The organism is Pseudomonas brassicacearum (genome assembly GCF_003732175.1).
GTDB classification, from domain to species: domain Bacteria; phylum Pseudomonadota; class Gammaproteobacteria; order Pseudomonadales; family Pseudomonadaceae; genus Aquipseudomonas; species Aquipseudomonas brassicacearum_G.
This window is the reverse complement of record NZ_MOBI01000034.1, coordinates 1-56,624: the sequence shown is the minus strand read 5'-3', so window position 1 is coordinate 56,624 and position 56,624 is coordinate 1. Positions and strand designations below refer to the sequence as shown.

At 59.4% G+C, this 56,624-nt stretch carries 55 protein-coding genes (1 of these 55 running past the window's edge); 33 read left to right on the top strand and 22 right to left on the bottom strand.

Annotation, left to right across the window (positions count from 1 at the left end; all coding sequences use genetic code 11):
• From BK658_RS28040 to BK658_RS28020, 5 genes are all read left to right on the top strand, one after another.
• Nucleotides 1–484: the end of a PhoH family protein gene (locus tag BK658_RS28040; protein WP_123585141.1), read on the top strand. 908 nt of this gene lie to the left of the window's left edge; the window shows 484 of its 1,392 coding nt (coding positions 909–1,392); the start codon falls outside the window, past its left edge; it ends in the stop codon at nt 482–484.
• 247 nt (nt 485–731) lie between these two features.
• Nucleotides 732–1,205: a cyclic pyranopterin monophosphate synthase MoaC gene (gene moaC / locus BK658_RS28035; RefSeq protein ID WP_123585140.1), complete on the top strand. Its 474-nt coding sequence runs from the start codon at nt 732–734 to the stop codon at nt 1,203–1,205.
• Nucleotides 1,202–1,444, top strand: coding sequence for a molybdopterin converting factor subunit 1 (gene moaD, locus BK658_RS28030; RefSeq protein WP_123585139.1), 243 nt, complete (start codon nt 1,202–1,204; stop codon nt 1,442–1,444). Before moaC ends, moaD begins: the two co-directional genes overlap by 4 nt.
• A 3-nt stretch (nt 1,445–1,447) precedes the next feature.
• On the top strand, nt 1,448–1,897 hold the full coding sequence (gene moaE, locus BK658_RS28025) for a molybdopterin synthase catalytic subunit MoaE (RefSeq protein WP_123585138.1): 450 nt from the start codon (nt 1,448–1,450) through the stop codon (nt 1,895–1,897).
• 289 nt (nt 1,898–2,186) lie between these two features.
• Nucleotides 2,187–2,963, top strand: a complete 777-nt coding sequence (locus BK658_RS28020; RefSeq protein ID WP_123585137.1) for an ABC transporter substrate-binding protein — start codon at nt 2,187–2,189, stop codon at nt 2,961–2,963.
• Between the two features lie 132 nt (nt 2,964–3,095).
• On the opposite strand, the gene BK658_RS28015 is transcribed toward BK658_RS28020, so the two are convergent.
• The 5 genes from BK658_RS28015 to BK658_RS27995 form a co-directional block, all read right to left on the bottom strand.
• Nucleotides 3,096–3,722 carry a helix-turn-helix transcriptional regulator gene (locus BK658_RS28015; protein ID WP_019691959.1) on the bottom strand — a complete coding sequence of 209 codons (627 nt, stop codon included), beginning with the start codon at nt 3,720–3,722 and terminating at the stop codon, nt 3,096–3,098.
• 89 nt (nt 3,723–3,811) lie between these two features.
• Nucleotides 3,812–4,939, bottom strand: coding sequence for an NAD(P)/FAD-dependent oxidoreductase (locus BK658_RS28010; RefSeq protein ID WP_123585136.1), 1,128 nt, complete (start codon nt 4,937–4,939; stop codon nt 3,812–3,814).
• 150 nt (nt 4,940–5,089) lie between these two features.
• Entirely contained in the window at nt 5,090–6,043 is a 954-nt protein-coding gene (locus tag BK658_RS28005; protein ID WP_123585135.1) for an ornithine cyclodeaminase family protein, read from the bottom strand.
• Nucleotides 6,044–6,171: 128 nt separating this feature from the next.
• Nucleotides 6,172–7,659, bottom strand: coding sequence for an ATP-dependent RNA helicase RhlB (gene rhlB / locus BK658_RS28000; protein ID WP_123585134.1), 1,488 nt, complete (start codon nt 7,657–7,659; stop codon nt 6,172–6,174).
• Between the two features lie 96 nt (nt 7,660–7,755).
• Nucleotides 7,756–8,412 carry an alpha/beta hydrolase gene (locus BK658_RS27995; RefSeq protein ID WP_123585133.1) on the bottom strand — a complete coding sequence of 219 codons (657 nt, stop codon included), beginning with the start codon at nt 8,410–8,412 and terminating at the stop codon, nt 7,756–7,758.
• Between the two features lie 465 nt (nt 8,413–8,877).
• Here BK658_RS27995 and BK658_RS27990 point away from each other — a divergent pair, with 465 nt between their 5' ends.
• From BK658_RS27990 to BK658_RS27975, 4 genes are all read left to right on the top strand, one after another.
• Nucleotides 8,878–9,909 carry an amino acid ABC transporter substrate-binding protein gene (locus BK658_RS27990; RefSeq protein WP_123585132.1) on the top strand — a complete coding sequence of 344 codons (1,032 nt, stop codon included), beginning with the start codon at nt 8,878–8,880 and terminating at the stop codon, nt 9,907–9,909.
• A 65-nt stretch (nt 9,910–9,974) separates the two neighbouring features.
• Nucleotides 9,975–11,156, top strand: a complete 1,182-nt coding sequence (locus BK658_RS27985) for an amino acid ABC transporter permease (protein WP_123585131.1) — start codon at nt 9,975–9,977, stop codon at nt 11,154–11,156.
• 10 nt (nt 11,157–11,166) lie between these two features.
• Nucleotides 11,167–12,264: an amino acid ABC transporter permease gene (locus BK658_RS27980; protein WP_123585130.1), complete on the top strand. Its 1,098-nt coding sequence runs from the start codon at nt 11,167–11,169 to the stop codon at nt 12,262–12,264.
• A gap of 11 nt (nt 12,265–12,275) precedes the next feature.
• Nucleotides 12,276–13,040: an amino acid ABC transporter ATP-binding protein gene (locus BK658_RS27975; protein WP_010444394.1), complete on the top strand. Its 765-nt coding sequence runs from the start codon at nt 12,276–12,278 to the stop codon at nt 13,038–13,040.
• A gap of 55 nt (nt 13,041–13,095) precedes the next feature.
• Here BK658_RS27975 and BK658_RS27970 read toward each other — a convergent pair whose 3' ends face one another.
• The gene (locus tag BK658_RS27970) at nt 13,096–13,578 is read right to left on the bottom strand and encodes a type II TA system antitoxin MqsA family protein (protein WP_123585129.1); all 483 of its coding nucleotides are present in this window, start codon (nt 13,576–13,578) and stop codon (nt 13,096–13,098) included.
• Nucleotides 13,575–13,886 (bottom strand): type II toxin-antitoxin system MqsR family toxin, encoded by a 312-nt coding sequence (locus BK658_RS27965; protein ID WP_123585143.1) that lies wholly within the window; start codon nt 13,884–13,886, stop codon nt 13,575–13,577. The genes BK658_RS27970 and BK658_RS27965 overlap by 4 nt, the downstream gene beginning before the upstream one ends.
• Before the next feature lie 166 nt (nt 13,887–14,052).
• Here BK658_RS27965 and BK658_RS27960 point away from each other — a divergent pair, with 166 nt between their 5' ends.
• The 5 genes from BK658_RS27960 (at nt 14,053) to BK658_RS27940 (ending at nt 17,986) form a co-directional block, all read left to right on the top strand.
• Entirely contained in the window at nt 14,053–14,712 is a 660-nt protein-coding gene (locus BK658_RS27960; RefSeq protein WP_103315706.1) for a FadR/GntR family transcriptional regulator, read from the top strand.
• Nucleotides 14,702–16,018: a CynX/NimT family MFS transporter gene (locus BK658_RS27955; RefSeq protein WP_123585128.1), complete on the top strand. Its 1,317-nt coding sequence runs from the start codon at nt 14,702–14,704 to the stop codon at nt 16,016–16,018. The genes BK658_RS27960 and BK658_RS27955 overlap by 11 nt, the downstream gene beginning before the upstream one ends.
• Nucleotides 16,019–16,131: 113 nt before the next feature.
• Nucleotides 16,132–16,602 carry a nuclear transport factor 2 family protein gene (locus BK658_RS27950; protein WP_123585127.1) on the top strand — a complete coding sequence of 157 codons (471 nt, stop codon included), beginning with the start codon at nt 16,132–16,134 and terminating at the stop codon, nt 16,600–16,602.
• Nucleotides 16,603–16,641: 39 nt separating this feature from the next.
• On the top strand, nt 16,642–16,962 hold the full coding sequence (locus BK658_RS27945; RefSeq protein ID WP_123585126.1) for a GIY-YIG nuclease family protein: 321 nt from the start codon (nt 16,642–16,644) through the stop codon (nt 16,960–16,962).
• 88 nt (nt 16,963–17,050) lie between these two features.
• Nucleotides 17,051–17,986 (top strand): glutathione S-transferase family protein, encoded by a 936-nt coding sequence (locus BK658_RS27940; RefSeq protein WP_123585125.1) that lies wholly within the window; start codon nt 17,051–17,053, stop codon nt 17,984–17,986.
• A 99-nt stretch (nt 17,987–18,085) separates the two neighbouring features.
• Here BK658_RS27940 and BK658_RS27930 read toward each other — a convergent pair whose 3' ends face one another.
• A complete protein-coding gene (locus tag BK658_RS27930) occupies nt 18,086–18,436 on the bottom strand; it encodes a glutaredoxin family protein (RefSeq protein WP_123585124.1) in 351 nt (116 codons plus the stop codon).
• Nucleotides 18,436–19,440 (bottom strand): nucleoid-associated protein YejK, encoded by a 1,005-nt coding sequence (gene yejK, locus BK658_RS27925; RefSeq protein WP_123585123.1) that lies wholly within the window; start codon nt 19,438–19,440, stop codon nt 18,436–18,438. Before yejK ends, BK658_RS27930 begins: the two co-directional genes overlap by 1 nt.
• A gap of 395 nt (nt 19,441–19,835) precedes the next feature.
• Between yejK and BK658_RS27920 the strand changes: the two genes are divergently transcribed.
• Nucleotides 19,836–20,117, top strand: a complete 282-nt coding sequence (locus BK658_RS27920; RefSeq protein ID WP_007905514.1) for an HU family DNA-binding protein — start codon at nt 19,836–19,838, stop codon at nt 20,115–20,117.
• Nucleotides 20,118–20,264: 147 nt separating this feature from the next.
• Here the strand turns inward: BK658_RS27920 and rlmF are convergent, their stop codons facing one another.
• The 5 genes from rlmF to BK658_RS27895 form a co-directional block, all read right to left on the bottom strand.
• Nucleotides 20,265–21,287 (bottom strand): 23S rRNA (adenine(1618)-N(6))-methyltransferase RlmF, encoded by a 1,023-nt coding sequence (rlmF, locus tag BK658_RS27915; RefSeq protein ID WP_123585122.1) that lies wholly within the window; start codon nt 21,285–21,287, stop codon nt 20,265–20,267.
• 265 nt (nt 21,288–21,552) lie between these two features.
• Entirely contained in the window at nt 21,553–24,399 is a 2,847-nt protein-coding gene (locus BK658_RS27910) for a valine--tRNA ligase (protein WP_123585121.1), read from the bottom strand.
• Between the two features lie 226 nt (nt 24,400–24,625).
• The gene (locus BK658_RS27905) at nt 24,626–25,051 is read right to left on the bottom strand and encodes a DNA polymerase III subunit chi (RefSeq protein ID WP_123585120.1); all 426 of its coding nucleotides are present in this window, start codon (nt 25,049–25,051) and stop codon (nt 24,626–24,628) included.
• Between the two features lie 7 nt (nt 25,052–25,058).
• Nucleotides 25,059–25,487: a DNA polymerase III subunit chi gene (locus BK658_RS27900; protein ID WP_123585119.1), complete on the bottom strand. Its 429-nt coding sequence runs from the start codon at nt 25,485–25,487 to the stop codon at nt 25,059–25,061.
• Nucleotides 25,488–25,547: 60 nt separating this feature from the next.
• The gene (locus BK658_RS27895) at nt 25,548–27,038 is read right to left on the bottom strand and encodes a leucyl aminopeptidase (RefSeq protein WP_123585118.1); all 1,491 of its coding nucleotides are present in this window, start codon (nt 27,036–27,038) and stop codon (nt 25,548–25,550) included.
• 307 nt (nt 27,039–27,345) lie between these two features.
• On the opposite strand from BK658_RS27895, the gene lptF reads away from it, so the two are divergent.
• From lptF to pdxJ, 8 genes are all read left to right on the top strand, one after another.
• Nucleotides 27,346–28,464 carry an LPS export ABC transporter permease LptF gene (gene lptF, locus BK658_RS27890; RefSeq protein ID WP_123585117.1) on the top strand — a complete coding sequence of 373 codons (1,119 nt, stop codon included), beginning with the start codon at nt 27,346–27,348 and terminating at the stop codon, nt 28,462–28,464.
• On the top strand, nt 28,457–29,518 hold the full coding sequence (gene lptG, locus BK658_RS27885) for an LPS export ABC transporter permease LptG (RefSeq protein ID WP_123585116.1): 1,062 nt from the start codon (nt 28,457–28,459) through the stop codon (nt 29,516–29,518). Before lptF ends, lptG begins: the two co-directional genes overlap by 8 nt.
• 171 nt (nt 29,519–29,689) lie before the next feature.
• Nucleotides 29,690–31,489 (top strand): translation elongation factor 4, encoded by a 1,800-nt coding sequence (lepA, locus tag BK658_RS27880; RefSeq protein ID WP_123585115.1) that lies wholly within the window; start codon nt 29,690–29,692, stop codon nt 31,487–31,489.
• Between the two features lie 5 nt (nt 31,490–31,494).
• The gene (gene lepB, locus BK658_RS27875; RefSeq protein WP_123585114.1) at nt 31,495–32,349 is read left to right on the top strand and encodes a signal peptidase I; all 855 of its coding nucleotides are present in this window, start codon (nt 31,495–31,497) and stop codon (nt 32,347–32,349) included.
• Nucleotides 32,350–32,528: 179 nt separating this feature from the next.
• Complete coding sequence (gene rnc, locus BK658_RS27870; protein ID WP_019691997.1) at nt 32,529–33,218, top strand: ribonuclease III; 690 nt, start codon at nt 32,529–32,531, stop codon at nt 33,216–33,218.
• The gene (gene era / locus BK658_RS27865) at nt 33,211–34,113 is read left to right on the top strand and encodes a GTPase Era (RefSeq protein WP_123585113.1); all 903 of its coding nucleotides are present in this window, start codon (nt 33,211–33,213) and stop codon (nt 34,111–34,113) included. The genes rnc and era overlap by 8 nt, the downstream gene beginning before the upstream one ends.
• A 190-nt stretch (nt 34,114–34,303) precedes the next feature.
• The gene (gene recO / locus BK658_RS27860) at nt 34,304–34,993 is read left to right on the top strand and encodes a DNA repair protein RecO (RefSeq protein WP_123585112.1); all 690 of its coding nucleotides are present in this window, start codon (nt 34,304–34,306) and stop codon (nt 34,991–34,993) included.
• A gap of 51 nt (nt 34,994–35,044) precedes the next feature.
• A complete protein-coding gene (gene pdxJ / locus BK658_RS27855) occupies nt 35,045–35,788 on the top strand; it encodes a pyridoxine 5'-phosphate synthase (protein ID WP_054593871.1) in 744 nt (247 codons plus the stop codon).
• A gap of 141 nt (nt 35,789–35,929) precedes the next feature.
• Here the strand turns inward: pdxJ and mltF are convergent, their stop codons facing one another.
• The gene (gene mltF / locus BK658_RS27850; protein ID WP_123585111.1) at nt 35,930–37,390 is read right to left on the bottom strand and encodes a membrane-bound lytic murein transglycosylase MltF; all 1,461 of its coding nucleotides are present in this window, start codon (nt 37,388–37,390) and stop codon (nt 35,930–35,932) included.
• Nucleotides 37,391–37,677: 287 nt separating this feature from the next.
• Between mltF and purL the strand changes: the two genes are divergently transcribed.
• From purL to BK658_RS27825, 5 genes are all read left to right on the top strand, one after another.
• Nucleotides 37,678–41,574 carry a phosphoribosylformylglycinamidine synthase gene (gene purL / locus BK658_RS27845; protein WP_123585110.1) on the top strand — a complete coding sequence of 1,299 codons (3,897 nt, stop codon included), beginning with the start codon at nt 37,678–37,680 and terminating at the stop codon, nt 41,572–41,574.
• Between the two features lie 5 nt (nt 41,575–41,579).
• Nucleotides 41,580–41,891 carry a YqfO family protein gene (locus BK658_RS27840; RefSeq protein WP_123585109.1) on the top strand — a complete coding sequence of 104 codons (312 nt, stop codon included), beginning with the start codon at nt 41,580–41,582 and terminating at the stop codon, nt 41,889–41,891.
• An 865-nt stretch (nt 41,892–42,756) separates the two neighbouring features.
• Complete coding sequence (locus BK658_RS27835) at nt 42,757–43,146, top strand: DUF6124 family protein (RefSeq protein ID WP_123585108.1); 390 nt, start codon at nt 42,757–42,759, stop codon at nt 43,144–43,146.
• 201 nt (nt 43,147–43,347) lie between these two features.
• Nucleotides 43,348–43,644, top strand: coding sequence for a hypothetical protein (locus BK658_RS27830; protein ID WP_123585107.1), 297 nt, complete (start codon nt 43,348–43,350; stop codon nt 43,642–43,644).
• A gap of 206 nt (nt 43,645–43,850) precedes the next feature.
• Nucleotides 43,851–44,147, top strand: a complete 297-nt coding sequence (locus tag BK658_RS27825; protein ID WP_123585106.1) for a hypothetical protein — start codon at nt 43,851–43,853, stop codon at nt 44,145–44,147.
• 139 nt (nt 44,148–44,286) lie between these two features.
• On the opposite strand, the gene nagE is transcribed toward BK658_RS27825, so the two are convergent.
• The 7 genes from nagE to BK658_RS27790 form a co-directional block, all read right to left on the bottom strand.
• On the bottom strand, nt 44,287–46,002 hold the full coding sequence (gene nagE, locus BK658_RS27820) for an N-acetylglucosamine-specific PTS transporter subunit IIBC (protein ID WP_123585105.1): 1,716 nt from the start codon (nt 46,000–46,002) through the stop codon (nt 44,287–44,289).
• A 44-nt stretch (nt 46,003–46,046) separates the two neighbouring features.
• Complete coding sequence (ptsP, locus tag BK658_RS27815) at nt 46,047–48,563, bottom strand: phosphoenolpyruvate--protein phosphotransferase (RefSeq protein WP_123585104.1); 2,517 nt, start codon at nt 48,561–48,563, stop codon at nt 46,047–46,049.
• 24 nt (nt 48,564–48,587) lie between these two features.
• Entirely contained in the window at nt 48,588–49,598 is a 1,011-nt protein-coding gene (locus BK658_RS27810) for an SIS domain-containing protein (protein ID WP_404943206.1), read from the bottom strand.
• On the bottom strand, nt 49,591–50,697 hold the full coding sequence (gene nagA / locus BK658_RS27805) for an N-acetylglucosamine-6-phosphate deacetylase (protein ID WP_123585102.1): 1,107 nt from the start codon (nt 50,695–50,697) through the stop codon (nt 49,591–49,593). The genes BK658_RS27810 and nagA overlap by 8 nt, the downstream gene beginning before the upstream one ends.
• 30 nt (nt 50,698–50,727) lie before the next feature.
• Nucleotides 50,728–51,459 carry a GntR family transcriptional regulator gene (locus BK658_RS27800; RefSeq protein ID WP_123585101.1) on the bottom strand — a complete coding sequence of 244 codons (732 nt, stop codon included), beginning with the start codon at nt 51,457–51,459 and terminating at the stop codon, nt 50,728–50,730.
• Between the two features lie 454 nt (nt 51,460–51,913).
• Entirely contained in the window at nt 51,914–52,417 is a 504-nt protein-coding gene (locus BK658_RS27795) for a L,D-transpeptidase family protein (RefSeq protein WP_123585100.1), read from the bottom strand.
• 39 nt (nt 52,418–52,456) lie between these two features.
• Nucleotides 52,457–53,008: an NUDIX hydrolase gene (locus BK658_RS27790; protein ID WP_123585099.1), complete on the bottom strand. Its 552-nt coding sequence runs from the start codon at nt 53,006–53,008 to the stop codon at nt 52,457–52,459.
• Nucleotides 53,009–53,156: 148 nt separating this feature from the next.
• Here BK658_RS27790 and BK658_RS27785 point away from each other — a divergent pair, with 148 nt between their 5' ends.
• The 5 genes from BK658_RS27785 to purT all read left to right on the top strand — a co-directional run bounded on the left by BK658_RS27785 (nt 53,157) and on the right by purT (nt 56,543).
• Entirely contained in the window at nt 53,157–53,756 is a 600-nt protein-coding gene (locus BK658_RS27785) for a CoA pyrophosphatase (protein ID WP_054593858.1), read from the top strand.
• A 68-nt stretch (nt 53,757–53,824) separates the two neighbouring features.
• Nucleotides 53,825–54,349 (top strand): gamma carbonic anhydrase family protein, encoded by a 525-nt coding sequence (locus BK658_RS27780; protein ID WP_007954617.1) that lies wholly within the window; start codon nt 53,825–53,827, stop codon nt 54,347–54,349.
• Nucleotides 54,346–54,561: a DUF1289 domain-containing protein gene (locus BK658_RS27775; RefSeq protein WP_123585098.1), complete on the top strand. Its 216-nt coding sequence runs from the start codon at nt 54,346–54,348 to the stop codon at nt 54,559–54,561. The genes BK658_RS27780 and BK658_RS27775 overlap by 4 nt, the downstream gene beginning before the upstream one ends.
• Before the next feature lie 233 nt (nt 54,562–54,794).
• Entirely contained in the window at nt 54,795–55,262 is a 468-nt protein-coding gene (locus BK658_RS27770) for a preQ0 transporter (protein ID WP_123585097.1), read from the top strand.
• 99 nt (nt 55,263–55,361) lie between these two features.
• A complete protein-coding gene (purT, locus tag BK658_RS27765; RefSeq protein ID WP_123585096.1) occupies nt 55,362–56,543 on the top strand; it encodes a formate-dependent phosphoribosylglycinamide formyltransferase in 1,182 nt (393 codons plus the stop codon).
• The last annotated feature ends 81 nt before the right edge of the window (nt 56,544–56,624 follow it).

The window sequence follows — 56,624 nt, the reverse complement described above, 5'->3', positions numbered from 1 at the left end:
CCGGCGCATCATCGCCACTCGTAGCGTGCAGGGGCTGGACCAGGAGATCGGTTTCCTGCCGGGCACCGAAGCAGAAAAAATGGAGCCTTGGCTGGGCGCCATCACCGACAACCTCGAAGCCTTGCACATGGATGACGAAAGCACCCATGGCAGCGTCGACTACATCCTCAGCAAAGTGCCGTTGCAGTTCAAATCCCTCAACTACATTCGGGGCCGCAGCTTCCAGCAGAGCCTGATCCTGATCGACGAATGCCAGAACCTCACGCCGCACCAGATGAAAACCATCATCACCCGTGCCGGCGCCGGTTCCAAAGTGGTGTGCCTGGGCAACCTGGCGCAGATCGACACTCCTTACCTGTCCGCGACCAGCTCCGGGCTGACTTACCTGACTGAACGCTTCAAGGACTTCCCGAACGGGGTGCACATCACCCTGCAAGGGGTACCACGTTCGATTCTGGCCGAATACGCCGAATCGCATTTGTAACCTTCACCCAAACCGGACGGCCCCAAAGCCGCCCGGTTTTTTGTGCCCGACGAAAACCCCTGTGGGAGCGAGCCGGCTCCGGGCGGCGTTCCGACGATGGCGGCGTAACAACCGACATCAATGTTGAATGTGATGACCTCATCGCGAGCAGGCTCACTCCCACATAGATAGTGGTGAGCCGATAATCAAACTCGCGAAAAATTGACCCACGGGTTTACAATCGGTGCTCCTGATCAGGAGTAAGGTTGTGCTGACTCATCTCGATTCCCAAGGTCGCGCCAATATGGTCGACGTCACCGAAAAAGCCGTGACGTCTCGTGAAGCCACGGCCGAAGCGCTTGTGCGTATGCTCCCTGAAACCCTGCAAATGATTGTCAGTGGTGGTCACCCCAAAGGTGACGTGTTTGCCGTGGCGCGCATTGCCGGCATTCAGGCGGCGAAGAAAACCTCCGATTTGATCCCGCTGTGCCATCCGCTGATGCTCACCAGTGTCAAGGTCGAGCTCAATGCCGAAGGCCTCGATGCGGTGCGCATCGTCGCCCGCTGCAAACTGTCCGGGCAGACCGGGGTTGAAATGGAAGCACTGACCGCGGCCAGTATCGCCGCGCTGACGATCTACGACATGTGCAAGGCCGTGGACCGTGGCATGGTCATCGAATCCGTACGTCTGCTGGAAAAGCTCGGCGGCAAGAGCGGGCATTATCAGGTGGCCGATCAATGAAGCTGACGGTGAGGTTTTTCGCCCGTTACCGCGAGGCACTGGGCGTTGATTCGTTGAGTGTCGAAGGCGATTTCGCCACGGTCGATGATGTGCGCTTGCTGTTGGCGCAACGCGAGGGCGCCGAGGTGCTGAGCGAGCAGAACCTGATGTGCGCGCGTAATGAAGACTTGTGCCAGCTCGACGAACCGCTCGTCGAGGGTGATGAAGTGGCGTTTTTCCCTACCGTTACCGGAGGCTGATCCATGGCGATTCGCGTGCAGTCCGCGGAGTTCGACCCTGGCGCTGAAGTCAATGCGATGCACGCGGCGAATGTCGGCGTCGGTGCGGTGGTGAGTTTTGTCGGTTATGTCCGCGACTTCAACGACGGACACGATGTGGCCGGGATGTTTCTTGAGCACTACCCGGGCATGACCGAAAAGGCCCTCGGCAAGATTGTCGTCGAGGCCGAGCAACGCTGGCCGTTGCTCAAGCTGGAAGTGCTGCACCGCATCGGCGCATTGGAGCCGGGCGAGCCGATCGTCTTCGTCGGCGCGGCGAGTGCCCATCGCCAGGCGGCATTCGACGCCTGCGCCTTTGTCATGGACTACCTGAAAACCCGCGCACCGTTCTGGAAAAAAGAAAACACCAGCGACGGCCCGCGTTGGGTGGAAGGGCGCGACAGTGATCACGCGGCGGCGGATCGCTGGAAGTAGATTAGTCATGATCGTTCCTACGCTCCCGCGTGGGAACGCCGCCCAGGACGCTCCGCGTCCGCTTTTCAATCGTGACGCAGAGCGTCACAGGATGCATTCCCACGCAGAGCGTGGGAACGATCAACACCTCTCAAATCATTCCGTCGACCAATGGGCGAAAGACACCTGCACGCCCGATTGACGAAAAATACATAAAAGTCCAGTATGGAATTATAAGTACAAAAAATGCATTTCCCGTTTCACTTTCTTCTGTCTTGCCAAACCAACAACAACCCGCGAGAAAACGAACATGAAGAAGCTCCCCCTGATCGGTGGCCTGGCCCTGAGCCTGTTGGCGTGCAGCAGTCTGTTTGCCGCCGAGAAAACCCTGCGCATTGGTATCGAAGCGGCGTATCCGCCGTTTGCTTCCAAGACCTCGGATGGAAAAATCACCGGTTTCGACTATGACATCGGCAATGCGTTGTGCGCGCAGATGAAGGTCAAGTGTGAGTGGGTCGAGGGCGAGTTCGATGGTTTGATTCCTTCGCTCAAGGTGAAGAAAATCGACGCCGCGCTGTCGTCCATGACCATTAACGAAGACCGTAAAAAGTCGGTGGACTTCACCCATAAGTACTACTTCACCTCATCGCGGCTGGTGATGAAGGACGGTGCGGTGGTTGATGACCAGTACGCAAGCCTCAAGGGCAAGACCATTGGTGTGCAACGGGCAACCACCACCGACCGTTACGCCACGGAAGTCTTCGAGCCCAAGGGCATCAAGGTAGCGCGCTACGGCAACAATGAAGAGATCTACATGGACCTGGCCGCCGGGCGTCTGGATGCCATTTTCGCCGATACCATTCCGCTGAGCGACTTCCTGTCGATGCCGCGTGGCAAGGGCTACGCCTTTGTCGGTCCGGAGCTCAAGGACCCGAAATATGTGGGTGAGGGCGCCGGGATTGCGGTGCGCAAGGGCAATACCGAATTGGTTAGCCAATTGAACAATGCCATCGATGGCATTCGCGCCAACGGCGAATACCAGAAGATTGAAGCCAAGTACTTCAAGTCGGATATCTACGGCGATTGAGTGATCGCCATCGCGAGCAAGCTCGCTCCCACAATGGACCTGTGTTCGCAGGACTAATGTGGGAGCGAGCTTGCTCCGGGCGGCGATCCGACGATGAGGCCCTATCAGCCAACGCACCTCTCAGGTCAGGTATTAGCCTTTCAACTCTTTCAAATGCTTGTACACCGTCGCTCGTCCCATATTCAGCACGTTGGCCACATAGTTGGAGGCGCTTTTGCCTTTGAAGGCGCCTTCGGCGTGCAACGCCAGCACCAGCTCGCGTTTGTGCTCGCGAGTCAGCATATTCAGACCCAATTGCCGCTCTCGCAGCCAGTTATGCAGGAAGGTGTTGATGCGCTCCTGCCAGTCGTCGCGAAACAGCGCGTCAGGTTGCGGGATCAACTTGCTCGGCGAGAGAAACAGATCCAGCGCGGCCTTGGCGTTTTCAAACAGCGAAATATTCAGGTTGATGCACAACACGGCAATCGGACGCCCTTCACTGTCGCGCAGCACGCTGCTGAGACTGCGGATCTTTTGCCCATCCCAATTGAGCTTCTCGTACGGGCCGATATTCCGCTCGCTGATCTCTTCACTGAGCATGTCTTCCAGTGCGGCATCGTCGCCGACTTCACGTTTGGACAGGTTGTTGGCGATGTAGTCGATTTTCTGCGTGCGCAGGTCGTGCAGCACCACCTCGGCGTGGGGGAAGAACAGCGTGGCAATGGCGTCGGCGATCGCCCGGTAGTTATCCAGTGCGGGATCTTGAAGAGGTGGGGTCATGGGTGTTGCTCCAGGCAATCAGCGCCCTGTAGAAAAAGGGCGCTGGGAGTTTGCCGTAATCGGGGTCAGACGTCACCCCGCAGGCAGGTTCAGCCAAGGCGGGAAGGGGAGAGCATCGCGGCGCGGAGGCCAAAGCGGCTGAGTTGTTCCGGCAAGGCTTCACCACGAACCAGCGCGGCACTGGCCTGGCCCATGGCGGGTGAGGTTTGAATGCCGTAACCGCCCTGCGCAGCGACCCAGAATAGCCCCGGTACATGCGGATCGAAGCCGCTGATCAGATCACCGTCGCCGACAAAACTGCGCAAACCCGCCCAGGTGCGGGTCGGTCGGCGGATGCTCAGGGTGGTGGCTTCTTCGATCTGGTAAATGCCCATGGCGATGTCCAGTTCTTCGGGTTGCACGTCATGCGGCTCGACCGGGTCGGCATTGGCTGGCGAACCGAGGAACATGCCGGCGTCGGGTTTCATGTAGAACGATTCGTCGAGGCTGACCAGCATCGGCCAGTCGTGGATATCTACCCCTTCAGGACCGGCGAAGATGAAGGCTGCGCGACGTTTGGGGATCAGCCCCAGAGGTTTGGCGCCGGCCATTTCACCGAGTTGGTCGGCCCAGGCGCCGGCCGCATTGATGATGATCGGTGCGCTGAAAGTCTGCTGGGCGGTTTTCACGTGCCAGAGATTGTCGGCATCGCGCGTCAGGCTCAGGACTTCGCTGTCGGTGTGCACTTCGCCCTGATTGCGTCGGATGCCGCGCAGGTAGCCTTGATGCAGGGCATCGGTGTCGATGTCCGTGGCGGTAGGGTCGTAGATCGCTCCGTGAACCTTCTCTCGACGCAGGATTGGCATGCGAGCACAGGCTTCGTCGGCGCTGAGCAGTTGCATCTGCGGCACGGTCGCCTTGGCACTCAGGTACTGATTGTTCAGTTCGTCGGGATCGCCGGTGAAGTCGACTGTCATCTCGCCGCGCGGGGTCAGCAGCGGGTGTTCGCAAAAACCGGTAGGCGGCGCATCGAAGAAGTCCCGGCTGGCCTGGGTCAGTGCGCGCACTTGCGGCGTACCGTAAGCCGCGGTGTACAAAGCAGCCGAACGCCCGGTGGAGTGATAGGCCGGGTGGGATTCGCGTTCGAGCACGATTACCCGAGCATGTTGCGACAGCCAAAAGCCAGTGGAAGCACCGGCAATGCCACCGCCGATGATGATGAAGTCTGCCTGGGTCATGAACGTCTCCTGATGGGGGGCGCAATGCTGAAATTGTAGAGAACCCCTGTGGGAGCGAGCCTGCTCGCGATTGCATCACCGCTGTTTGTCTGACGGATTGCGGCGTCTGCATCGCGAGCAAGCTCGCTCCCACAGGGAAAGCGTTCCGTTTCAGTTCTGGTATTGCAACTGATAAAGGGCATTGGCCAGGGCGATGTCTTCCAGGCCCAGACCGATGGAACGGAAGAACACATGGCGATCATAAGCCGGGCGTGGCGTCTGTTCGCTCAACAGTTCAGCCAGGTCGCCCGCGATCGCACTTTTGTCCCAGCCATGCTGTTCACTGGCAATCAGCATTTCGCCGGCTGAGCCCGGAGTGGTCAGGCGATAGTCGCAATAGACCTGCATCTCGCTGAGCGTTGCAGGTGGTACCTCGTGGGCGCGCACCGCGTTGGTACTGATGGAGGTAATCAGTGTCGGTTTACTCAAGGTCCGTGGGTCGATCACAGGTCCCGCAGACGAGGTGCACAGCATGATCACGTCGGCGTCCTGGATCGCGGCTTCGCGGCTATCGAGCACCTTCAGGCGCGAGTCGATAGCCGTCAGTTTTCCGAGCAATTGCGGATCCCGGCTCGCCAGGTTCGGCGAATAGAGGCTGATGCTTTGCCATTCCCGCACGTTCTTCGCGTAATGCAGGTGAGCCTGGGCGATCGGGCCGCTGCCGATGATTGCCAGGCGCTTGGCGTTCGGCAGGGCAAGGGCATCAATGGCGACGGCAGTGGTCGCGGCGGTGCGTGCGGTGGTCAGTTCACCAGCATCGCAGAGCAGCAACGGCTGGCCGGTTTGCATCGACATCAGCAGCGTCCAGGCGGTCACCAGCGGACCTTCCTTACGCACGATGTAGGGCGAGGTTTTAACGCCGTACACACCGTCTTCGGCCAATACCCCGAGGTAATTGATGAAGTCTCCGGCACCTTGCGGAAACTCCACCAACTGCTGGGCTGGTTGCACGGCCTGACCCGCGGCCAGGTCGCGGAACAGCTTGCGCAGGATCTTCGGCACGTCGACCTGCTCAAGCAGTTCGCGGGCCTGGGGTTTGGCGATCACATAAGGTGTGCTGGACATGCAGGTGCTCCGTGGATTCGCAAGTAAACTAATTTGTCCATTGTGGACTTATTGTTCTGTTTGGCAATATCCAGGCGTAAAAAAAGCGCAGTCCGTTTCCGGCTGCGCTTTGTCGTTGCGACGCGGGCTTAAGGGCGTTTGCGTTCAACCGCTCGCAACAGATGCGTCGGTGGGGTTTCGCAACTGATCTTGCGACCCAGCAACGCCTCGATGGACGGTAACTGGTAGGAGTCGTCTTCACCGGCAAAGCTGATGGACACGCCATCGGCGCCAGCACGACCGGTACGACCAATGCGGTGCACGTAATCGTCCGGCACTTCCGGCAGGGTGAAGTTGATCACGTGGCTGATGCCGTCGATGTGAATCCCGCGACCGGCGACATCGGTGGCCACCAGCACGCGGATCTTGCCTTCGCGAAATCCTTCCAGGGTCTTGATGCGCTTGTGCTGCGGAACGTCACCCGACAGTTGGGCCGCGTTGACGCCGTCACGCACCAGGCGTTCTTCGATGCGCCGCACTTCGTCCTTGCGGTTGGCGAAGACCATCACCCGTTCCCAGCCGTTGTCGGTGATCAGGTTGTAGAGCAGCTTGTATTTATCGGCGCCGGCAACGGCGTAGATGTGCTGTTCGACGTTGTCGCTGGCGACGTTCTCGGATTCGATTTCAACGATGGACGGGTCGGTGGTCCATTGCTTGGCCAGGTTCATCACGTCTTCGGTGAAGGTGGCGGAAAACAGCAGGGTCTGACGTTCGCTTTTCGGTGGAGTCTGGCGAATGATCTGGCGCACTTGTGGGATGAAACCCATGTCGAGCATCCGGTCGGCTTCGTCGAGCACCATCACTTCGATCATGTCCAGGTGCACATCGCCGCGCTGGTTGAAGTCCAGCAGGCGGCCCGGGGTCGCGACGAGGATGTCGCAGTGGCGTGCTTCGAGGTGCTTGAGTTGCTTGTCGAAGTCCATGCCGCCAACGAAGGTCATGACGTTGAGGCCGGTGTATTTGGTCAGGTCTGCCGCGTCCTTGGCGATCTGCACCACCAGTTCACGGGTCGGTGCAATGATCAGCGCCCGCGGCTCGCCCATGTAGCGTTCTTTCGGCGGCGGGGTTTGCAGCAGCTGGGTGATGATCGAGATCAGGAACGCGGCGGTTTTACCAGTGCCGGTCTGGGCGCGACCGATGGCGTCTTTGCCGGCCAGGGTGAAACCCAATACCTGCGCCTGGATCGGCGTGCAGTAAGGGAAACCCAGGTCCTGGATGGCGTGCATCAGTTCCGGGGCCAGTTTGAAATCATGGAAACGGGTTTTGCCTTCCTGGGGTTCTACGACGAAATCTTCAAGTTTCCAGGCGACTACGGGCGGTTTCGGCGCACGTTCGCGGCGCGGTTGCGCAGGTTTTGGCGTCTCGCTGCGCGGTTGCTGTGTAACAGGTTCGGCAACAGACTCGGTGGCCGGAGTGTTCACAGGCTCTTGTTTCGGTGCCGCGACAGCTGCGGTCCGGCCAGGCTGATGACCGTCGGTGCGGCTGCTGGGTGTGTGGGAAGGTGCGCTGGAGCTGGGCGCGAGCTGCTCAGCCTCGCTTTTACCGAACATTTTCTTGAGTGCTTTGAGCACGGTCATCTCATCAATTGGTTAAGGAATGTACGCCGGCCAGTGTAATGCAAGAAACCGGCGCGGCGTAGTGTGTTGCTCATACAGCTACAGGAAGTTTCTGTATTAGCGCAAGCGATCGGCAAGCCAGACGCCAATATCGCGAATTTCTTCGGGTAACACTTCGTGACCCATTGGGTATTCCTGCCATGTCGCGGTGACACCACGGGTCTTCAAATGCTCGTACGCACTGCGTCCCATGGAGTTCTGGACGACATCGTCGTATTGGCCATGCAGGCACAGCACCGGGATCCGCTGTTGGCTGGCTGAAAGCTCCAGTTCATCGCTGAATGTCGGCGCATAGGTAGAGAGGGCAAGTACGCCACCCAGCGGTCCCTGCCATCTCAGGAAAGCGCTGTGCAGCACGACGGCGCCGCCTTGGGAAAACCCTGCAAGAAATATCCGCGAGGCGTCTATTCCGCTGGCTCGCTGCTCTTCGATCAGCGATATGACGGTTTGGGCCGACACCTCCAGTTCTTCGTGATTGATGCTCCGGGCGGGGCTCATGGCCTTGATGTCGTACCAGCTCGGCATCTCGTAACCACCGTTGATGGTCACTGCGCGGGTAGGCGCCTGGGGCAGGACGAAGCGGGTGGTCAACAGGCTTTCCTGCAGGGCTTCGGCCACCGGCAGGAAATCATAGCGGTCGGCGCCCAGGCCGTGCAGCCATATAACGCAGGCATCGACAGGCTTGCTGGGCTGAAGAATCAAGGGCTCGGTCATGGTTGCTCCATTGTGGTGCGCGTACTCCCGTGCGGTGCGAGAAGATGGGGCGCGACTGGTTTTTTAGTTAATAAAATGTCGTGAATCTATAATTTTTTCTATTGACCCATGGCTGAAACGCTTAAGCCGCAACTGTGGTACGGGCCTTGCTATGGGGAAGACGAGTGATTGCTCTCAGCCACGGCGGTAACACTATCAGTCACTGTCGGCTGTGGGATAGCAAGAATCCGGTGATGGATGTTCGCCAGTGGCCGTTACGGGCTTCGCGAACGTAATAGGGCTACAGCCCGTTCGGCCGATTGGTGAGAAGTGAGTTTTCCATTATGTGGATTTTCTCCTACTAGACTCATAGCTAAGGTCTTACGCCGCTTGACCCAAAGAAATGCCAACACGGGTCAACAGCGCCTCATAAGGGTGCGGCAGGACTCAAGCTCCGACACAACAAGAGCAAAACTGGAGGTTTGAATGAAGATGTTGAAATCCACCCTGGCAGTCGTGACTGCGGCCGCAGTACTCGGTGTCAGTGGGTTCGCTCAGGCGGGTGCAACCCTGGATGCGGTACAGAAGAAAGGCTTTGTGCAATGTGGCGTGAGCGACGGTTTGCCAGGTTTTTCGGTTCCGGACTCCACCGGCAAGATCGTCGGTATCGATGCTGACTACTGCCGCGCCGTTGCCGCTGCCGTATTCGGCGACGCGACCAAGGTCAAATTCAGCCAGTTGAATGCCAAGGAGCGTTTCACCGCGCTTCAGTCCGGCGAAATTGACATGCTGTCGCGTAACTCCACGATGACCAGTTCCCGTGACGCGGGCATGGGCCTGAAGTTTCCTGGCTTCATTACTTATTACGACGGCGTAGGCTTCCTGGCCAACAGCAAGCTGGGCGTGAAAAGTGCCAAGGAACTGGATGGTGCGACTATCTGTATTCAAGCCGGTACCACCACCGAGCTGAACGTGTCCGACTACTTCCGTGCCAACAGCCTGAAGTACACCCCGATTACTTTCGACACCTCCGATGAAAGCGCCAAGTCGCTGGAATCCGGTCGTTGCGACGTGCTGACCTCCGACAAGTCCCAGTTGTATGCACAGCGCAGCAAACTGGCTTCGCCTAAGGATTATGTGGTACTGCCAGAAACCATTTCCAAAGAGCCTCTGGGGCCAGTCGTGCGTAACGGCGACGATGAGTGGCTGGCGATCGTTCGTTGGGTTGGCTACGCCATGCTTAACGCCGAAGAGGCCGGTATCACGTCGAAAAACGTCGAAACTGAAGCCAAGTCGACCAAGAACCCGGACGTCGCCCGTCTGCTGGGCACTGACGGTGAGTACGGCAAAGATCTGAAGCTGCCGAAAGACTGGGTGGTGAAAATCGTCAAGCAGGTCGGTAACTACGGCGAAGTCTTCGAGAAAAACCTCGGCAAGAGCACTCCGCTGGAAATCGACCGTGGCCTGAACGCGCTGTGGACCAACGGCGGCATTCAATACGCACCACCAGTGCGCTGATGGTTCTATCACCCGGTGGGCCAACCACCGGGTGATGTTCTGTTCCATTATTTCTGGGGCACTTCATGCAAAATTCAATCGGCGCACCAAAGCAGAGGCTCAGCCTCAGCGATCCGCGAGTGCGTGCGTGGCTGTTTCAGATCATCACGGTTATCGCGGTGATCTCGATGGGTTGGTACCTGTTCAACAACACTCAAACCAACTTGCAACACCGGGGCATTACCTCCGGTTTCAGCTTTTTGGAGCGCAGCGCCGGGTTCGGCATCGCGCAACACCTGATCGACTACACCGAATCGGACAGCTATGCCCGGGTGTTTGTCATCGGTTTGCTCAACACCTTGCTGGTGACCGTTATCGGCGTGATTCTGGCGACGATTCTGGGGTTCATCGTTGGCGTGGCACGGCTGTCGAAGAACTGGATCATCAACAAGCTGGCAACAGTTTACGTTGAGACTTTCCGTAACATTCCGCCGCTGCTGCAAATCCTGTTCTGGTACTTCGCGGTGTTCCTGACCATGCCAGGGCCACGCAATAGCCATAACTTCGCCGACACCTTCTTTGTCAGCAGCCGTGGCCTGAACATGCCGGCCGCGCAGATGGCCAGCGGGTTCTGGGCGTTTGTGATCAGCATCGTGGTGGCTATCGTCGCCATCGTGCTGATGTGCCGTTGGGCCAACAAGCGTTTTGAAGCGACCGGCGTACCGTTCCATAAGTTCTGGGTCGGTCTGGCGCTGTTTCTGGTGATTCCAGGCTTGTGCGCGCTGATCTTCGGGGTGCCACTGCATTGGGAAATGCCGAAGCTGCAAGGCTTCAACTTTGTCGGTGGCTGGGTGCTGATTCCGGAACTGCTGGCCCTGACCCTGGCCCTGACGGTGTACACCGCGGCGTTCATCGCCGAGATCGTGCGTTCCGGGATCAACTCGGTCAGTCATGGTCAGACCGAAGCGGCACGTTCGCTGGGGCTGCGCAACGGCCCAACCCTGCGCAAGGTCATCATCCCGCAAGCCCTGCGGGTGATCATTCCGCCGCTGACCAGCCAATACCTGAACCTGGCGAAAAACTCCTCGCTGGCCGCCGGTATCGGTTACCCGGAAATGGTTTCGCTGTTTGCCGGCACGGTGCTGAACCAGACCGGGCAAGCGATCGAAGTTATTGCCATCACCATGAGCGTGTACCTGGCGATCAGTATCAGCATTTCCCTGCTGATGAACTGGTACAACAAGCGCATTGCGCTGATCGAGCGGTGAGGAAAAGCGCATGACGACTCATATTTTCAAACCTGACATGCCACCGCCAGGCACCAGAATCGGTATCGTGGCGTGGATGCGCGAGCACATGTTTTCCAGTTGGATCAACACACTGCTCACGCTGTTCGCGTTCTACCTGATTTATCTGGTGGTGCCGCCGATCCTGCACTGGGCGATTCTGGATGCCAACTGGGTGGGCACCACGCGCGCCGACTGCACCAAGGAAGGCGCTTGCTGGGTATTCATTCAGCAGCGTTTTGGCCAGTTCATGTACGGGTATTACCCACCCGAACTGCGCTGGCGCGTCGACCTGACCGTGTTGCTGGCGATCGTCGGCGTGGCGCCGTTGTTCATCTCGCGCTTCCCGCGTAAAGCGGTGTACGGGCTGAGCTTTCTGGTGCTCTATCCGATCGTTGCCTACATCCTGCTGCACGGTGACATTCTTGGCCTGACCAACGTTGCGACCAGCCAATGGGGCGGTCTGATGCTGACCCTGGTGATCGCCACCGTCGGTATTGTCGGTGCGTTGCCGCTGGGGATCATGCTGGCGCTGGGGCGTCGTTCGAACATGCCGGCGATTCGCGTGGTCTGCGTGACCTTCATCGAGTTCTGGCGCGGCGTGCCGTTGATCACGGTGCTGTTCATGTCCTCGGTGATGCTGCCGTTGTTCCTGCCTGAAGGCATGAACTTCGACAAGTTGCTGCGGGCCTTGATCGGGGTGATCCTGTTCCAGTCGGCCTACGTGGCCGAAGTGGTGCGCGGTGGTCTGCAAGCGATTCCCAAAGGTCAGTACGAAGCCGCAGCAGCGATGGGCCTCGGTTACTGGCGCAGCATGGGCCTGGTGATTTTGCCGCAAGCCCTGAAGCTGGTGATCCCGGGCATCGTCAACACCTTCATTGCGCTGTTCAAGGACACGAGCCTGGTGATCATCATCGGCTTGTTCGACTTGCTCAACAGCGTCAAGCAAGCCGCCGCCGACCCGAAATGGCTGGGCATGGCTACCGAAGGCTATGTGTTTGCGGCCCTGGTGTTCTGGATTTTCTGTTTTGGTATGTCCCGCTATTCCATGCATTTGGAACGCAAGCTGGACACAGGCCACAAGCGTTAGGAGCGTAGTTTATGAGTGAAGCGATCAAACAGCCTGTGAGCCCTGAAGGCATTATTCAGATGCAGGGCGTGAATAAGTGGTACGGCCAGTTCCACGTATTGAAAGACATCAACCTGAACGTCAAGCAAGGCGAGCGTATCGTTTTGTGCGGGCCGTCGGGTTCCGGCAAGTCGACCACCATTCGCTGCCTCAACCGTCTGGAAGAGCACCAGCAGGGCCGCATCGTGGTTGATGGCGTGGAGCTGACCAACGACCTGAAACAGATCGAGGCGATTCGTCGCGAAGTCGGCATGGTGTTCCAGCACTTCAACCTGTTCCCGCACTTGACCATCCTGCAGAACTGCACGCTGGCACCAATGTGGGTGCGCAAGATGCCCAAGCGCAAGGCGGAAGAAATTGCCATGCATTATCTGGAGCGCGTACGCATTCCAGAGCAGGCGCACAAGTTCCCTGGGCAATTGTCCGGCGGTCAGCAACAGCGTGTGGCGATTGCCCGCGCGCTGTGCATGAAGCCGAAAATCATGCTGTTCGACGAACCGACCTCGGCACTCGACCCAGAGATGGTGAAAGAGGTTCTGGACACCATGATCGGTTTGGCCGAAGACGGCATGACCATGCTCTGCGTTACCCACGAAATGGGCTTCGCGCGGACCGTGGCCAACCGCGTGATCTTCATGGACAAGGGCGAAATCGTCGAACAGGCTGCGCCGAACGACTTCTTCGACAACCCGCAGAACGAACGCACCAAGCTGTTCCTGAGCCAGATCCTGCATTGATGCCGGGCTGACTCGCAAAAATAAACCCGGCCTCGTGCCGGGTTTGTTTTTTCGATCAGGAAACCGTGAGGGTTTCGAGCTCCTTGTGCACGGTATGCTTGAAGCCCCTCAAGTCCGCTTCTTCACCCAGTGATTTCGCATCGGCGAGCAAATACGGATAGCGATCAAGCAGGCGCATAAGCAGCATCAATGGCTTTGGCGGGAGTATTTCTGCGCGCTCGTAACGGGAAAACGCGTTGTGTCCACCGCCGGACAACAATTGCACGGCTTCTTTTTGCGATAGATGCAGTTTGCGGCGGATACGCTTCATCTCGGTGCCAATCATTTGCCTTGCTGCCATGACCAGTTCGTCACCTGCAGCCGAATGACGTTCTGAACAACTGGGATCGAACTCGACTTCGCCGCATATCTGACATTCCCAGCCAGATAGATCATCTACGCGGCGCTCCATTCCTTTGACGCTCATGGTTTCGCCGCGACCCTCGAAATGTCGCATTCCTTCCCGGGCTCCACAGCTGAAACACTGCTGGGTTTTCATTGGGATTTCTCCTTGAAGGAGATTACTGGTGGGCCACCGCCGGCGCGATATGTCACCTTGATGTAAATCTCCAGACCATATGAGTTGATGTGATAGACGTCTTGCCAGACGCGATGATCGTCATAGGTGGTCATCGACTTGAACAACATCTGTCGTTGGAGTTCGAAGATGACCTCTTGCATTTCCACAACGCTCAAGCCGAGTATCCAGCCGCCGCTTTTTGCGGTGCTAGTGAATGCCTTGCCCCCAAGCCGTCTGACATCCGCCTTAATCACCGCCAAGTCGTAATGGGGTGTGCTCTTTTCCATAAGAAACCCTGACCCAGCCCCTAAAATTACCCTCAAAGGGTAATTTTGACTAATCGAAAATCCCGCTCCTTTTCCAGCTTTGTAACCCTAGCCCGTTGCCCTCTCGGACGAAGCTGACTAACATGTCAGAAAATTCATCCTATGATTGGATGAAAGGGCGAATTCAATGACAGACACATCCCCACTGGTGAAGCGTTCTCTGGTCGATCAGGCCCTTGAACAGTTGCGCCTGCGCATCAACAACGGCACCTGGTCAGTCGGCCAGCGCCTGCCCACTGAACCTGAGCTGGCGACCGAGCTGGGTATCAGCCGTAACACCGTGCGCGAAGCCATGCGGGTGTTGGCGTTTTCTGGCTTGATCGAGATTCGTCAGGGTGACGGCAGCTACCTGCGGGCGGTCGTCGATCCGCTCGATACGATGAAAGCCTTGTCCCGCTGCTCCCACGAGCAGGCCCGGGAAACCCGGCACATCCTCGAGGTCGAGGCCATCGGTCTGGCGGCGTTGCGGCGTACCGATGAAGACCTCATCGCACTGCGTGAAGCGCTGGGTGTCAGCGGCAGTCACTACCACGGCGATCTCGATAGCTACATTGCCTGCGACCTGGTGTTCCACCGGCGTTTGGTGGACGCCGCGCATAACCCGACGCTCAGCGAGTTGTATCGCTATTTCTCCAGCATCATCGGCGCGCAACTGCGCCAGACCCTCAATATCACTCCCAGACGTCAGGAGGTGTTCGATCTGCATATCGAACTGCTCGATGCCGTCGAGCAGCGCGATCCGGAACGGGCCAAAGCCATTTCCAGGCAGTTGATCAATGAACCTTGAAACCGAGAACCTCATGTCCAGCCAGCAGGCGAATACCAGCAGCACGACCCAACTCAAACGCACGGCTGAGCTCGAAGAGCTATTGATCGATGCCGAGGCCGATGACGAACAGGTCCAGCAAAGTCATCCGGTTTTACGTCGCCCATGGTTGTTGTTGCTGGGGCTGATTCTGGTGGCGCTGAACCTGCGCCCGGCGCTGTCGAGCATGGCGCCGCTGCTCAGCGATGTGTCGAAAAGTCTCGGACTATCGGCGGCCCAGGCGGGTTTGCTGACCACCTTGCCGGTGCTTTGCCTTGGGCTGTTCGCGCCGCTGGCACCGCTGTTGGCGCGGCGCTTTGGCGCCGAGCGAGTGGTGCTGGGGATTTTGCTGGCGCTGGCTGGAGGGATCATTTTGCGCAGTTCGTTCGGTGAGATCGGACTGTTTGCCGGCAGTATTCTGGCCGGCGCGAGTATTGGCGTGATCGGTGTGCTGCTGCCGGGCATCGTCAAACGTGATTTTGCCAAACACGCGGGCACCATGACCGGCGTTTACACCATGGCCCTGTGCCTTGGCGCGGCGATGGCGGCCGGTGCGACGGTGCCCTTGAGCCAGCATTTCGACGAAAGCTGGGCGCTCGGCCTGGGCTTCTGGGTGTTCCCGGCGCTGGTCGCGGCGATGTTCTGGTTGCCGCAAGTTGGCCAGAAACACGGCGCGCATAATGTGGCGTATCGGGTACGCGGTTTGCTGCGTGATCCACTGGCCTGGCAAGTGACCCTGTATATGGGCCTGCAATCCTCGCTGGCCTACATCGTCTTCGGCTGGTTGCCGTCGATCCTGATCGGCCGCGGCCTGACCCCGACCCAAGCCGGGCTGGTGCTGTCCGGTTCGGTGATCATCCAGTTGGCCAGCTCATTGGCCGCGCCGTGGCTGGCGACGCGCGGCAAGGATCAGCGACTGGCAATCGTCGTCGTCATGCTCCTGACCCTCGGCGGTCTGTTCGGCTGCCTCTATGCACCGATCGAGGGCCTGTGGGGCTGGGCGATTTTGCTCGGGCTGGGGCAGGGCGGTACATTCAGCCTGGCGCTGACCCTGATTGTGCTGCGTTCACGCGATGCCCATGTGGCGGCCAACCTATCGAGCATGGCTCAGGGGTTCGGTTATACGTTGGCCTCAATGGGACCCTTTGCGGTCGGTTTGGTACACGACTGGACGGGCGGCTGGACTGCGCTGGGCTGGATCTTCGGGGTTATTGGCCTCGGCGCGATCATCGCCGGTCTCGGTGCCGGGCGTTCGCTGTACGTTCAGGTCGAAAGCGAACGCGTTTGAAGCCTGCGCAGTACCGGTATTCCTGATGCGAATGTCGGTAGTTTTCCCGGCATTGGCAGATTATCGTGCAGGCATCTTTCGAAGCCATTTTTGCCAATGCAGGGAGCCTGCCCATGAGTGATGCCAACCGCGCCTTGATCACCCAGTTCTATCAAGCCTTCCAGCGGCTGGATGCCGACGCCATGAGCGCCTGCTACACCGAGGACGTGGTGTTCAGTGATCCGGCGTTCGGCGAACTGCGTGGACGCGATGCCGGCGATATGTGGAGCATGCTCACGACTCGCGCCAAAGACTTTTCCCTGACCTTCGATAACGTCCGCGCCGATGAGCGCACGGGTGGTGCCCATTGGGTGGCGACCTACCTGTTCAGCCAGACCGGCAACACGGTAGTCAACGACATTCAGGCGCGTTTTGTCTTCCGTGATGGCAAGATCTGCGAGCACCACGACCATTTCGATTTGTGGCGCTGGTCGCGTCAGGCATTGGGTTTCAAAGGTCTGTTGCTGGGTTGGACACCGTTGGTGAGCAATGCCGTTCGCGCACAGGCCTTGAAGGGGCTGAGGGCATTTCAGGCCAGTCGCTGATAAGATCGCGGCTTGTTTCCTACAAGCCTTGATCGTCACGTGAACACCCTGAGCGAAGTCTCCGTCAGCGACCCCGCAACCCCACCCGCGCAGAGCAAACCCTGGTTTGTCTATCTGGTTCGCGCGGCCAACGGTTCGCTCTACTGCGGGATCAGTGACGACCCTGTCCGGCGTTTTGCCACTCATCAAAGCGGCAAAGGTGCGCGTTTCTTCCTCTCCAGCCCGGCTGTTGCATTGGTGTACACCGAAGTTTGCCGCGACAAGAGCGAAGCACTGCGTCAGGAACGTCTGATCAAAAAGCTCAAGAAAAGCGCCAAAGAATGTCTGGTGGCGAGCGCTGCTGCGGGTTTATCAATCTGACTGATAAGTGCCCATCAGGCAGATGGGTAGGCCGCTAATCGATTGCGCGCTAAGCTGCTGACTCCTAACACCAGTGACGGGTTCCAGCATGTCAGAGTTGATTCTCCATAATTACCCGACTTCCCCTTTCGCGGAAAAGACCCGGTTGTTGCTCGGTTTCAAAGGCTTGTCCTGGCGTTCCGTGATGATCCCGCGAATGATGCCAAAACCCGATTTGACCGCACTGACCGGTGGTTACCGCAAGACCCCGGTGTTGCAGATTGGCGCCGATATCTACTGCGACACAGCGTTGATTGCCCGCCGTCTGGAGCAGGAAAAAGCTTCGCCAGCATTGTTCCCGGAAGGTCAGGAGATGATCACTGCGAGCTTCGCTGCCTGGGCTGACTCGGTGGTGTTTCAGCATGCGGTGAGCCTGGTGTTCCAGCCAGAATCGGTGGCGGTGCGTTTTGCCAAGCTGTCTCCCGAAGCGATCAAGGCTTTTGTCGCTGACCGTGCCGGGTTGTTCAGCGGTGGCAGCGCTACTCGGTTGTCGGCCGAGCAGGCCAGGCATCAATGGCCGACGATCATGGCGCGGCTTGAGCAGCAATTGCAGCGCGAGGACGGTGATTATCTGTTTGGTGAGCCCTCGATTGCCGACTTCGCCATGGCTCACCCGTTGTGGTTCCTCAAGGGCACACCGGTGACGGCACCGTTGGTCGATGTTTATCCGGCGGTGTCGGCGTGGCTGGTTCGGGTCATGGGCTTTGGGCATGGTGCGTTCAGCGAAATGACCTCTGAAGAGGCGCTGGAGGTTTCGCGTCATTCAACACCAGTGGCCTTGCCGGATGAACAATTCGATGAGCCCAACGGCTTCAAGGTCGGCCAGCAAGTGGTGGTCGCCGCGGTTGACTATGGAGTTGATCCCGTCGCGGGCGAATTGCTGTTTGCAGGACGCGAAGAGCTGATCCTGCGTCGCGAAGATGAGCGGGGCGGGCTGGTGCATGTGCACTTCCCGCGGTTTGGATTCCGCATCGAGGCGAGCTGACAGACTAATGTGGGAGCGAGCTTGCTCGCGATGAGGCCATTGCAGTCGACATCCATGTTGAATGCCAGTCTGTCATCGCGAGCAAGCTCGCTCCCACAGTTATTTCAGGGCAGTGAGGATCGCCTCAGGCTCATAACCGCGAATCAATGTGCCGTTCACGTCCAGCATTGGAATCCCGCGTCCACCCAGCGCTTCATAGGCCTTGCGCGCTTCGGTATCTTTCTCGATATCGAATTCGCGGTAAGGAATGCCTTTCTGGTCGAGAAAGCGCCGGGTCAGCTTGCAGTAACCGCACCAGTCGGTGGCGTAGAGCACGACCCTGGCGTTGGCCTGGGTCTGCTCGGACACCACTTGCGAAGGATTGAACACCCGCTCGATCTTGCCCCAGTTCTGGTAGACCACAACCACCAGCAGGATCAGCAGGAATTTCTTCAGTACGCCGTTAAGCATCAGTTGCGGCGCTTCAGCTGATCGGTCAGCTGGGTCGGCAGGCCCTTGATGATCAGCGTGCCGGCTTCTTCGTCGTATTCGATCTTCGAGCCCAGCAGGTGCGCTTCAAAGCTGATGGACAGGCCTTCGGCGCGACCGGTGAAGCGGCGGAACTGATTCAGGGTGCGTTTGTCTGCCGGGATCTCTGGCGACAGGCCGTAATCCTTGTTGCGGATGTGATCGTAGAAAGCTTTCGGGCGTTCTTCGTCGATCAGCTCAGACAACTCTTCGAGGCCCATCGGTTCGCCGAGTTTTGCCTGGCTGCTGGCGTAGTCGACCAGGGTCTTGGTCTTCTCGCGGGCGGACTCTTCCGGCAGGTCTTCGCTTTCGACGAAGTCACTGAACGCCTTGAGCAGGGTGCGGGTTTCGCCCGGGCCGTCGACGCCTTCCTGGCAGCCGATGAAGTCGCGGAAATACTCTGAAACCTTTTTGCCGTTCTTGCCCTTGATGAACGAAATGTACTGCTTGGACTGCTTGTTGTTCTGCCACTCGGAAATGTTGATCCGCGCTGCCAGGTGCAACTGGCCAAGATCCAGGTGCCGCGATGGGGTCACGTCGAGCTGGTCGGTCACCGCCACGCCTTCGCTGTGGTGCAGCAGGGCGATGGCCAGGTAGTCGGTCATGCCTTGCTGATAGTGCGCAAACAGCACGTGGCCACCCGTCGACAGGTTGGATTCTTCCATCAGCTTTTGCAGGTGTTCCACTGCAACGCGGCTGAACACCGTGAAGTCCTTGCCGCCGTCGAGGTATTCCTTCAGCCAGCCGCTGAACGGATGCGCGCCGGACTCGGCATGGAACAAACCCCAGGCCTTGCCTTGTTTGGCGTTATAGCTCTCGTTGAGGTCGGCGAGCATGTTCTCGATGGCCGTGGACTCTGCCAGTTCCGAGTCGCGGGCGTGGAGAACTGCAGGTGTGCCGTCGGGTTTTTTGTCGATCAGGTGGACGATGCAATGACGGATCGGCATGGGTTTCTCGGCTGATTGAAGGGAGGAGGGCGTGCTCCCCGAAAAAGTGCCCAGTGTACCGCACCTGCTGGTTTTGGCGGTGCTTGAAGGGTGTTCGAGGCATGTCAGACCGGGCTTATGCGCTTTTTTCCGGATTTAGAGCAATAAAGCTGACCAAATGGGTAGGTAGAGGCGGATATTTCCCCGTCTCTGTGCTAGTTTTGCCCGGTCTTACGCGAAGTCACTGCGTTAAGCGTGCATTCAGCATTTGTCAGGTCGAACCAAACCCTGATTTCGGCATCTATAACCCCGACCCGTCGGTGTTGTAGCCGAGGGTGCCAGATCCAGAAGATCGGGCTCGATGGCTGACACTGCACTCTGCAATCCATATGAATTTGATAGGGAAGGAACACCACATGGCTCTTACTAAAGACCAACTGATCGCCGATATCGCTGAAGCTATCGACGCGCCAAAAACCACCGCGCGTAACGCTCTGGACCAACTGGGCCAAATCGTTGCTGATCAACTGGAAAACGGCGGCGAAATCACTCTGCCAGGTATCGGCAAGCTGAAAGTGACCGAGCGTCCTGCCCGTACCGGCCGCAACCCTTCGACTGGCGCTGCCATCGAAATCGCTGCCAAGAAAGTTATCAAGCTGGTCGTGGCTAAAGGCCTGACTGACGCTGTTAACAAGTAAGACCGCAATAAAAAAAACCGTGCGCCGGGACAACCCGGGCACGGTTTTTTTGTGCCTGCGATTCAGCAAACGCTGCAAACCCATGTGGGAGCGAGCAAGCGAACGTCGCCCGGCCCTTCCCACAGTTGATCTGCGTTGGTCAGCTACTCAGCTCTTGCGAACCCAGCGTTCGCGCCAGACCTGCTGCTCGGATTTAGTCTGGAAGGTCCAGGCGACAAAACGGCTTTGCTTCTGCCCCTGAGACATTTCCACGACCTGGCTTTCCAGCACACCGGCCTTTTTCAGTGCGGTCTGGATGGCAGGCAGGTTTGAGGCTTTTGAGACGAGAGTGCTGAACCACAGCACTTTGTGCTGAAAGTGCGCGCTCTCGGCGATCAGTTGCGTTACAAACCGGGCTTCGCCACCTTCACACCACAGTTCGGCCGATTGGCCGCCAAAGTTCAGCACCGGCAGCTTGCGCTTCGGGTCGGCGCGGCCCAGCGCGCGCCATTTACGCTCGCTGCCCTTGGTAGCCTCGTCCATCGAGGCGTGGAACGGCGGGTTGCACATGGTCAGGTCAAAGCGTTCGCCGGGTTCGAGCAGGCCCAGCAAAATGTGCTTGGGATTGCTTTGCTGGCGCAACTGAATGGCTTTGTTCAACCCGTTGGACTGTACGATGGCTTTGGCGGCGGCCACGGCTGTCGGGTCGATCTCCGAGCCGAGGAAGTGCCAGCGATAGTCGCTGTAGCCGATCAACGGATAGACGCAGTTGGCGCCCATGCCGATATCGAGGACCTTGACCGGCGCGCCGCGCGGGATTTCGCCGTCGTTGACGCTGGCCAGCAAGTCGGCCAAGAAGTGCACGTAGTCGGCACGGCCCGGAACCGGTGGGCACAGGTAATCGGCCGGGATGTCCCAATGGGCGATGCCATAAAACGACTTGAGCAGCGCCCGATTGAACACACGCACCGCATCCGGGCTGGCGAAGTCGATGCTTTCCTTGCCGTACGGGTTGATGATCACGAACTTCGCCAGTTCCGGCGTGGTCTTGATCAGCGCCGGGAAGTCGTAACGGCCCTGGTGGCGGTTGCGTGGGTGCAAGCTGGCCTTCTCGCGCGGCTCGACGGCTTTGGCCGGGGTCGCAGGTTTTGGCTTTTGGCGCGGGGCTTTGGGTTTGCTAGGGGCGGTCATGGGAAGTCGATTCAGGGTTTTGGCTCAAAGTGGCGGGCATTGTCCCACATCCGGCGCTTGTGAACCCATTTGCAAAGACAACCAAGATTCACTGTGGGAGCGAGCTTGCTCGCGATGAGGTCATCACATTCAATATTGATATTGGATGATAGATCGCTATCGCGAGCAAGCTCGCTCCCACAGGGATTGTTGGTGTTTTGGGAGAGTGTGGCAGGCATAAAAAAGGGAGACCACCTGGGCCTCCCTCTTTCAGTGCGATTTGCCGTTACAAACTGGCAATCCGCGCATGCTGCTCGGCCAGTCTGCCCAAAGCTTGTTCGGCTTCGGCCAGTTTGGCGCGTTCTTTCTCGATAACGTCGGCCGGGGCCTTGTCAACGAAACCAGCGTTGGACAGCTTGCCGCCGACTCGCTGCACTTCACCTTGCAGGCGCTGGATTTCCTTGTCCAGGCGCGCCAGTTCGGCGTTTTTGTCGATCAGACCGGCCATCGGCACCAGCACTTCCATCTCTCCAACCAGCGCGGTGGCAGACAGTGGTGCTTCTTCGCCTGCAGCCAAAACAGTGATCGACTCGAGCTTGGCCAGCTTCTTCAGCAGGGCTTCGTTCTCGGTGAGGCGACGCTGGTCTTCGGCATTGACGTTCTTCAGGAACAGCGGCAGTGGCTTGCCAGGGCCGATGTTCATCTCGCCACGAATATTACGCGTGCCGAGCATCAAACCCTTGAGCCATTCGATATCGTCTTCGGCGGCCTGGTCGATGCGTGCTTCATTGGCCACTGGCCAAGGTTGCAGCATGATCGTCTTGCCTTCGATACCGGCCAGCGGAGCAATGCGCTGCCAGATTTCTTCGGTGATGAACGGCATGAACGGGTGAGCCAGACGCAAGGCGACTTCCAGCACGCGAACCAACGTGCGGCGGGTGCCACGTTGACGCTCGATCGGCGAGTTTTCGTCCCACAGCACAGGCTTGGAGAGCTCCAGGTACCAGTCGCAATAGTGGTTCCAGATGAACTCGTACAAGGCTTGTGCCGCCAGGTCGAAACGGAACTGGTCGAGTTGACGGGTCACTTCGGCTTCGGTGCGTTGCAGCTGCGAAATGATCCAGCGATCTGCCAGCGACAGTTCGTAGGCTTCGCCGTTCTGGCCGCAGTCTTCGCCTTTGTCCAGCACGTAGCGCGCGGCGTTCCAGATCTTGTTGCAGAAGTTGCGATAGCCTTCGACGCGGCCCATGTCGAACTTGATGTCGCGGCCGGTCGAGGCCAGCGAGCAGAAAGTGAAGCGCAGGGCGTCGGTGCCGTAGCTGGCGATACCGTCGGCGAACTCGTCGCGGGTCTGCTTCTCGATCTTCTTCGCCAGTTTCGGCTGCATCAGGCCCGAGGTGCGTTTCTGCACCAATTCTTCCAGCTCGATGCCGTCGATGATATCCAGCGGGTCCAGCACGTTGCCCTTGGACTTGGACATTTTCTGGCCCTGGCCATCACGCACCAGACCGTGAACATAAACGGTCTTGAACGGAACCTGCGGCGTGCCGTCTTCGTTTTTCACCAAATGCATGGTGAGCATGATCATCCGGGCAACCCAGAAGAAAATGATGTCGAAGCCAGTCACCAGTACGTCGGTGGAGTGGAACTTCTTCAGGAATTCAGTCTGCTGCGGCCAACCGAGCGTGGAGAAGGTCCACAGGCCCGAGCTGAACCAGGTGTCGAGCACGTCGTTGTCCTGTTGCAGTGCAACGTCCGGGCCGAGATTGTGCTTGGCACGCACTTCGGCTTCGTCGCGGCCGACGTAGACCTTGCCCGACTCGTCGTACCAGGCCGGAATCCGGTGGCCCCACCACAGCTGACGGCTGATGCACCAGTCCTGGATGTCGCGCATCCACGAGAAGTACATGTTTTCGTACTGCTTGGGCACGAACTGGATGCGGCCGTCTTCAACAGCAGCAATCGCGGGCTCGGCGAGCGGTTTGGTGGAAACGTACCACTGGTCGGTCAGCCACGGCTCGATGATGGTGCCGGAGCGGTCGCCTTTTGGCACTTTCAGGGCGTGATCGTCGACGCTGACCAGCAGGCCGGCCGCTTCGAACGCGGCAACGATTTCCTTACGGGCCTGGAAACGGTTGAGGCCGGCGTATTCGGCGGGCAGTGTGCCGTCGATCTCTTCGTTGACGCTGCCATCGAGGTTGAAGACCTGGGCTGCTGGCAGTACCTCGGCGTTCTTGTCGAAGATGTTCAGCAGCGGCAGGTTGTGGCGCTTGCCGACTTCATAGTCGTTGAAATCGTGGGCCGGGGTGATTTTCACGCAACCGGTGCCGAATTCAGGGTCGCAGTAATCGTCAGCAATGATCGGGATGCGGCGGCCAACCAGTGGCAGCACGACAAATTTGCCGATCAGGGCTTTGTAGCGTTCATCGTTCGGGTTAACCGCCACGGCAGCGTCGCCGAGCATGGTTTCCGGGCGAGTGGTCGCGACGATCAGGTAATCGTTGCCTTCAGCGGTCTTGGCACCGTCGGCCAGCGGGTATTTCAGGTTCCACAGGAAACCTTTCTCGTCGTGGTTTTCCACTTCGAGGTCGGAAATCGCCGTGTGCAACTTGGTGTCCCAGTTGACCAGGCGCTTGCCGCGATAGATCAGGCCATCTTCGTGCAAACGAACGAAGGCTTCTTTCACGGCTTCCGAGAGGCCGTCGTCCATGGTGAAGCGCTCGCGGCTCCAGTCGACGGACGAGCCGAGGCGGCGGATTTGGCGGCTGATGTTGCCGCCGGACTCATCCTTCCATTCCCAGACTTTCTCGAGGAATTTTTCGCGGCCCAGATCGTGGCGATTCTGGCCCTTGGCTTCGAGCTGACGCTCCACCAGCATTTGCGTGGCGATACCGGCGTGGTCGGTGCCCGGCTGCCACAGGGTGTTGCGACCCTGCATGCGGCGGAAACGGATCAGGGCGTCCATGATCGCGTTGTTGAAGCCGTGACCCATGTGCAGGCTGCCGGTGACGTTCGGCGGCGGGATCATGATGGTGTAGGACTCGCCCGCGCCTTGCGGGGCGAAGTAATTCTCTGACTCCCAGGTGTTGTACCAGGAAGTTTCAATGGCGTGCGGCTGGTAGGTCTTATCCATGCGCGGCGGGACCCTATTGGCATTTATTCAGGAAAAGCCGGGAAGTATAGCGGGGCAGGGGGAGAAGGGCGAGCAGGTGCGGACAGGGCGCCTTATCAATCACAGCGCGGATCGAATGTGGGAGCGAGCTTGCTCGCGATGCAGGCGCCGCGGTCTTTCAGGAAACCGAGGTGATGCTATCGCGAGCAAGCGAACGTCGCCCGGCTCTTCCCACAGGGGATTGGTGTTACTCGTAGTGACTCAACAGCCGCTCCATTCGCGCATCCAGCCGGCGTTTGATTTCGGTTTCGATGTGCGGCGCGAAGTCGTCGATCACGTCTTGCATGATCAATTGCGCGGCGGCGCGCAGTTCGTCGTTCAGGTGCAGCATGACATCGGCGCCTTGCTGGACGGATGAGGCCGGAGCCGGAGCCGGAGCCGCGACAGGCGCGGGCGCGGGTGTCGGTGGCGGGGCAGGTGGTTCGATGATTTCAGCCTGCGGTTTGCCGCCGACCTGATCGAACAACATCGGAATCTGGCCTTCATCACTGCCTTGCTCGACGGTGTCGGTCAGCAGGGGTGGTTGCAGGTTGTCATCGCCGAGCAACTGGCGGATCGACTCGAGGTCGTCCAGCAGGTGTGCGGACTTTTGCAGCTGATTTGACGTGTCCATCATGTGCTCAGAGTCGCTGTAAACGGTGATCTTGCAGAGGATAGCCCTGTTCGCGGTAGAAACGGAAACTCTCCCGCGCGGCCTGACGAATAGTCGGGTCTTCAACCACCACTTCGGCCACACGGGCAAAGCGTTGGGCAAACGACGGGACTTTGAGGTCAAGATTGACCAGCAAGTCCTGGTGTTGTCCTGGATCGTCTCCCAGACCGAGCACCACCAAACCGTCCGGTTCGTTTTCGGCGGGGCCGTGAGGCACGAAGCTTTCGCCTTTGAACGCCCACAGGCGTGCATCGAGATCGTCACGCTGGGCGGCATCGCTGCAATGCAGGTAGATGCGATGGCCCATGCGCCAGGCTTTTTCGGTGAGCTTGCAGGCAAAATCCAGCCGCGCAGAGGGATCGGCGCTGGGCAGGATATAGAAATCGACTTTGGTCATTGCGGTTCCTGATGCCTGCGCGGCGTCATCCGCGGATGACGCCGTTCAGGATCTTCAGTTTCAGGCTTTGGCGCGGTCCAGCAGGTATTGGGTCAGCAATGGAACCGGACGGCCAGTGGCGCCCTTGTCCTTGCCGCCGCTGGTCCAGGCCGTGCCAGCGATGTCCAGGTGCGCCCACTTCAGGTTCTTGGTGAAGCGCGACAGGAAGCAGGCCGCGGTGATAGTGCCGGCTTTCGGGCCACCAATGTTGGCGATGTCGGCGAACGGGCTGTCCAGCTGTTCCTGGTACTCATCGAACAGCGGCAGTTGCCAGGCGCGGTCGTCAGCCTGTTGGCCTGCGCTCAGCAGCTGGCCGATCAACTCGTCGTCGTTGCCCAGCAGGCCCGAGGTGTGGGCGCCGAGGGCGACGACACAGGCACCGGTCAGGGTGGCGATGTCGATCACCGCTTGTGGCTTGAAGCGTTCGGCGTAGGTCAGGGCGTCGCACAGCACCAGACGGCCTTCGGCGTCGGTGTTGAGGATTTCCACGGTCTGGCCGCTCATGGTGGTGACGATGTCGCCAGGACGGGCCGCGCCGCCGCTTGGCATGTTCTCGGCACAGGCCAGGATACACACCAGGTTAATCGGCAGTTTCAATTCGAGCACCGCGTGCAGGGTGCCGAAGACGCTGGCCGAGCCGCCCATGTCGTACTTCATTTCATCCATGCCGGCGCCCGGCTTGAGGCTGATGCCGCCGGTGTCGAAGGTGATGCCCTTGCCGACCAGCACGTAAGGCTTCTCGGATTTCTTGCCGCCCTGGTATTGCATGACGATCAGGCGCGGCGGTTGATCGCTACCCTGGCCCACGGCGTAGAACGCGCCCATGCCCAGTTCCTTGATCTTCTTCTCATCGAGGATCTCGACCTTCAGGCCCTTGTTGGCCTTGCCCAGGTTCTTGGCCTGTTCGGCGAGGAAGCTTGGGTGGCAGATGTTCGGTGGCAGGTTGCCCAGGTCACGGGTGAAGGACATGCCGTTAGCGATTGCAGTGGCATGAGTCACGGCGCGCTCGACTTCAGCCTGTGCGGCCTTGATAGTCAGCAGGGTTATTTTCTTCAGGGCGCGCGGATCAGCCTTCTGGCTCTTGAACTGATCAAAGGTGTATTCGCCGTCGACCAGGGTCTCGGCCAGCAGACGGGTCTTGCCGTAGCTGTCACGTCCTTTGACCGCGACTTCGTCCAGAGCCAGTGCGGCATCGCTGCCACCCAGGCCTTTGAGGGTGTTCAGTACGCCGGCGATGATTTTGCGGAACGGACGGTCGCCCAGTTCGGCGTCTTTACCCACGCCAACCAGCAACACGCGTTCGGCCTTGAGGTTTGGCAGGCTGTGCAGCAACAGGCTCTGACCCACTTTGCCAGCCAGATCGCCACGTTTGAGGACTGCGCTGATCGCGCCGCCACAGAGCTCGTCGAGCTGCTTGGCGACAGTGCCGAGTTTGCGGTCTTCGCCGACGGCGACCACCAGAGTGGCGGTTTTCAACGTTTCTGGGCTAACGCTTTTTACAACCAGTTCCATGTCCGGGTCCCTGAATAAATGGTCAAAGTGCAGCGTGTTACGCGATGCGCGCACACGTTTGCCTATCTATAGAAAGACGCTGGTGCAGGCCAGCGACAAAGGCCGCAGTTTGAACCTCGCTCCGTGCGCCTGACAACCCTCGCGCAGGTGATCTTTACGCCATTGCGCGGCTGCTTGAGCGTGCGCAGTGACAGGCGCGTTCAATCACAGGATAATGCGCCATCTTTTTCGGCGGCTCAGCCCTGTGGGTCGCCCGATATGTTTGCTTGTTTGGCCGCCTTAGCCTGACAGCCCTGGAGTGTCTGGTTTGATTGTCTTTCGTTATCTGTCCCGCGAAGTCCTGTTGACCTTGAGCGCCGTCAGCGCTGTGCTGCTGGTCATCATCATGAGTGGGCGCTTCATCAAGTTCCTGGCCCAGGCCGCTTCGGGCGCCCTGGACCCAGGCTCGCTGTTCCTGATCATGGGCTTTCGTCTGCCGGGTTTCCTGCAACTGATTCTGCCTTTGGGGCTGTTTCTCGGGATCCTGCTGGCCTACGGTCGCCTGTACCTTGAAAGTGAAATGACCGTGCTCTCCGCGACCGGCATGAGCCAGCAGCGTCTGCTGGGCATGACCCTGTTTCCGGCTGCGCTGGTTGCCGTGATCGTGGCCTGGCTGAGCCTGAGCCTGGCACCGCAAGGCGCCAATCAGTTCCAGTTGCTGCTGAACAAGCAGGATGCCATGACCGAGTTCGACACGCTGGTGCCGGGCCGTTTTCAGGCGTTGCGCGATGGTTCGCGGGTGACGTACACCGAGCAGATGTCCGATGACCGGATCAATCTGGGCGGCGTCTTCATCTCGGAAAAGCGTCTTTCCGCCGATCAGAAGGATCGCGGTATTTCCGTACTGGTGGCCGAAAAGGGCCGTCAGGAAATCAAGGAAGACGGCAACCGTTACCTGATTCTCGACAATGGCTACCGTTACGACGGTAACCCGGGGCTGGCCGACTACCGGGCCATCAAGTACGACACCTACGGTGTGCTGCTGCCCAAGCCGGATGTCAGCGACGAGGTGACCGATCGCGATGCGATGCCGACCCGTACCCTGCTGGACAACCCGGATATTCGTGCACGCGCCGAGCTCGAATGGCGTCTGTCGCTGCCGTTGCTGGTGTTTATCGTGACGTTGATGGCGGTGCCGCTGTCGCGGGTGAATCCGCGCCAGGGACGTTTCCTCAAGTTGTTGCCGGCGATTCTTCTTTATATGACTTATCTGACGATCCTGATCGCCGCACGCGGTGCTCTGGAGAAAGGCAAGATCCCCCCGGCACTGGGTCTGTGGTGGGTTCACGCGATATTCCTGGCCATTGGCCTGGGGCTGCTCTATTGGGAGCCGTTGCGTTTGAAAATGGCGAGTCGCCGCAGTGCGCTGGAGGTGACCCGTGGTTAAGCTCGATCGCTACATTGGTGGCAGTGTTTTCATGGCGATCCTGGCTGTACTGGGGATCATTCTGGGCCTTGCGACCTTGTTTGCCTTCATCGACGAGATGAGTGATGTCACGGATACCTACACCCTCACCGACGTATTGAGCTACGTGGCGCTGACAGCGCCGCGTCGGGTCTATGACATGCTGCCGATGGCGGCACTGATCGGTTGCCTGATCGGCCTGGGCAGTCTGGCCAGCAGCAGTGAATTGACCATCATGCGCGCAGCGGGTGTGTCCATCGGCCGGATCGTCTGGGCGGTGATGAAGCCGATGCTGGTGTTGATGCTGGCAGGCGTGCTGGTCGGCGAGTACGTTGCTCCCGTTGCGGAAAACGTGGCCCAGGCCAATCGCTCCCTGGCTCAGGGCATTGGTGATGCGCAGAGCGCCAAGCACGGTATGTGGCACCGCCAGGGTGATGAGTTCATTCACATCAACTCGGTGCAGCCGGATGGCATTCTGTACGGCGTGACCCGCTATCGTTTTGACAACGAGCGTCACATGCTGACCTCGAGCTTCTCCAAGCGTGCGCAGTTCGAAACTGATCATTGGCAGCTGAACGACGTCACCACCACGGTATTCCATGACGGCAGCACCGAAGTGGTCACGGCTCCGCAAGAGCGCTGGGAAGTACCGTTGAGCCCGCAACTGCTGAACACGGTGATCATGGCGCCGGAATCGTTATCGATCAGCGGTTTGTGGGGTTACATCCACTATCTGGCGGATCAGGGCCTGAACAATGGCCGTTACTGGCTGGCGTTTTGGGTCAAGGTGTTGCAGCCACTGGTCACTGTTGCCCTGGTGTTGATGGCCATTTCCTTTATTTTCGGCCCGCTGCGCTCGGTGACGCTGGGCCAGCGTGTGTTTACAGGGGTACTGGTCGGCTTTACCTTCCGTATCGCTCAGGATTTGCTCGGGCCTTCAAGCCTGGTCTTCGGCTTCTCGCCATTGTTCGCGGTGCTGGTTCCGGCCGGTATCTGTGCGGTGGCCGGTCTCTGGATGCTGCGCCGGGCCGGTTGATCGCAGGTATTTCCTGCCCCGGCTGACACTCAAACGCCCCGTTCGCAAGAGCGGGGCGTTTTTGTATCCAATACCGTTGACCTGTGAACGTGACGCTTGCGTCGTGTATCAGGTACAATTCCCGGCTATTTTTCGGCGGGCTATGCCTGCAGCCTTTTTGAGTGTTGATCCGTGAGTGATTTGAGTCATATCCGCAATTTCTCCATCATCGCCCACATTGACCATGGCAAGTCGACTCTGGCCGATCGCTTCATCCAGATGTGCGGCGGCCTGGCCGAGCGCGAAATGGAAGCCCAGGTACTGGACTCCATGGACCTTGAGCGTGAGCGCGGGATCACCATCAAGGCTCACAGCGTTACCCTGTATTACACCGCCCGTGATGGTATCAAGTACCAACTGAACTTCATTGACACCCCCGGCCACGTTGACTTCACCTACGAAGTCAGCCGGTCGCTGGCGGCCTGTGAAGGTGCCTTGTTGGTGGTCGATGCCGGTCAGGGTGTCGAGGCGCAATCGGTTGCCAACTGCTATACGGCGATCGAGCAGGGCCTGGAAGTGATGCCGGTCCTGAACAAGATCGACCTGCCGCAGGCCGATCCGGACCGCGTCAAGGAAGAGATCGAAAAAATCATCGGCATCGATGCTACCGATGCGGTCGAGTGCAGTGCCAAGACCGGCCTGGGCGTCGATGAAGTGCTCGAGCGCCTGGTACGCACCATTCCTGCGCCGACCGGCAACATCGAAGATCCGCTGCAAGCGTTGATCATCGACTCCTGGTTCGACAACTACCTGGGCGTTGTTTCCCTGGTTCGCGTGCGCCATGGTCGCGTGAAAAAGGGCGACAAGATTCTGGTGAAGTCCACCGGCAAGATCCACCTGGTCGACAGCGTCGGGGTGTTCAATCCGAAGCACACTGCCACCGTTGATCTGAAAGCCGGTGAAGTAGGCTTCATCATCGCTGGCATCAAGGACATTCACGGCGCGCCGGTAGGTGACACCCTGACCTTGAGCTCGACGCCGGACGTCGACGTGCTGCCAGGTTTCAAACGCATTCAGCCGCAGGTTTATGCCGGTCTGTTCCCGGTCAGCTCCGACGACTTCGAAGACTTCCGCGAAGCGCTGCAAAAGCTCACGCTGAACGACTCGTCGCTGCAATACACCCCGGAAAGCTCCGATGCCCTGGGCTTCGGCTTCCGTTGCGGGTTCCTCGGCATGCTGCACATGGAGATCATCCAGGAGCGCCTGGAGCGCGAGTACGACCTGGACCTGATCACCACCGCACCGACGGTAATTTTCGAGCTGTTGCTGAAAACCGGTGAAACGATTTACGTCGACAACCCGTCCAAGCTACCGGACCTGTCGTCCATTGAAGACATGCGCGAGCCAATCGTTCGGGCAAATATTCTTGTGCCGCAGGAACACCTGGGCAACGTCATTACCCTGTGTATCGAGAAGCGTGGCATTCAGCACGATATGCTGTTCCTCGGTAGCCAGGTCCAGGTGACCTACGATTTGCCGATGAACGAAGTGGTCCTGGACTTCTTCGATCGTCTGAAATCCACCAGTCGCGGCTATGCTTCGCTGGATTACCATTTCGATCGTTATCAATCAGCTAATCTGGTGAAACTGGATGTGCTGATCAACGGTGACAAGGTCGACGCCCTGGCGCTGATCGTGCACAAGGATAACGCGCACTACAAAGGTCGCCAGTTGACCGAGAAGATGAAAGAACTGATTCCGCGCCAGATGTTCGACGTCGCGATCCAGGCCGCTATTGGCGGGCAGATCATTGCGCGAACCTCCGTCAAGGCACTCAGAAAGAACGTATTGGCCAAATGCTACGGTGGTGACGTTAGCCGTAAGCGCAAGCTGTTGGAAAAGCAGAAGGCCGGTAAAAAACGCATGAAGCAGGTCGGCAACGTGGAAATTCCACAAGAAGCCTTCCTCGCTGTGCTCAGGTTGGATAGTTAGGTCCTATGTCACTAAATTTCCCGCTGTTGCTGGTCATCGCCGTTTTCGTTTGCGGTCTGTTGGGGTTGCTCGATCTGATCTTTCTGGCGCCGCGTCGGCGTGCCGCCATTACCTCTTATCAGGGTAGCGTCGGCGAGCCGGACATGATGGTGGTCGAGAAACTGAACAAAGAACCGATGCTGGTTGAATACGGCAAATCGTTCTTTCCGGTGCTGTTCATCGTGCTGGTCTTGCGTTCGTTCCTGGTGGAGCCGTTCCAGATTCCGTCTGGTTCGATGAAGCCGACCCTGGACGTTGGCGACTTCATTCTGGTGAACAAGTTTTCCTACGGGATCCGCTTGCCGGTGCTCGATACGAAAGTCATCCAGGTGGGTGATCCGCAGCGTGGCGATGTGATGGTGTTCCGCTACCCAAGCGACCCGAACGTCAACTACATCAAGCGTGTGGTGGGCCTGCCGGGTGATCAGATTCGTTACACCGCCGACAAGCGTCTGTTCGTCAACGGTGAATCGATCGCGGAGCTGCTGGTCGGCTCCGAGCCGGGTACGTTGGGCAGTGCCGAGCTCTACAAGGAAAAACTCGGCGCCGCCGAGCACCTGATCCGCAAGGAAATGAGCCGCTACCGCGCAACCCCGGACCATCAATGGACCGTGCCTGCCGGGCACTACTTCATGATGGGCGACAACCGCGACAACTCCAACGACAGTCGCTACTGGGATGATCCAACTATTCCCAAGGATCTGCTGGGCATGGTTCCCGACAAGAATATCGTCGGCAAGGCCTTCGCCGTCTGGATGAGCTGGCCGGAACCCAAACTCAGTCACCTGCCGAATTTCTCGCGGGTTGGCCTGATCAAGTAATCACACACGGCGCTGTTGAACACAGCGCCGAATGCATTTCTGGAGCCCGCAGAAGGTTGCCGCAGATGCATGAAGCCAACGATATTCAGGATGTAATTTTTGAACACAGCGTTAATTGTCCAAGAGCCTAGCAGCGTTGCTGTGATGGACGTCGACCACGAACTCAGCGTGGGTAAACCGTGAGCGTCTCTTTAAGCCGTCTCGAGCGTCAGCTCGGTTATACCTTCAAGGACCAGGAACTGATGGTTCTGGCCCTGACGCATCGCAGCTTTGCCGGGCGCAACAACGAACGCCTGGAATTCCTCGGTGATGCCATTCTCAACTTCGTTGCCGGTGAAGCGTTGTTCGACCGCTTTCCGCTGGCTCGCGAAGGCCAGCTGTCGCGTTTGCGCGCACGCCTGGTCAAAGGTGAAACGCTGGCCGTATTGGCGCGTGGTTTCGATCTGGGCGAGTACCTGCGCCTGGGGTCCGGTGAGTTGAAGAGCGGCGGTTTCCGCCGTGAATCGATCCTCGCCGATGCCCTCGAAGCGCTGATCGGTGCGATCTACCTGGATGCCGGCATGGACATGGCGCGCGAACGCGTGCTGGCCTGGCTGACGTCCGAGTTCGACAGCCTGACGCTGGTCGACACCAACAAAGATCCAAAGACTCGCCTGCAGGAGTTCTTGCAGTCGCGTGCCTGTGAACTGCCGCGTTACGAAGTGGTGGATATCCAGGGTGAGCCGCATTGCCGGACGTTCTTCGTCGAATGCGAAATCACCTTACTGAACGAAAAAAGCCGAGGTCAGGGTGTGAGTCGTCGTATTGCCGAACAGGTAGCGGCCGCTGCAGCACTGATTGCCCTGGGCGTGGAGAATGGCCATGACTGATTCAACTGCAACTCGCTGTGGCTATGTCGCCATCGTCGGCCGTCCGAACGTGGGCAAATCCACGCTGTTGAACCACATCCTGGGTCAAAAGCTGGCGATCACCTCGCGCAAACCGCAAACCACTCGCCACAACATGCTCGGTATCAAGACCGAAGGTGCCGTGCAGGCGATCTACGTCGACACCCCTGGCATGCACAAAGGTGGCGAGAAAGCCCTCAACCGCTACATGAACAAGACCGCTTCGGCCGCGTTGAAAGACGTCGATGTGGTGATCTTCGTGGTTGATCGCACCAAGTGGACCGAAGAAGACCAGATGGTTCTCGAGCGTGTTCAATACGTGACAGGCCCGTTGATCGTGGCGCTGAACAAGACCGACCGCATCGAAGACAAAGCCGAGCTGATGCCGCACCTCAGCTGGTTGCAGGAACAGCTGCCGAACGCGCAGATCATTCCGATTTCGGCGCAGCACGGGCACAACCTCGACGCGCTGGAGCGGGTGATCGCCGGTCACCTGCCGGAAAACGATCACTTCTTCCCGGAAGACCAGATCACCGACCGCAGCAGCCGTTTCCTCGCCGCCGAACTGGTGCGCGAGAAAATCATGCGCCAGATGGGCGCCGAGCTGCCTTACCAGATCACCGTGGAAATCGAAGAGTTCAAGCAGCAGGGGAAAACCCTGCACATCCATGCGTTGATCCTCGTCGAACGTGACGGTCAGAAGAAAATTATCATTGGCGACAAGGGCGAGCGGATCAAGCGCATCGGCACCGAAGCGCGCAAGGATATGGAGCTGCTGTTCGACTCCAAGATCATGCTCAACCTTTGGGTCAAAGTGAAAGGCGGCTGGTCCGACGACGAACGCGCCCTGCGTTCGCTGGGTTACGGCGACCTGTAATCAAGCTCCAGCCTATGGCGCGAGCTTTTGTGGCGAGGGGGCTTGCCCCCGTTGGGTCGCGAAGCGACCCCTGAACCATTCACCGCGCCGTGTCAGGCACACCGCATTAAATGGTTTGGCGACTGCTTCGCAGTCGAGCGGGGGCAAGCCCCCGAGCCACAGTTGTTCTCCTTCAGAGATATTTAATCTCATGTCCCAAACACCACCCCTCGGCCAACCCGCCTACGTGCTCCATAGCCGCGCCTACCGCGAAAGCAGCGCGTTGGTGGATTTCCTTACGCCGCAAGGTCGGCTGCGGGCGGTGTTGCGCAGTGCGCGGGGCAAGGCCGGAACACTGGCGCGGCCATTCGTGCCGCTGGAAGTCGAGTTCCGTGGTCGGGGCGAACTGAAGAACGTCGGTCGTATGGAAAGCGCCGGCGTCTCGACCTGGCTCAATGGTGAGGCGCTGTTCAGCGGTCTCTACCTCAACGAACTGCTGATCCGCCTGCTGCCGTCCGAAGATCCCCATCCTGCGGTATTCGACCATTACGCCGCGACCTTGCTGGCCCTCGCCGAAGGGCGCCCGCTGGAGCCGTTGTTACGTTCGTTCGAATGGCGGCTGCTCGATGACCTGGGCTACGGTTTTGCGCTGAACGCAGATATCCATGGCGAACCTATCGCGCCCGATGGCCTGTATCGCTTGCAGGTCGATGCGGGGCTGGAGCGGGTCTACCTGTTGCAGCCGGGTCTGTTCAACGGCACCGAACTGTTGGCCATGGCCGACGCCGACTGGAGCGCCCCCGGCGCATTGTCGGCCGCCAAGCGTCTGATGCGTCAGGCGCTGGCCGTTCACTTGGGCGGTCGCCCATTGGTCAGTCGCGAGTTGTTTCGAAAGCCGTAAGCCTGACGTGTATGCTGTGCACCGAACTTTCTCTTCTTCTGGAGCGCTTCCGTGACCACCAGCAATCGCATTCTTCTTGGCGTGAACATCGACCACGTTGCCACCCTGCGTCAGGCCCGGGGTACGCGTTACCCTGATCCCGTAAAGGCAGCGCTGGACGCGGAAGAGGCGGGCGCTGACGGGATCACCGTGCATCTGCGTGAAGACCGCCGGCACATTCAAGAGCGCGACGTGTTGTTGCTCAAGGACGTGCTGCAAACCCGCATGAACTTCGAGATGGGCGTCACCGAGGAAATGATGGCGTTCGCCGAGCGCATTCGTCCGGCGCACATTTGCCTGGTCCCGGAAACCCGTCAGGAACTGACCACCGAAGGCGGTCTGGATGTCGCGGGGCAGGAAGCGCGGATCAAGGCGGCGGTGGATCGTCTGGCGAAAATCGGCTGCGAAGTGTCACTGTTCATCGACGCCGACGAGCGCCAGATCGAAGCCTCGAAACGCGTTGGCGCACCGGCCATCGAATTGCACACCGGCCGTTATGCGGACGCCGAGACGCCGACTGCGGTTGCTGAAGAACTGAAACGCGTGGCGGATGGTGTGGCGTTTGGCCTGACTCAAGGCCTGATCGTCAACGCCGGCCACGGTCTGCACTACCACAACGTCGAAGCCGTTGCGGCGATCAAAGGCATCAACGAACTGAACATCGGTCACGCGCTGGTGGCGCATGCGCTGTTCGTCGGGTTCAAGTCGGCTGTTTCGGAGATGAAAGCGCTGATCCTGGCAGCTGCAAAAGCCTAAGCTTAGTGACAGATCGTTCCCACGCTCTGCGTGGGAATGCATCTCCTGACGCTCTGCGTCAGCTTTTGAAGCGGACGCGGAGCGTCCCTGGCGGCATTCCCACGCGGAGCGTGGGAACGAGAGGGGCGGGGAGGGTCGTGCCTAGAGCGGTGGGTTTTCTTCAGGCGGTTTGGTCTTGTCGATGCCCGGCACATGCAGGCTGCCCTGCACAACCTGCTCACCCTCAAGCTGCGGCTGCGTCACCCACGTCAGAATGTCGTAGTAACGCCGGATGTTCGCCACAAAATGCACCGGCTCACCGCCCCGGGCGTAGCCATAGCGGGTTTTGCTGTACCACTGTTTCTGCGACAGGCGCGGCAGGATCTTTTTCACATCCAGCCACTTGTCCGGATTCAGCCCTTCCTTGGCCGCCAGTTTGCGCGCGTCATCCAGATGACCGCTGCCGACGTTGTAGGCCGCCAGCGCAAACCATGTGCGATCCGGCTCCTGGATCGAGTCGTCCAGTTGATCTTTCATATAAGCCAGGTACTTCGCGCCGCCCATGATGCTTTGCTTGGCGTCCAGGCGATTGGACACGCCCATGGCCTGCGCGGTGTTTTGGGTCAGCATCATCAGGCCGCGAACGCCGGTTTTCGAGGTGACCGCCGGTTGCCACAGCGATTCCTGATAACCGATTGCGGCGAGCAGTCGCCAGTCGACTTTCTCTTCCTTGGCCGAGGCCTTGAAGTGTTTCTCGTACTTGGGCAGCCGTTGCTGCAAGTGCTGGGCGAAGGTGTAGGCGCCCATATAGCCGAGTACATCGACATGCCCGTAATAGCGGTCTTTCAGCCGTTGCAGGGTGCCATTCTTATCGGCCTTGTCGAGGAAATCGTTGATCTCGTTGAGCAGGCTGTTGTCATCCCCAGCGGCGACCGCCCAGCTCTGGTTGCTGGCGTCGCCCAGGTCGAAGGCGACTCGCGCATTCGTGAAGTACACCTGGTTCATCGCGACTTCGTTGGAGTCGACCAGTGTCAGATCGATCTGACCTTCATCAACCATGCGCAGCAGGTCAACGACCTCAACTGCGTCGGACTCTTCGTATTGAATACCGGGGTATTTCTTTTTCAGTGCTGCCAGTTGATCGGCGTGGGTGCTGCCCTTGAGCACCATGATTGTCTTGCCGACCAGATCGGCTGCCGAGGTCGGCCGAGACTGACCGTTGCGGTAGATGATCTGTGGGGTGACTTCCAGATACGAGTGGGAAAACCGCACTTGCTGTTTGCGTTTCTCGCTGCTGACCAGACCGGCAGCAGCCAGCACCGGGCCGCCAGGTTTGCCTAGCTGACCGTACAGGTCGTCGAGGTTGTCCGCGGTTTCGATCTTGAGTGTTACCCCCAGATCGTCGGCGAAGCGCTTCACCAGCTCGTATTCGAAGCCGGTTTCACCGTTGCGATCCTGAAAGTAGGTAGCGGGGCTGTTGCGGGTAACCACACGCAGCACGCCATCCTCCTTTACGCGCTCCAGTGTGTTGGGTTTGTCAACACAGCCACTGAGCATCAGGAAGAGTCCGGTTGCGATGAGCCATTTGGCGAATCGCGGACGCAAAGCCGTTGGGGAAAACATCTGCGCAGTATACGCAAAGGACCACGACCGCCATATCTCGACAGTAAAAGGCTTGTCTGCTAGAGCGTTCAAACCCCGGCGCAAGCCCGCAAGAACAGGCGCTAGGGCCTGATTGTGACAACAAAAATAACCGCCGGCGCGCACCTTTATGAGCATGGGTTACAGGCTTTGAGCCCCGGGCCGACGTTCGGACAATACCGGGTGTAGCGTTTCGGGTGCTGTCGCGGGCGGTTTAGGCTAGAATGCACGGCCTCAAAGCACACCCCCTTCCCGAGGCTGTCCCGAAGATGTTGATCCTGCGCGGCGCTCCTGCCCTTTCTGCCTTTCGCCACAGCAAACTCCTTGAGCAACTGAGCCAGAAGGTTCCGGCTGTCAGTGGCTTGTATGCTGAATTCGCTCACTTCGCCGAAGTCACCGGCGTCCTGACCGGCGACGAACAGCAGGTGCTAGCGCGCCTTCTGAAGTACGGTCCTAGCGTTCCGGTACAAGAGCCGACCGGCCGTCTGTTCCTGGTGTTGCCGCGTTTCGGCACCATCTCGCCATGGTCGAGCAAGGCCAGTGATATCGCCCGCAACTGTGGCCTGGCGAAAATCCAGCGCCTGGAGCGCGGTATCGCTTTCTACGTGACCGGTGAATTCACCGACGCACAAGCACAGCTGATCGCCGACGGTCTGCACGACCGCATGACCCAGATCGTGCTGGAAAACCTCGAACAGGCGGCTGGCCTGTTCAGTCACTCCGAACCGAAGCCGTTGACGGCGATCGACGTTCTGGGTGGCGGTCGCGCTGCACTGGAAACCGCTAACGTCGAGCTGGGCCTGGCCCTGGCGGAGGACGAGATCGACTACCTGGTCAACGCCTTTATTGGCTTGAAGCGCAACCCGCACGACATCGAGCTGATGATGTTCGCCCAGGCGAACTCCGAGCACTGTCGTCACAAGATCTTCAACGCCAGTTGGGACATTGACGGCGAGAGCCAGGAAAAAAGCCTGTTCGGCATGATCAAGAACACCTACGTGATGCACAGCGAAGGCGTTCTGTCGGCTTACAAGGACAACGCTTCGGTGATCGTCGGCAGCGTGGCCGGCCGTTTCTTCCCGGATCCTGAAACCCGCCAGTACGGCGCGGTGCAGGAGCCGGTACACATCCTGATGAAAGTCGAGACGCACAACCACCCGACCGCAATTGCCCCGTTCCCGGGCGCATCCACCGGTTCCGGTGGCGAGATCCGCGACGAAGGCGCGACCGGTCGCGGCGCCAAGCCAAAGGCTGGCCTGACCGGTTTCACCGTGTCCAACTTGCAAATCCCGGGCTTCGAACAGCCGTGGGAAGTGCCGTACGGCAAGCCTGAGCGCATCGTTACCGCGCTGGACATCATGATCGAAGGCCCATTGGGCGGCGCTGCATTCAACAACGAATTCGGCCGTCCGGCGCTGACCGGTTATTTCCGTACCTTCGAACAATCCATCACCACCCCGCGTGGCGATGAAGTGCGCGGTTATCACAAGCCGATCATGTTGGCTGGCGGCATGGGCAACATTCGCGCCGAACACGTACAGAAAGGCGAAATCCTCGTTGGCTCCAAGCTGATCGTACTGGGCGGCCCGGCGATGCTGATCGGTCTGGGCGGCGGCGCGGCTTCCTCCATGGCCACCGGCACCAGCTCGGCCGACCTGGACTTTGCTTCGGTACAACGCGAAAACCCGGAAATGGAACGCCGTTGCCAGGAAGTCATCGACCGTTGCTGGCAGTTGGGTGACCGCAACCCGATCAGCTTTATCCACGACGTCGGCGCGGGCGGTCTGTCCAACGCCTTCCCGGAACTGGTCAACGACGGCGACCGTGGTGGCCGCTTCGAACTGCGCAATATTCCAAACGACGAGCCGGGCATGGCCCCGCACGAAATCTGGAGCAACGAATCCCAGGAACGCTACGTCCTGGCGGTCGGCCCGGCCGACTTCGAGCGCTTCAAGGCAATCTGCGAACGTGAGCGTTGCCCGTTCGCCGTCGTCGGCGAGGCCACTGCCGAGCCGCAACTGACTGTCACCGACAGCCACTTCGGCAACAGCCCGGTGGATATGCCACTCGAAGTGCTGCTGGGCAAAGCCCCGCGCATGCACCGTTCGGCTGTTCGCGAAACCGAACTGGGCGATGATTTCGATCCATCGACCCTGGCGATTGCCGACTGCGTCGAGCGCGTTCTGCATCACCCGGCCGTGGCCAGCAAAAGCTTCCTGATCACCATCGGCGACCGCACCATCACCGGCCTTGTTGCCCGTGATCAGATGGTTGGCCCGTGGCAGGTTCCAGTGGCTGACGTTGCCGTCACCGCTACCAGCTTCGACGTCTACACCGGTGAAGCGATGGCCATGGGCGAGCGTACTCCGCTGGCACTGCTGGACGCTCCGGCGTCGGGCCGCATGGCCATCGGCGAAACCCTGACCAACATCGCTGCCTCGCGCATCGGCAAGATCTCCGACATCAAACTGTCGGCGAACTGGATGTCGGCTGCCGGTCACCCGGGCGAAGACGCGCGTCTGTACGACACCGTCAAAGCAGTCGGCATGGAACTGTGCCCGGAGCTGGGCATTACCATTCCGGTGGGCAAGGACTCGATGTCCATGGCCACGCGCTGGAACGACGAAGGCGTCGACAAGACTGTGACTTCGCCAATGTCCCTGATCGTGACCGGTTTCGCGCCAGTGACTGACATCCGTCAGACCCTGACCCCGCAACTGCGCATGGACAAAGGCACTACCGACCTGATCCTGATCGACCTGGGTCGTGGCCAGAACCGCATGGGTGCTTCGATCCTCGCGCAGGTTCACGGCAAGCTCGGCAAGCAGGCACCGGACGTCGATGACGCCGAAGACCTGAAAGCCTTCTTCGCGGTGATCCAGGGCCTCAACGCCGACGGTCACCTGCTGGCTTACCACGACCGTTCCGACGGTGGTCTGCTGACCAGCGTGGTGGAAATGGCCTTCGCCGGCCACTGCGGTCTGAGCCTGAACCTCGACGGTCTGGCGGAAACCTCGGCCGACATCGCCGCGATCCTGTTCAACGAAGAACTCGGTGCGGTGATCCAGGTTCGCCAGGACGCAACGCCGGACATCCTTGCGCAGTTCAGCGCAGCGGGCCTGGGTGACTGCGTGTCGGTGATCGGTCAGCCGATGAACAACAGCGAAATCAGCATCACTTTCAACGGCGACACCGTGTTCGAAGGTCAGCGTGGTCTGCTGCAACGTCAGTGGGCTGAAACCAGCTACCAGATCCAGCGTCTGCGGGACAACGCCGACTGCGCCGAACAAGAGTTCGACGTGCTGCTGGAAGAAGATAACCCGGGCCTGAGCGTCAAGCTGAGCTATGACGTGAACCAGGACGTTGCCGCGCCTTACATCAAGAAAGGCATTCGCCCACAGGTTGCCGTACTGCGTGAGCAGGGCGTCAACGGTCAGGTGGAAATGGCGGCCGCGTTCGATCGCGCCGGTTTCAATGCGATCGACGTGCACATGAGCGACATCCTCGCGGGCCGTGTCGACCTGAACGAGTTCAAAGGTCTGGTGGCGTGCGGTGGCTTCTCCTACGGTGATGTACTGGGTGCCGGTGAAGGCTGGGCGAAATCGGCGCTGTTCAACAGCCGTGCTCGCGATGCGTTCCAGGGCTTCTTCGAACGTACCGACAGCTTCACCCTCGGCGTGTGCAACGGTTGCCAGATGATGTCCAACCTGCACGAGCTGATCCCGGGCAGCGAGTTCTGGCCGCACTTCGTGCGTAACCGTTCCGAGCAGTTCGAAGCGCGTGTGGCGATGGTTCAGGTTCAGGAGTCGAACTCGATCTTCCTGCAGGGCATGGCCGGTTCGCGTATGCCAATCGCCATCGCTCACGGTGAAGGTCATGCCGAGTTCGCCAGCGAAGAAGCGTTGCTGCAAGCCGATCTGTCGGGTTGCGTGGCGATGCGTTTCGTCGACAACCACGGCAAGGTTACCGAGCGCTATCCGGCCAACCCGAACGGTTCGCCGCGCGGGATCACCGGTTTGACCAGCCGTGACGGTCGCGTAACCATCATGATGCCGCACCCGGAGCGGGTGTTCCGCGCCGTGCAGAACTCGTGGCGCTCGGAAGAGTGGAACGAAGACGCGCCGTGGATGCGTATGTTCCGTAACGCTCGTGTGTGGGTGAACTAAGCGCTGTGTACAAGCTCGGTTTTTTTGTTCCTCAGAGCCATGTTGAGGTGGTCAAGGGGGCTGTGTTCGCTGCCGGTGGTGGGCGGATCGGTGCTTATGACCACTGTTCGTGGCAGGTGCTTGGGTTGGGTCAGTTTCGTCCGTTGGATGGCAGTCAGCCGTTTATCGGGCAGGCGGGGCTGGTCGAGCAGGTTGAGGAATGGAAGGTTGAGCTGGTGGTCAGTGATGAGTTGATTGGTTCTGTGGTGGCGGCTCTGAAGCAGAGTCATCCCTATGAGACGCCGGCTTACGAGGTATGGCGGTTGGAAGATTTCTGATTTTCCCGCCGTTGAAATGAGAAACCCGCTGAAGTGTTTTCAGCGGGTTTTTTATTGCCCGGGATTTTGATGTACTTGTTCAACTGTGGGAGCTGGCTGCCTGCGATGGCGGCCTGACAGCCGACCTGTCTTTCGCAGATATACACCAATCAAAACTGTGGGAGCGGGCTTGCTCGCGAAGGCGGCCTGACAGCCGACCAATCTCTTGCAGGTGTACATATCCATTCCTGCGGTAACGGCCACTTAGGGTTTCGCCCTTACGGCGCCTCACTTTTTCAGACGCCAAAAAGTAAGCAAAACGCTTCGCCCCAAGCGTACGGCACCTCGCCTAGGCTCGGCGTCCCCTCGCTCCGGCATTCATCAGGGGGCATCGCCTACGGTCTGCTGCGCGACGACCTCCTCTCGATGTGTCCGGCTGCGCCGTACGGCGCTGCGCGCCCACCCCCTGATGAACACCTCCACTCGGCCTACCGAAGGGGCGGGTGGATCAAGATCAACAGCAATAGCACGGCGGCCTGACAGCCGGCCTGAGTGGTTGGGGCGTGTGCGGCTTCAGAAGCTGATCGTTCCCACGCTCTGCGTGGGAATGCCGCCAGGGACGCTCCGCGTTCCGCTTCACGAGTGGACACTGAATGTGGGGAATGACTGTAGGAGCAAGGCTTGCCCGCGATGACGGTGTGTCAGACATGGCAGAAATCTCTGACAAGTCTTTAAGGTTGCTCCTCGGAAGCACGGCCTCTAGCCTTTGAACGTCGCCGCCAATTCAGCGACCGGGACTGCAAGCCCGCCGATAATTTGTTAGGCGCTACAGGCGCCGCATCTACAACTGATGCCGGTCGCTCCAATTTTTCTCAGGAGCTCCACAATGATCAACGACAACTCCGTCCCCCCAGAACACGACGACGTCTCCCCCTACGAATCCCTCGATTCAAAAAAGCTCCACGACGCCGCCCACCGCGCCCTCGATCATTACCTGAAACCCACGCTCGCCAAACTGCGCTTCAGCGACTTGCGCTCAGACCGCTTATTCAGCGTTTCACCCGACGTGGGCCTCGAAAGCCTGTTGGCCAATGCCTCGGAAGATCTGGCCTCGGTCAAGGTGATGGCCGCCGACCTGGCATTCGAGATCGAAGGTTCGCGACGCAGCGTGGCGTTGGCGATTTGCCGGATGGTCGATGGCGCTCTGTTGTTGGTGGACAAGGCGCTGAATGACTACAACCCTTCGGAGTCGGACCAGTTTTACGTCAAGGAATAGCGGCGCAGCAGGTCATTCATGCGGCGCAAAACAAAAAACCGCTGAACCGGAAACGGTCAGCGGTTTTTTGTATTGGGAGAGAGTCAGACTTTACCGCTGGTCTGATTCACATGGCTACCTGTTATTTCTGACAGTTGTGGGCGGTGGGTGGATCAGGTGTGATCAACATTCATAACCGCACTTTCGAAAGGAAGCACCGCCATGACTACAGAGCATGAAGTAACGAATACATTTCAGATTTTTGATTCCAACGGTCAGCCGATTCCGGACCGCGACCGGATAAAGAAGGGATTAGTGACGTTTGAGGGGACGACGAAATCAGGAATGGAGGTCACGGTGTTTGTTAATGGAAAGCTGAGATACAGCGTTACTGAGCCAGAATCCGAGAAGTGGGGGCCATCAGCGTTAAATTTTAATATGTCGGGTGGGCAGGAGATTGAGATCAAATTCGAGCACCAAACGGAGACTAAAGTTTGGTTTTTGATTGTGGAGGACTGATGAGTAAAAAGCTGACTCATGTTCTGCCGGCTAACAAATACAAAAACCGCTGAGCCAGTAACGATCAGCGGTTTTTTATTCGGGAAAAGGCAGGCCCTGCCGTTGGTCTGAAACGCGTGCCTACCTGTCAACTATGACAGTAGCTGCATGTGTATGGCTCAGGTTTGATAACCCTTAAATCCGAGTCATCCACAAGGAGCATCATCATGACTTCAGAGTCGAAACAATTAGTGGCGATAACTAAGGTTGTCGATGCGGACGGTACTGCAATTCCGAATGGTGGCAAGGGCAAGGGGCCAAAATTTACTGTCTCTGGGACGGCTGAAGCGGGAGTGAGCGTAACCTTGAAAGATAGCTTCTACGTAATCCAAACAGGCTATGCGAACTCCAATCGTATGTGGAGTATGACGGTGTCATTGTATGCTGGAGAACATCAGCTTAATGCGTTAAGCAGTGGGAATACATCTAACGTCTGGTCTTTTTCGGTAGTTCCGCCTCAGTAAGGCGAAATGAAAAAACCGCTGAACCGGAAACAGTCAGCAGTTTTGAATTGCATCGAAAGGCTCGCAGCCTGCGGCAGCTCCTGCATTAACCACACTCCCCTAATGTAGGCGCTGCCGCAGGCTGCGATCTTTTAAGGTGCTAAACCTTCGCACTCACCTCACTGCGATTCACCAACCCCTCCAGCGCCTCACTCAAACTCAACGCCTTGTCACCAATCAACAGGTGCCACACGCCACCGTCCAGTGCGCTCACACCCTGGCAACCCAAGTCCTTGAGCTGACACTCCGACAGCGCTTTACCGTCCGCCAGTTGCAGGCGAATCCGGGTCATGGCCACGCAATCCAGTTGCAGCACGTTGTCGCTGCCACCCACGGCGTTCAGCCATTTCTGCGCTTCTGGTGTCTCCACAGGTCCTGCTTTTGGAGTTTCTTCGACCACCACAGCAGCCGCTACCACTGCAGCACCCTCCGTTGGCATGGCCTGGCGAATTTCATCGGCAATGCTGTCGGCCAGCGGCCCGACCACTACTTGCAAGCTGCCGCCCTTGCCGGGGCGCACCACGGCCATGGCGCCGAGGGCTTTCAATTCGCTGTCGGAGGCTTTGTTGCGGTCGACCATTTCCAGCCGCAACCGTGTGGTGCAGGCGCCGATGGTGATCAGGTTGTCAGCGCCGCCCAAGGCTTGGATGTACGCCCCGGCCCGCTGGTTTTCGCTCAATACCGTTTTTTCACCAACAACGACATCTTCGCGTCCCGGGGTTTTCAGGTTGAAGCGGCGGATGCAGAAATCGAACACAACGTAGTAGACCACCGCGTACGCCAGGCCCACCGGGAACACCAGCCAGCCGTTGGTGGACTTGCCCCAGCCCAGTGCCATGTCGATGGCGCCACCGGAGAAGGTGAAGCCCAAATGGATGTTCAGCGCATTGGTGATGGCCATCGCCATGCCGGTCAGCAGCGCGTGCAATAGATACAGCAGCGGTGCGAGGAACATGAAGGCGAATTCGATCGGCTCGGTGACGCCCGTCAGGAACGAGGTCAGGGCCATCGACAGGAAGATCCCGCCCATGACTTTGCGGCGTTCCGGCAGGGCGTTGCGGTACATCGCCAGGCACGCGGCGGGCAAGCCGAAGATCATCATCGGGAACATCCCGGTCATGAACTGGCCGCCCTTCGGGTCGCCGGCAAAATAGCGCGCCAGGTCGCCGGTGACGATGGCGCCGGTGGTCGGGTCGGTGAAGCTGCCGAAGATGAACCACGCCATGTTGTTGAGGATGTGGTGCAGGCCGGTGATGATCAGCAAGCGGTTGAACACGCCGAAGACGAAGGCGCCGATGCTGCCGCTTTCCAGCAGCAGTTGGCCGAAGCTGTTGATGCCGTGCTGGATCGGTGGCCAGATCAAACCGAAGATCACGCCCAGGCCGACGGCGCTGAACCCGGTGACAATCGGCACGAAGCGCCGGCCACCGAAGAACGCCAGGTATTCCGGCAGCTTGATGTCCTTGAAGCGGTTGTACAGCGCACCGGCCATCAAGCCGCTGATGATCCCGGCGAGCATGCCCATGTTGATGCTCGTATCCAGCACCTTGAGCGTCGAGACCATCACCAGGTAACCAATCGCCCCGGCCAGCCCGGCGGTGCCGTTGTTGTCCCGGGCGAACCCGACTGCGATGCCGATGGCGAAGATCAATGCCAGATTGGCGAAGATCACTTGCCCGGCGTCGTGGATGATCGCGATGTTCAGCAAGTCGGTGTCGCCCAGACGCAGCAACAGGCCGGCAATCGGCAGGATCGCGATGGGCAGCATCAGCGCCCGTCCGAGGCGCTGCAAGCCTTCGATGAAGAGTTGGTACATGGCGTTTCTCCCTGTGTTTTTGTTGTTCTAGTAGCTGTTGTTGTTCAGCTCAGAGGCCAATGTTGATGACAGGCGTGACGCACCGCCGTGGCGCTGCTCAGGTTGAGCAGGGTGGCGCTGAAGCGTCGGCAGTCGGCGGCGTCCAGTTGGCGGACACGCTCTTTGATTTCACCGACTTGCGGCGGGCTGACGGACAGCTCGCTGATACCCAGGCCAATCAGCACCGGGGTCGCCAGCGGATCGGAGGCCAGTGCACCGCAAACGCCGACCCAACGCTGATGCCTGGCGGCACCGATGCAGGTCTGGGCGATCAGCCGCAGCAGCGCGGGGTGCAAGGCATCGACCCGTGCGGCGAGACCGGCGTGGTCGCGGTCCATGGCCAGGGTGTATTGGGACAGGTCGTTGGTGCCGATGGACAGGAAGTCCGCGTGTTCCGCCAATTGCTCGGAGAGCAGCGCCGCGGCCGGGACTTCGATCATCACCCCCAGTTCAGGACGCTGCGTGAGTGCAAGCTCGGCGCACAAGGCATCGAGGCGTTGGCGGATGTAGAGCAATTCGTCGACCTCGGTGACCATCGGCAGCAAAATCCGGCAGCGCTGCAACGGGCTGACGTGCAGCAGCGCACGCAATTGTTGGTCGAGCAGTTCCGGGCGTACCTGGGCCATGCGGATACCGCGCAGGCCGAGCACCGGGTTGGCTTCGGCCGGCAGGGGCAGGTAGTCGAGTTGCTTGTCGCCGCCGACGTCAATGGTGCGGATGATCACCGACTTGTCGCCCATGGCATCCAGCACCGCTTGATAGGCCTGGCGCTGTTCCTGTTCATCCGGTGCAGTCTGGCGATCGACGAACAGAAACTCGGTGCGCAGCAGGCCAACACCATCGGCGCCACCTTTCAACGCATCAGCCGCCTCGCTGCTGGAGGCCACGTTGGCCGCGACTTCGATCCGCAGGCCATCGCGGGTGTGTGCCGGGTTGTGGGCTTGCGCTTGTTGGCGTTCGCGGCGTTGCAGGTGTTCATGCTGGGCCTGGGCGACGTGCTCCAGGCGTTGGCTGTTGGGTGTCAGTTCCAGGCGTCCGCCGTCGGCATCCAGCACCACCGACTGGCCTTGCGGTTGATGGAGCAGTGAGGAGCCGAGCGCAACCAGGCACGGCAGGCCTTTGCCACGGGCGAGAATCGCCACATGGGAGGTCGCGCCACCTTCGGCCATGCACAGCCCGGCGACGCCTTGCTGGCTCAATTGCAGCAAGTCGGAAGGGGTCAGTTCGTGCGCGGCGACGATAGCGCCGGCCGGCACGTCGTAGTGCCAATCCTGACCGAGCAAGGCGCGCAGCACCCGTTGCTTGAGGTCGCGCAGGTCGTTGGCGCGTTCGGCCAGCAGCGGGTTGCCGAGCTGTTGCAACACCTCGCACTGCACCTCGATTGACTGGCTCCAGGCGTGGGTGGCGGCGCTGCCCTGATCGATCGACTGGATGGCCGCTTCAAGCAGCGCCGGGTCTTCGAGCAGCGCCAGGTGGGCGGCGAAAATCTGTTCCTCTTCGGTGTGTTTGTGCTTTTTGGAGTGGGACAGGGTTTCGCGGATTTCGCTGCGAACCTGTTCCAGCGCACGGTCGAGGGCTTGCAGTTGTTCTTCGGCGTTATGCTTGCCGGTGTCTTCCGGTAGAGGGATGGCCGCCAGTTGGAACAGCGGGCCGCCGACCAGGCCCGGCGCTGCACAAACACCATTGAGTACGCCGGCTTCGGCGGTGCGGGTACGCTGGGTAATCGGTGTCGGTGCGGCCGCGTGGCTGTCGTCGTTGACCGCCGTGGACAAGGCGTTCAACAACGCTTGCAACGCCGCCTTGGCGTCCGCGCCCTTGCAACTGACTTGGACCTCGTCCTGCTCGCCAATCCCCAGGCCCATCAGCCCGATCAGGCTGTCGCACGACGCCGATTTACCGGCGAAATGCAGCTGCGATTTACTGTTGAACAGGTGCGCAGTCTGGCGGATCAGCGCCGCTGGCCGTGCATGCAGACCGCCACGATGGATGATGCGAATGTGCCCGTGAACCTCAGCACCCGAGCTGTCCGCCTCGGCCTGTGCGCTGTGGGTGGTTCTTGGCACGATGTGCAGCAACGGCTCGCCGACCTTGACCGATTTGAGGGTGATCGGCAGCACCTGGAAGTCTTCGCTGTTGGTCAGGATCAACAGGCTGACCAGGCTTTTGCAGCCTTGTGCGACCTGGTCCAGATCAAAGCGCAGCAGTGCCTGGCCATTGCTGACGCGGGTGCCTTCCGTGACCAGCATCGAGAACCCTTTGCCTTGCAGCTCGACGGTGTCCAGGCCCAGGTGCAGCAGCAGTTCGGCGCCATTGTCGGCGCGCAGGGTCACGGCATGGCCGGTGCGGGCGACATGCACCACCACCCCGGCACACGGTGCGTGCAGGGTGTTGTTCAGCGGGTCGATGGCGATCCCGTCACCCATGGCGCCGCTGGCGAACACCGGGTCCGGAACCTTGGCAAGCGTGAGCACCGGGCCGCTGAGCGGGGCGCTGAGGGTCAGGTCTTTATTGTTGTTATGCATGGCTCGGTACTCGATTCGGGCGTGTTAGTGGGTGCGGGTCACTTTGCTCAAGTGACGCGGCTGGTCCGGGTCCATGCCGCGGGCGACTGCGAGGCCGGCCGCCATGACGTAAAAACTCTGGATGGCGAGAATCGGGTCCAGTGCCGGATGCTCGGCGCGGCTCAGCGTCAGGTCGCGTTCGCTGATGTCATCCGGCGCGGCCAGTAACACGCGGGCACCGCGTTGACGCATCTCGGCGGCGAGGCTCAGCAGGCCGGCCTGTTCGGCGCCGCGTGGGGCGAACACCAGCAGGGGGTAGTTGTCGTCGATGAGTGCCATTGGCCCGTGTTTGACTTCGGCGCTGCTGAAGGCTTCGGCCTGGATCGCCGAGGTTTCCTTGAGTTTCAGTGCCGCTTCCTGAGCAATCGCAAACCCGGCACCACGGCCGATGACCATCAAGCGTTGGCAGTCACGCAGTACGTCGACCGCCAGGCTCCAGTCCTGCGTCGCGGCGTCGCGCAATTCTTCTGGCAGCGCGAGGCCGGCTTGCAGCAACTCGGCATCCTGTTTCCAGTGGGCGATCAGCCGCGCACTGGCGCTGAGGGTGGCGATAAAGCTTTTGGTCGCGGCGACGCTGCGCTCAAGGCCGGCACACAGCGGCAGGCTGAATTCACAGGCGGCTTCCAGTGGCGAGTTCTCGGCGTTGACCATCGAAATGCTCAGGGCGCCCCGTTTGCGCAGCAGACGCAGGCTGTTGACCAGATCCGGACTTTGCCCGGACTGCGAGAACGCGAATACCGCCTGACCGCTGACTTTCAGCGGCGCTTGCTGCAGGGTCACCACCGACATCGGCAGCGATGCCACCGCAATACCGACGTGCTGCATGGTCAGGTAGGCGAAGTAGCTCGCGGCGTGATCGGAACTGCCGCGTGCAACCGTCATCGCCACTTGCGGCGGCTGACGGTTCAAGCGCCCGGCGATCTCGATCATCTGCGGATCCAGTTGCTGCAACTGAGCGTCGACGGCCGTGTACGAGGACAGCGCCTCTTCAAGCATTTTTGAAGTCAATGTCTTCTCCTTCGACCGTTACGGCGGTCAGTGTCAGTGAGCGATCCAGGCGCACGCAGTCAGCCCAGGCGCCGGGTTGCAGGCGGCCGCGTTCCTGGATGCCGAGGTAGTCGGCGGGGAATTGCGAAAGACGTTGCGAGGCCTCGGCCAGTGGCAGGCCGATCTTCACCAGGTTGCGCAGGGCCTGATCCATGGTCAGGGTGCTGCCGGCCAATGTGCCGTCGGGCAGGCGCACGCCGCCCAGGCATTTGGTCACGGTGTGGCTGCCGAGCTTGTATTCGCCGTCCGGCATGCCGGCGGCGGCAGTGGAATCGGTGACGCAATACAGGCATGGGATCGAACGCAGGGCCACGCGGATTGCGCCGGGATGTACGTGCAGCAGGTCGGGAATCAACTCGGCGTACTTGGCGTGGGCCAGTGCCGCGCCGACGATTCCCGGTTCGCGGTGATGCAGCGGGCTCATGGCGTTGTAGAGGTGGGTGAAACTGCTGGCGCCGGCCTCAAGCGCCGCGACGCCTTCTTCGTAGCTGCCCAGGGTGTGGCCGATCTGCATGCGAATGCCACGGTCGCTGAGGGCGCGAATCAGTTTGTCGTGACCGGCGATTTCCGGGGCAATGGTGATCACCCGGATCGGCGCCAGTGCCAGGTAGGCTTCGACTTCGGCCATCAGCGCGGTGTGGGCAAAGTTCGGTTGCGCACCGAGTTTTCCAGGGTTGATGTACGGTCCTTCGAGGTGCACGCCGAGTACCCGGGCGCAGCCTTTCGGGCGCTGTTCGTAGAACTCGCCGACCTCGGCCAGCACCCGGGAAATTTCTTCCGGTGGCGCGGTCATGGTGGTGGCCAGCAGCGAGGTGGTGCCGAAACGCACGTGGGTTTTGGTGATGGTGTCGAAGGCGGGTGTGCCTTCCATGATGTCCTTGCCGCCCCCGCCGTGAACGTGCAGGTCGATGAAACCCGGCAGCAGGTAAGGCAGCTCGTTGTCTGCCGGGTCGCATAGCTGACCTTCGATGCGCACGATCTTGCCGTGTTCATGGATCAACCGGCCGCGGATCCAGCCTTGGGGGGTGAGGATGTTGTCTTCGGACATCAGTGGTTCTCCGGCGTCGTGACACAGGGCTCAGCGTCGAAGCTCTGCGACAAAGTCGTAGTAGTCGTTGCGGCAATAGGTGTCGGTGACTTCGATCGGGGTGTTGTCTTCGAGGTAACCGACCCGGGTCATCAGCAGCATGGCGGTGCCGGGGGCGATGCCGACCAGCGTGGCGAATTCGTCCGAGGCGTTGATCGCCTGAATGTGTTGCAGGGCACGCACTACCGGTTTGCCGATACCGTCGAGGTATTCGTAAAGCGAATCCCCGACCGCTTGCGGCTGGGCAATGATCGACGCCGGCAGGGTGCTCATCTCGATGGCCATCACGGTGTCGTCGGCTTTACGCAAACGCTTGAGGCGCGCGACTTTGTCGTAGGGCGAGAGCGCGAGGCGGATCAGTTCTTCGTGGGTCGGCTGGGTGATTTCCCGCTCCAGCCATTGCGAACTCGGCACGAAACCTTTGAGGCGGAGCATCTCGCTGAATCCGGACAGCCGAGACAGCGGTTGTTCGAGGCGCGGAGTGATGAAGGTGCCGGAGCCTTGGCTGCGACGGATCAGACCTTGTTCGAACAGCACTTCCAGTGCCTTGCGGGCGGTCACGCGGGAGATGTTCAGCATTTCGCTGAGGTTGCGTTCCGACGGCAATGCCTGCTCGGCTTTCCACTGGCCGGCATGGATCGCTGCTTCCAGGTTGCGCGCCAGTTGCAGGTACAGCGGCGTTGGCTGGGTGTCGTCAGGGCGCAGGGCCAGGATGTGGTTCATGGGTGTAGGTCCGATGGGGAGAGTGGAGTGTTGTTGCCCCGGTTATGGCGCAAAACTAATACCACTTAAATACCATGTCAACGCCAGTGGTCTGCTCGGGACGAGCGAATAAGCGCTGCGCTGGAGGGGGCGGCGGTATTGGGTTTTAAGTGGTATTAGGGGAGGGGGATGGAGTGGTAGAAATCGTAGTCTGCGACGGTGCCCGTGGTGTGAAGTGGTATTCAACCTTGGTGCGTACGAGGGCTGCGATTTTTTTATTTATTTTTGATTACGGCTGAAAGTCACGCGGTCGGTAGGCTTTTGTGGCGAGGGGGCTTGCCACCGCTCGGCTGCGTAGCAGCCGTAAAGTCAGCACGCGCGGTAAGCCAGATGGAGCAGGGTCGCAGGTTTTAGCACTGCTTCGCAGCGCAACGGGGGCAAGCCCCCTCGCCACAGGTATTGGAGTGTTTGAGGACTATGGGCGGATTTCGATCATCGTGCCGTCTTTGACCAGACCCCAGACTTCGCGCATGTCGACGTTGCGCATGCCAATACAGCCGTCAGTCCAGTCCAGGGTGTGGAACAGCTCCTCAGGGTTTTCTTCAGTGTCCGGGGTGCCATGGATCATGATCATGCCACCGGGCTGCACACCCTCGCGGCGCGAACGGACGGAATCGCTGATGTTCGGGTAGGAAATGTGCATGGCCAGGTTGAAGCGGTCGCTGACCTTGCGCCAGTCCAGCCAATACAAACCTTCAGGCGTGCGTCGATCACCCTCCATCAGTTTCGGGCCCTTGGGGTTTTTGCCCAGCGAGATGCGATAGGTCCGCAGTGGCTTGCCATCATTGATCAACTGCAACTGATGGGCAGATTTGAGCACCAACACTTTTTCGATGATTTTGCCGTCCAGGGTCTCCGTGGTGGCAGCGTGGGAAACCATGACAAACGACAGGCAGAAAACGGCAAGCAACCAGCGCATTAAAACGATATCCCTGAGAGTACGGCGTACTTTTATAGTTTAAGTGATCGCAGGCTGAGCAAGCGGAGGAATGGATTCGGAGCGTACCGGGAAATTCTCTACCCGACGGTCTGCATAGAAACATTCTAGGGTACGGCCGACCGTGCGGAAAGCCAGCTCCGACCACGGGATGTCAGCTTCTTCGAAAAGTTTCACTTCCAGGCTTTCTTCGCCCGCGGCAAAGTCCAGGTCCGTCAGTTCAGCGCGAAAGAACACGTGCACCTGGCTGATGTGCGGCACATCGATCAGCGTATAGATGTTCAGGTTGCGCACCCGTGCACACGCTTCTTCGGCGGTTTCGCGAATGGCTGCCTGTTCGATGGTTTCACCGTTTTCCATGAAGCCGGCCGGTAAGGTCCAATAACCGCGACGCGGCTCGATGGCGCGTCGGCATAACAACACCTGAGTACCCCAGATTGGCAGGCAGCCGGCGACAATATTCGGGTTCTGATAATGAATGGTCTGGCACTGGTCGCAGACGTATCGCAGGCGCGAGTCGCCTTCGGGAATGCGTTGGGTGACCGGGTTACCGCACTGGCTGCAGAATTTCATGCTGGGCTTCCGAAAATGCTGCACCTATCTTGGCGTGCGGTGGTGTCTGTCGGCAAGTTGTCGTTTAGCGACATGCCATGATTCAGGGGGTTGGGCGGCCGATGTGTTTGGTGCATGATGCAAGATAGTGAACATATCGAGATCACTCATGCTGGATGAGCTACTGCATCGGGTAAGCAACCACACGCCGCGCACGCTGGAAACCGACCTGCGTTTTCCAGAGGCCGCGGTCCTGGTGCCGATCACCCGCAGTGATGAACCGGAGCTGGTTCTGACCCTGCGTGCCAGCGGGCTCTCGACCCACGGCGGTGAAGTGGCCTTCCCCGGCGGGCGACGCGATCCGGAAGACCCGGACCTGATTTTCACCGCATTGCGTGAAGCCGAAGAAGAAATCGGCCTGCCACCCGGCTTGGTGGAAGTCATCGGCCCGTTGAGTCCGTTGATCTCCCTGCATGGGATCAAGGTCACGCCTTATGTCGGGGTGATTCCAGACTTCGTCGAGTACCGGGCCAACGATGCCGAAATTGCCGCCGTGTTCAGCGTACCGCTGGAGTTCTTCCGCAAGGATCCGCGTGAACACACGCACCGCATCGATTATCAGGGTCGCAGCTGGTATGTGCCGAGCTACCGTTTCGGCGAATACAAAATCTGGGGCCTGACCGCGATCATGATCGTCGAGCTGATCAACCTGCTCTATGACGCGCAGATCAGCCTGCATCAACCGCCGAAAAACTTTATCAATATTTGAAACCATCGCGCGTATGGCGTGAACCCTGCTTTTTTCAAGTGAGCCTGCCTGGCCTTGAGGACAATAAAATGAAATACCGCCTGGGCGACGCCCGCGTCGAAACCCACCCGCAGAGCTGGGTCGCACCTAACGCCGTGCTGGTAGGCAAGGTCAAACTGGAAGAGGGTGCCAACGTCTGGTTCAACGCGGTGTTGCGCGGTGACAACGAGCTGATCCTGATCGGCAAGAACAGCAATGTGCAGGATGGCACGGTGATGCACACCGACATGGGCTACCCGCTGACCATCGGCACCGGCGTGACCATCGGTCATAACGCCATGTTGCACGGCTGCACGGTGGGCGATTACAGCCTGATCGGCATCAACGCGGTGATCCTCAACGGCGCGAAAATCGGCAAGAACTGCATCATCGGCGCCAATTCGCTGATCGGCGAAGGCAAGGAAATCCCTGACGGTTCGCTGGTCATGGGCTCGCCGGGCAAAGTAGTACGTGAACTGACCGAGCCACAGAAGAAAATGCTCGAAGCCAGCGCCGCCCACTATGTGCATAACTCGCAGCGCTATGCCCGCGATCTGGTCGAGCAGGAAGAATGAACGCCACCGAAAAACCCGTACGCTCACCGTGCGTGAACATTTGTGCACTGGATGAGGACGATATCTGTACCGGCTGCCAACGCACGGTGGACGAGATTACCCGCTGGAGCCGCATGGACAACGACGAACGCCGCAAGGTGTTGGGGTTGTGTCATGAGCGGGCGAAATCGAGTGGGCTTCTCTGGATGTTGCCTTCTAAGTCCAACTCCTGAGTCCGGGGCTTTTGTGGCGAGGGGGCTTGCCCCCGTTGCGTTGCGAAGCGGCGCAAAAACTTGCAACCGCGCTCTGTCAGGCACACCGCATTTACTGATTTTGCGGCTGCTGCGCAACCGAGCGGGGCAAGCCCCCTCGCCACAGGTGATGTGTACACCTCATGTGCTGAACTTGGCCGAATTCTTTGCCTAAAGTACCCTGTGCACAAAATTGACAGGTATCCCCGCGCGCCATGTTCTTCCTGATCGCTTACATCGGCAGCGTCGTGCTGATCAACTACGCCTTTTCCACCGCCCCGCACCTGGACATCATCTGGTCGGCCTGGAGTGGCCTGGTGTTCGTGCTGCGCGACATGGTGCAAACCCGTTTCGGTCACGGCGCGTTAGCCGCGATGCTGGCGGCGCTGACGTTGTCCTATATCACCTCCGATCCCTCCATCGCCCTGGCCAGCGCCATTGCCTTTGCCGTTTCGGAGTGCATTGACTGGCTGGTATTCAGCATTACCAAGCGTCCGTTGCACGACCGTCTGTGGATAAGTTCGGCGCTGAGCATTCCGCTGGATACCTTCATCTTCTTCGGCATGATCGATGCCCTGACGCCGGGCGTGATCCTCACCGCCCTGGGCTCGAAATTCGCCGGTGTAAGCATCGTCTGGCTGGCCATGGCCTGGCGTTTGCGCAAGAACGCGCTGGCAAGCTGAGCCAAACCTTCAGGTTCATGTAAAATGCCGCGCTTTCTCCCTGAGGGAAGTGCGCCTGGCGTAGCGACCCTCGATGATCCGCTCCTTTGAGGACCTGAGATGACTCGTATCGGAACTCCATTGTCGCCAACCGCGACCCGCGTTTTGCTGTGTGGCTGTGGTGAGTTGGGCAAGGAAGTGGTGATCGAGCTGCAACGCCTGGGCGTTGAAGTGATTGCCGTGGATCGTTACGCCAACGCGCCGGCGATGCAGGTGGCGCATCGCAGCCACGTGATCAACATGCTCGACGGCGCCGCCCTGCGTGCAGTGATCGAAGCCGAGAAACCGCATTTCATCGTGCCGGAAATCGAAGCCATTGCCACCGCCACGCTGGTCGAGCTGGAAGCCGAAGGCTTCACCGTGATCCCGACCGCTCGCGCCGCGCAGCTGACCATGAACCGTGAAGGCATCCGTCGTCTGGCTGCTGAAGAGCTGGACCTGCCGACTTCGCCGTACCACTTCGCCGATACCTTCGAAGACTACCGCAAGGCGGTCGACGACCTGGGTTTCCCGTGTGTGGTCAAGCCAGTCATGAGTTCCTCGGGCAAAGGCCAGAGCCTGCTGCGCAGCGTCGATGACGTGCAGAAAGCCTGGGATTACGCGCAGGAAGGTGGTCGTGCCGGTAAAGGTCGAGTGATCATCGAAGGCTTCATCGACTTCGACTACGAAATCACTTTGCTCACTGTTCGCCACATCGGTGGCACCACGTTCTGTGCGCCGGTCGGCCATCGTCAGGAGAAGGGCGACTATCAGGAATCCTGGCAGCCGCAAGCGATGAGCCCGATTGCGCTGGCGGAATCCGAGCGCGTGGCCAAAGCCGTGACCGAAGCCCTGGGTGGCCGTGGTCTGTTTGGCGTTGAGTTGTTCATCAAGGGTGATCAGGTGTGGTTCAGCGAAGTTTCTCCGCGCCCGCACGACACCGGTCTGGTGACCCTGATTTCTCAGGACCTGTCGCAGTTCGCCTTGCATGCACGGGCGATTCTCGGCTTGCCGATCCCGTTGATCCGTCAGTTCGGCCCATCGGCGTCGGCAGTGATTCTGGTGGAAGGGCAGTCGACCCAAACCGCTTTCGCCAACCTGGGTGCCGCACTGGCCGAGCCGGATACGGCGCTGCGTCTGTTCGGCAAGCCGGAAGTCAACGGTCAGCGCCGCATGGGCGTTGCCTTGGCCCGTGACGAGTCGATCGAGGCCGCCCGCGCCAAAGCGACCCGTGCTTCTCAAGCTGTCGTTGTAGAGCTGTAAGGTCTGATGATCGTTCCCACGCTCTGCGTCACTAGTGTCCGGTAAAAACTGAAGGGGGAGCTTGCTCCCCCTTGCTGTGCC

Bases quoted from the DNA above. Each gene is read 5' to 3' on its own strand.
- moaD (WP_123585139.1), top strand. From the start codon at position 1,202: ATGAAGCTGACGGTGAGGTTTTTCGCCCGTTACCGCGAGGCACTGGGC.
- moaE (WP_123585138.1), top strand. From the start codon at position 1,448: ATGGCGATTCGCGTGCAGTCCGCGGAGTTCGACCCTGGCGCTGAAGTC.
- BK658_RS28020 (WP_123585137.1), top strand. From the start codon at position 2,187: ATGAAGAAGCTCCCCCTGATCGGTGGCCTGGCCCTGAGCCTGTTGGCG.
- BK658_RS28015 (WP_019691959.1), bottom strand. From the start codon at position 3,722: ATGACCCCACCTCTTCAAGATCCCGCACTGGATAACTACCGGGCGATC.
- BK658_RS28010 (WP_123585136.1), bottom strand. From the start codon at position 4,939: ATGACCCAGGCAGACTTCATCATCATCGGCGGTGGCATTGCCGGTGCT.
- BK658_RS28005 (WP_123585135.1), bottom strand. From the start codon at position 6,043: ATGTCCAGCACACCTTATGTGATCGCCAAACCCCAGGCCCGCGAACTG.
- rhlB (WP_123585134.1), bottom strand. From the start codon at position 7,659: ATGACCGTGCTCAAAGCACTCAAGAAAATGTTCGGTAAAAGCGAGGCT.
- BK658_RS27995 (WP_123585133.1), bottom strand. From the start codon at position 8,412: ATGACCGAGCCCTTGATTCTTCAGCCCAGCAAGCCTGTCGATGCCTGC.
- BK658_RS27990 (WP_123585132.1), top strand. From the start codon at position 8,878: ATGAAGATGTTGAAATCCACCCTGGCAGTCGTGACTGCGGCCGCAGTA.
- BK658_RS27985 (WP_123585131.1), top strand. From the start codon at position 9,975: ATGCAAAATTCAATCGGCGCACCAAAGCAGAGGCTCAGCCTCAGCGAT.
- BK658_RS27980 (WP_123585130.1), top strand. From the start codon at position 11,167: ATGACGACTCATATTTTCAAACCTGACATGCCACCGCCAGGCACCAGA.
- BK658_RS27975 (WP_010444394.1), top strand. From the start codon at position 12,276: ATGAGTGAAGCGATCAAACAGCCTGTGAGCCCTGAAGGCATTATTCAG.
- BK658_RS27970 (WP_123585129.1), bottom strand. From the start codon at position 13,578: ATGAAAACCCAGCAGTGTTTCAGCTGTGGAGCCCGGGAAGGAATGCGA.
- BK658_RS27965 (WP_123585143.1), bottom strand. From the start codon at position 13,886: ATGGAAAAGAGCACACCCCATTACGACTTGGCGGTGATTAAGGCGGAT.
- BK658_RS27960 (WP_103315706.1), top strand. From the start codon at position 14,053: ATGACAGACACATCCCCACTGGTGAAGCGTTCTCTGGTCGATCAGGCC.
- BK658_RS27955 (WP_123585128.1), top strand. From the start codon at position 14,702: ATGAACCTTGAAACCGAGAACCTCATGTCCAGCCAGCAGGCGAATACC.
- BK658_RS27950 (WP_123585127.1), top strand. From the start codon at position 16,132: ATGAGTGATGCCAACCGCGCCTTGATCACCCAGTTCTATCAAGCCTTC.
- BK658_RS27940 (WP_123585125.1), top strand. From the start codon at position 17,051: ATGTCAGAGTTGATTCTCCATAATTACCCGACTTCCCCTTTCGCGGAA.
- BK658_RS27930 (WP_123585124.1), bottom strand. From the start codon at position 18,436: ATGCTTAACGGCGTACTGAAGAAATTCCTGCTGATCCTGCTGGTGGTT.
- yejK (WP_123585123.1), bottom strand. From the start codon at position 19,440: ATGCCGATCCGTCATTGCATCGTCCACCTGATCGACAAAAAACCCGAC.
- BK658_RS27920 (WP_007905514.1), top strand. From the start codon at position 19,836: ATGGCTCTTACTAAAGACCAACTGATCGCCGATATCGCTGAAGCTATC.
- rlmF (WP_123585122.1), bottom strand. From the start codon at position 21,287: ATGACCGCCCCTAGCAAACCCAAAGCCCCGCGCCAAAAGCCAAAACCT.
- BK658_RS27910 (WP_123585121.1), bottom strand. From the start codon at position 24,399: ATGGATAAGACCTACCAGCCGCACGCCATTGAAACTTCCTGGTACAAC.
- BK658_RS27905 (WP_123585120.1), bottom strand. From the start codon at position 25,051: ATGGACACGTCAAATCAGCTGCAAAAGTCCGCACACCTGCTGGACGAC.
- BK658_RS27900 (WP_123585119.1), bottom strand. From the start codon at position 25,487: ATGACCAAAGTCGATTTCTATATCCTGCCCAGCGCCGATCCCTCTGCG.
- BK658_RS27895 (WP_123585118.1), bottom strand. From the start codon at position 27,038: ATGGAACTGGTTGTAAAAAGCGTTAGCCCAGAAACGTTGAAAACCGCC.
- lepB (WP_123585114.1), top strand. From the start codon at position 31,495: ATGTCACTAAATTTCCCGCTGTTGCTGGTCATCGCCGTTTTCGTTTGC.
- era (WP_123585113.1), top strand. From the start codon at position 33,211: ATGACTGATTCAACTGCAACTCGCTGTGGCTATGTCGCCATCGTCGGC.
- recO (WP_123585112.1), top strand. From the start codon at position 34,304: ATGTCCCAAACACCACCCCTCGGCCAACCCGCCTACGTGCTCCATAGC.
- mltF (WP_123585111.1), bottom strand. From the start codon at position 37,390: ATGTTTTCCCCAACGGCTTTGCGTCCGCGATTCGCCAAATGGCTCATC.
- purL (WP_123585110.1), top strand. From the start codon at position 37,678: ATGTTGATCCTGCGCGGCGCTCCTGCCCTTTCTGCCTTTCGCCACAGC.
- BK658_RS27835 (WP_123585108.1), top strand. From the start codon at position 42,757: ATGATCAACGACAACTCCGTCCCCCCAGAACACGACGACGTCTCCCCC.
- BK658_RS27830 (WP_123585107.1), top strand. From the start codon at position 43,348: ATGACTACAGAGCATGAAGTAACGAATACATTTCAGATTTTTGATTCC.
- BK658_RS27825 (WP_123585106.1), top strand. From the start codon at position 43,851: ATGACTTCAGAGTCGAAACAATTAGTGGCGATAACTAAGGTTGTCGAT.
- nagE (WP_123585105.1), bottom strand. From the start codon at position 46,002: ATGTACCAACTCTTCATCGAAGGCTTGCAGCGCCTCGGACGGGCGCTG.
- ptsP (WP_123585104.1), bottom strand. From the start codon at position 48,563: ATGCATAACAACAATAAAGACCTGACCCTCAGCGCCCCGCTCAGCGGC.
- BK658_RS27810 (WP_404943206.1), bottom strand. From the start codon at position 49,598: ATGCTTGAAGAGGCGCTGTCCTCGTACACGGCCGTCGACGCTCAGTTG.
- nagA (WP_123585102.1), bottom strand. From the start codon at position 50,697: ATGTCCGAAGACAACATCCTCACCCCCCAAGGCTGGATCCGCGGCCGG.
- BK658_RS27800 (WP_123585101.1), bottom strand. From the start codon at position 51,459: ATGAACCACATCCTGGCCCTGCGCCCTGACGACACCCAGCCAACGCCG.
- BK658_RS27795 (WP_123585100.1), bottom strand. From the start codon at position 52,417: ATGCGCTGGTTGCTTGCCGTTTTCTGCCTGTCGTTTGTCATGGTTTCC.
- BK658_RS27790 (WP_123585099.1), bottom strand. From the start codon at position 53,008: ATGAAATTCTGCAGCCAGTGCGGTAACCCGGTCACCCAACGCATTCCC.
- BK658_RS27785 (WP_054593858.1), top strand. From the start codon at position 53,157: ATGCTGGATGAGCTACTGCATCGGGTAAGCAACCACACGCCGCGCACG.
- BK658_RS27780 (WP_007954617.1), top strand. From the start codon at position 53,825: ATGAAATACCGCCTGGGCGACGCCCGCGTCGAAACCCACCCGCAGAGC.
- BK658_RS27775 (WP_123585098.1), top strand. From the start codon at position 54,346: ATGAACGCCACCGAAAAACCCGTACGCTCACCGTGCGTGAACATTTGT.
- BK658_RS27770 (WP_123585097.1), top strand. From the start codon at position 54,795: ATGTTCTTCCTGATCGCTTACATCGGCAGCGTCGTGCTGATCAACTAC.
- purT (WP_123585096.1), top strand. From the start codon at position 55,362: ATGACTCGTATCGGAACTCCATTGTCGCCAACCGCGACCCGCGTTTTG.